The sequence below is a fragment of the Arenibacter troitsensis genome (assembly GCF_900177645.1).
Taxonomy (GTDB): domain Bacteria; phylum Bacteroidota; class Bacteroidia; order Flavobacteriales; family Flavobacteriaceae; genus Arenibacter; species Arenibacter troitsensis.
Genome location: NZ_FXAO01000001.1, coordinates 519,044 through 576,714, shown reverse-complemented (window position 1 = coordinate 576,714; position 57,671 = coordinate 519,044). Strand labels below are relative to the sequence as shown.

Below are 57,671 nucleotides of genomic sequence, written 5' to 3'. Positions count from 1 at the left end.
AGTAGGCTAGACCTTTCCTACAACTATTCCACCCAGGACATTAGCAAGCAACTGTTTGATGTTGGCCTTCCAACGCCGGCCAGTATAACCAATAAAAACTCTGTAATAAGTTTGGGCTACACCTTGAATTTTTAAAGGAAGAAAATATACTAGAAATAAAAAAGACGGGCAAGCCCCGTCTTTTTTATTTTAAAATATATCGCCGCCCTAACGCTTCAAAGTAAAATGGGTCCTAACAGAGCGCGCCACAATGATTCCGTTTTCGTCCCGTGAATAGTCCATCCTAAACCAGTAGTCCGATGAAGGCATCGGCCTGCCGTTAAAGGTACCGTCCCACCCTATTGTGGTTTCATCAATCTGTTTAAGGAGTTTGCCGTAACGATCAAATATAAATACCACGGGATCTATCAAGGTAGAGATTCCATAAACATTCCATCGGTCATGGATACCGTCGGCATTGGGTGTAAAGAACTTAGGATACCCCACTACCAAGAACTCTATAGGCTCTGTAGTTCCACAACCATTTTTATCATTGATTATCACTGTATTTACCCCAGGTGGTACATTATTAAAAACAGGGTCATCCTGAAATTGCCCACCATTTATGGCATACTCATAATTACCGTCCGGGTTGGCCACCACTATCTCTACAATATTGTTGTCGGAAATATCATCCCTAACGATAACTTCCTGCAAAACTGGTGTTCCAAAATACGTAATCAATATATCATCCCTTACTTCCTGTCCAAAACTATTGGTAATCAAAACAAAATATCTTCCGGAATTGGGGCTGCTCACCACCAATTCGGCATTGGACGGTCCGGATCCTGGCAAGGTGGCATCAATTACACCATCATCCTCATAATCCACAGTCCATTCCACACTTGCTATATCTGGACCTACGGGAGAATTAAATGCGGAAAGGGTAATGTCCGGATCACCTTCACAGGCAATGATATCCAATCCCAAAAATTCGTCCCTTAAGGTACAATCCAATGCGTTATCCTGATCGGCATCAACCGATCTACCGGTAAAGGTCAACACAAAGGATTCCGCTTCATCATCAAAATTGGTGTTCCAGTTATTAATGAGAATATAATAGATTTCACCCTCTCTAACATCCAACCATTCGTCATAGGTATTTTGGCTTTGCTTTAAAAAAGGAGCGCCTACATCCCCATTTTCAGGATTTATTCCTATTCCCGTAAAACGGGTGTTATTGGTTTCGTAATTACACCTAATGGGCTCAATACTTCCGGTTCCTATACCTAAACAGTCCACATCCGGTCCGTATACCGCAAAATCCCATTCCGCCGTAATGGTACTGCCACTAACAGGCAAAGCTTCTATATCAAAGCCCACCTGTCCGTCCGTCCCCGCCCTGAACACATACCATGAGGTATTATTTTCTATATTGGCAGAAATATTACTTCCTTTTTCAAGACAACCTGTCTGGCGAACCGTATCCGGATCAAAATCATCGATACCCCCGCCGTCCGCAGTTCCCATAATGGGCGCATCTGCACAAACAGGTATGGCGCTCCTACAATCAGGTGAATTTTGTGCAATCATATTGCTCACAAACAGCAACATAACGCAAATAGAACAGATAAGTGACCGCATAGAAATTGAGGCTAATACATACTTAAATCAAGTATAATAACTCTTATGAAAATGATTTAGTATAACAGGAGGTACATTTATCACAAAATTTAGAAGACAAATACCTTGTAGATTAAAAGATTAGAAGAATAGGGTTTAAGTACATTGCATACCCCGTCTATCCTTAACGCTTTAGGGAAAAATGGTTATTAATGTACTTGGCCACAATACGTTGTCCGTCCTGATCCTTAAAACTAAGCTTAAACCAATAATCGTCCGAGGGCTGTGCAACGCCATTATAGGTGCCATCCCAACCCATACTATTTGGGGACAGTTGTTTAAGCAACTTTCCGTACCTGTTATAGACCGTCAAAATAGGTTCGTCCAAACTGGACATTCCTACAATGTTCCAAATATCGTTAACCCCGTCGCCATTGGGGGTAAAAAACTTGGGAAACCCTACTACAACAATGGTTTCCGTAGCGGTTCCGCAGCCGTTCAGATCGTTTAAGGTAACAGTGTGCCTACCCGGAAGTACATTATAAAACTTAGCATCTGCTTGATATGCCCCGTTATCCAATCTATATTCAAAGTCACCCTCCCTGTCGGGAATTATCGTAATGGTATTGTTGTCTTGCAGATCTTCTATTACCACCTCCTTTATATGCGGTGTATTGGAGGCATAGACGGTAATCATAAAGTCATTTTCGCAAGCTGAAACACCCAACTTATCGGTTATCGATAATGAATATTCCCCGCCTTGGGAAACGGTAATATTAGAAGTTGTCTCGCCAGTACTCCAAAGGTAATTATATTCTGGATCAGGGGCCGTCTCGCCTATCACAGCACTGGGTTCACCTTCACAAAGAAAAACCTCCAAAGGAAAGCTGGGGGTCAAAGGTTGATGGACCGTTAATGTAAAATCTTCAGAAGCATCATAGCATCTTGGATTCTGTACAGAGGTGGCCCTAATATATATCTGCTGCTGCCCTGCCTGCAATCCATATTCCAAAGGCAAGGCATTTATCCCAGCCTCCGCATCGGTCAAACTCGTATGATAGGATATGATTACCTCGTTCGCAGATTGTCCGCCCAACGCCATTTGATCCTTATCACTTAAATAAAAATATTCCGCATCCAGGCAAAGGTGTTCATCACCAACAGGGGAAGTTATAGGCGCCTGGGAAAACCCCACTTGTACATCACTAATAATATTATTCTGGGACTGGGTTATTACTTCCACACGGTAAAAAGCAGCTTCCAGCACATTTAAGGTAGCGGAAACCTCACCAGGAATTTGGGTATACCCATTGCCTACATCCTTATACCAAGTGTAACTTACCACATCGGCGGTAGTGGCATCCAAAACAATGCTTTCATTGTTACATGCCGTAATTGGAGGCCCCAAAAGATTGTTGATTATTGCACAATCCAACGCATCATAAGGGTTGGTAACAAAAATTTGACCCGTAAACTGTATGGAAAATCCCGAATTAACGTTACTAAAGTTATTTACCAATAAGTAGTAGTCCTCACCGGGCAAAACCTCCAACCACTCTTCATATTGAACATTATCCGTAGCCCCTTGTGGGTCCATCCCTACTCCAATAAAACTATTGGCATCCCTATTATCAAAAAAATTACATCGTACCGGGTCGCCCAGGGAATTGCAATCACTGGCTTTATAAAGGGCAAAGTCCCAATCTTCGTTGGAATCGAAACCAATATTAAATCCCAATTGTCCTGAGGCCCCTGTCCTAAACCTATACCAAGCAGCATTGGACTCTATTGCCCCGGAAAGTGTTTTTTCCAAACAACCGGATTTATTGGCACCTTTAAAATCATCCGCACCATAGCCATTGGTACCCCCATTGACAGGAGTATTGTTACAAATAGGCACTGCATTGGAACAATCCGGAGCCACTTGGGCCACGGCCACAGTACTGCAGAGACACCAAATAATTCCAAAAACGACGACCAACCTGTTCATGAATACCTATAAAATTTGGGAATTTCAAAAGTAACACCCAAGTTTAGTTAACACTAATTTATGTTGTGTAGGGAGGTAAATATGGTATTAAGTGGCATTTAATGTATATCTTTGCTGCCTTAAAAAGCAATTTTAAATGAAAATCGACAACGCATTGGAAAAGCATTTTGAAGAGTTAGGGGACGATCACGTTTCCGCTGCTGAGGACACACCTTTACGTAAGGATGCATTTGTGCTAAGTGATGAAGAAAAAATAGAACGCATAAGAGGCAGTGTAAATGAAATAATGCTGACTTTAGGCCTTGACCTTGATGATGATAGCTTAAAGGGAACGCCAAACAGAGTGGCCAAAATGTTTGTTCAAGAAATTTTTGGAGGCCTAAATCCCAAAAAAAGACCAAAATCATCCACCTTTGACAATAAATACAAGTACGGAGAAATGTTGGTAGAAAAAAACATCACCCTGTATTCTACCTGTGAGCATCATTTATTACCTATTGTGGGGAAAGCCCACGTGGCCTATATATCCAAGGGCACCGTTGTTGGCCTCTCCAAAATGAACAGGATTGTGGATTATTACGCCAAAAGACCTCAGGTTCAGGAACGTTTAAACATTCAGATCGTAAGGGAACTGCAACAGGTTTTAGGCACCGAAGATGTTGCCTGTGTTATAGACGCCAAACATTTATGTGTAAATTCCCGAGGCATACGCGATATTGAAAGTAGCACCGTAACAGCAGAATACGGCGGAAAATTTAAGGAAGAGGCCGTAAGAAGAGAATTTTTGGACTATATAAACATCGATACTAAATTTTAATTGTCCCGCTTAATAATGTCTTTGTACCAAACTCAAAAATTAAAAGTTTACAATTCCCTTACGGGAGAAAAAGAAGTTTTTGAACCTTTAAGCGAGGGCCACGTGGGCATGTACGTCTGTGGACCCACCGTTTACAGCAATGTACACTTGGGCAATTGCCGAACCTTCATGTCTTTCGACATGATCTTCAGGTATTTAAAACATCTGGGGTATAAGGTGAGATATGTCCGGAATATTACGGACGCCGGGCATTTGGAAAACGATGCGGAAGACGGTGAGGATAAAATTGCCAAGAAAGCACGGTTGGAACAACTGGAGCCCATGGAGGTGGTACAACAGTATACCCTGGATTTTCACAGCATACTACAAAAATTCAATTTCTTGCCTCCAAGTATTGAACCTACCGCTACCGGACACATTATTGAGCAAATTGAAATCATAAAGAATATTCTGGAAAAAGGATATGCTTACGAAATTAACGGTTCTGTTTATTTTGATGTTGAAAAATTCAACGAGACCCATGAGTACGGTAAATTAAGTGGGAGAAAATTGGAGGATATGATTGCCAATACCCGTGAATTGGCCGCACAGGACGAAAAAAAGAATCCCCAGGACTTTGCACTATGGAAAAAAGCGGAAGCCCAGCATATAATGCGGTGGCCTTCTCCTTGGGGCGATGGTTTTCCCGGTTGGCACCTGGAATGTACAGCTATGAGCACCAAGTATCTGGGTGAAACTTTTGACATACATGGTGGCGGTATGGACCTAAAATTCCCACATCATGAATGTGAAATAGCCCAGGCCGAAGCCTGTAATGGACATGCGCCGGTAAAATATTGGTTGCATGCCAATATGCTGACCTTAAACGGCAAAAAAATGGCCAAATCTACAGGCAACAACATCTTGCCGAATGAAATGTTTTCTGGGGAGAATAACATTCTAAGCAAACCCTATACACCATCTGTGGTGCGCTTTTTTATGATGCAGGCCCATTACACCAGCATCTTGGACCTAAGCGATGAAGCCCTTTCCGCATCCGAAAAAGGGTTTCAAAAATTGATGGATGCCATTGACAGTATGGAAAAACTAACCACCAGTTCCTCGTCCAGCTTTAATGTGGAGGAGTGGAAACAGAAGGGTTACGATGCCATGAACGATGATTTCAATACCCCAATGCTAACGGCCAATTTGTTTGAAGCCGTGAAACGCATCAATTTGATAAAAGAGGGCAAGGAAACCATAACCCAAAAGGACAAGGAACTTTTTATTGAGACCATGCACAGTTTTGCTTTTGATATATTAGGCCTTGAAAATCAAAATAGTGCCATGCTTAATTCCGATAAATTGAATAGCGTTGTTGGTCTTCTGATACAGTTGCGAAATGAGGCACGGGCCAATAAGGATTTCTCCACATCGGACAAAATAAGGGACCAATTGGCAGCGATGGGCATTCAGTTGAATGATGGAAAAGATGGCACCACCTTTAGTCTCAGCTAATTTGGGCCATATGGAAATGGGCATGCATAAAATAGACTTTTAACCCATCAACCAAAAAAAATAAAACCTTAGTACCCAAGTGTAGCATGGAATCTATGTGGAAAATATTTCTATAGTTCCTTTTTAGATCACTATAATATTTTGAATAGATGAAAAAAATATTAATTGGCCCATTTGTACTATTGGTGAAGTTTTACCAAAATTTTATTTCCCCTCTTACCCCGGCCACATGCCGATACTCCCCCACCTGTTCACAATACACTTTGGAAGCCCTTCAAAAACATGGCCTGTTCAAAGGAGGCTGGCTGGCCCTAAAAAGAATTTTTAGCTGCCACCCTTGGGGAGGAAGCGGTTACGACCCGGTGCCATAACTTGTTTGTTCCCGGATTTCTGTAGCAATAAGCATTTTTAAAGTCAGTTTGGTAATAATTGCATAAGGAAGCAACATTACTTTTCCAAATATATTCCTGACGAGATATTCAAATTAACCCATTTCCGTCCCCTATTCTTTACAGTATTTACTTATCTTAGTCGCTTAAAAAATCGTAGATGTACTTTTTAGGCTTTACTTGGAATCCCGCCGATACCCTTTTTAAAATTGGGGTAATACAAATAAAATATTACAATCTTCTATGGATAATCGCTTTCGCATTGGGCTGGTATCTCATGAAGAAAATATTTCTAAAAGAAAAAAAATCCCTGGAGCAGCTGGACTCCCTTTTTATTTACACCGTTTTGGCCACCATGTTAGGGGCAAGATTGGGCCATGTATTTTTCTATGATTGGCCGTATTACCAAAACCACTTATTGGAAATTTTGCTTCCCATTAGGGAAAGTGCGGAAAGCACCCTTTTCGGATTTATTAATGGTTACGAGTTTACAGGATTTACCGGTCTCGCAAGTCACGGAGCGGCCATAGGAATTATCATTGGCATGTACCTTTACACCAGAAAATATCCTGAATTTAAAATTCTATGGATTCTAGACCGCATTGTTATTCCAGTATCCATTGGTGCTTTTTGTGTTCGATTGGGGAATTTCTTCAATTCCGAGATCAATGGCAAATCTGTGGAAAAAACTTTTGCCTTGGCCACTAGGTTTGTACGCGATTCCGACGACATGCCTGCATACAAAGCATTATCCATCACTAAAGAAAAAACGGTAAATGCCGCCTATAACCTAATTGAAAAAGACCCTCGTTTTGCCGAATACCTGGAGGCTATTCCCTATAGGCATCCAGCGCAACTGTACGAAGGGTTCTGTTATATTTTTGTATTTGCCATTTTATATTATCTCTATTGGAAAACCGACAAAAAGGATAAACTGGGGTATCTTTTCGGGGTATTCCTAGTGCTTTTATGGACGGTACGCTTCTTTGTGGAATACGTAAAGAAAAGTCAGGGTGGATTTGAAGAATCACTGGGCTTGTTATCCACCGGCCAATGGTTGAGCATACCATTTATTTTAGTTGGATTCTATTATATCCTTAGACCAAAATCGGGTATCTCAAAATAGTCTGCTAGGAAAGATTAAAGGTACCTACACCAAACAGAAATTGTAAAATGGGAAATTGTAAAATCTGTCTACTTATTGCTGTTTGTTTTGTCATGCAGCTTTCCTGCAAGGAGGAACCCAAAAAAGCTATAAAAACAGCTCCTGTCACCTTTAAAAAAGAAGGAGATCTCCGCATACTGAAAAAAGAATCGGATTCCCTTTTAACCACTCTGGAAATTGAGATAGCGGATACCGACTACGAAAGGGAAACCGGACTTATGTACCGTAGTTCTATGGAACCAAACCAAGGAATGCTGTTTGTCTTTGACGATGTTGCCATGCATTACTTTTATATGAAAAACACCGAATTTCCCTTAGACCTCATCTTTGTGGACGACCAGATGAAAATAGCCAGTTTTCAAAAGAATGCACAACCTTTTAAGGAAAACAGTTTACCTTCCAAAGTTCCCGTAAAATATGTACTTGAAGTAAATGCCGGTTTAGCGGACAAATGGACTTTGGCCGTTGGGGATTCCATTGTCTACCAGAAAACACCTTGATCGGCGACTAAGATATATGAATAGGGTGGTTGAAAGTAAGGCATGCCATATGGTTCAGATCCTTATAAAATGCCTATTTTAGTACGTTCAACCAACAAAAAGACCATTCCCTTGTCAGCTTATAAAAAAGTACCCCTAACTCTTTTAGCCCTTGTTTTGGCAATACCCCTAGCGGCTCAGAAAAAAAATCAGTCCTTTCAATTAAATATCCACAAGACTACTGCCACAATAGAAATAGATGGGATCGGGAACGATATGGCCTGGCAAGACACGGATGTGGCATCCAACTTCTATATGGTACTGCCTATGGATACCGGAATGGCGAATGAACCTTCTGAAATCCGAATGACCTACGATGAAAATAATCTATACCTTTTAGCTACTTTCTACAACGCCACCAAAGGCCCATACTACGTAGAATCATTACGACGCGATTTTAGTTTTGGAAAAAATGACAATTTTTTATTGTTCCTAGACCCATTCAACAATCAAACCACGGGTTATTCATTTGGCTCCAACGCAGCAGGTGCACAATGGGACGGTACCATGCACAGTGGAGGCAGCGTAGACCTCAATTGGGACAGCAAATGGATATCCGCCGTAACAAGTGACGAAGAAAAATGGGTCTTTGAAATGGCCATCCCCTTCAAATCCATACGTTATGAAGACGGAGTTACCGAATGGGGCATTAACTTCAGCCGACTGGATTTAAAATCGGGCGAAAAATCGAGTTGGACACCCATTCCCCGACAATTCCCCACTGCTTCACTGGCCTATACCGGAACTTTGGTCTGGGATTCCCCTCCTCCTTCCCCAAAAACAAATTTTTCCATTATACCATATGTATTGGGCGGTATAAGTGAGGATCTGGAAAACAACACGGATACCCAGTATGACAAAAAAATTGGAGGCGATGTCAAGTTTAGTCTTAGTACTTCTTTAAATCTAGACTTGACGGTAAATCCGGATTTCTCCCAGGTAGAAGTAGATAGACAGGTAACCAACCTAGACCGATTTGAACTTTTTTTTCCAGAAAAAAGACAATTCTTTCTGGAGAACGGAGATCTCTTTGCCAACTTTGGTTATGCCACCATACGTCCCTTTTTCTCCAGGAGAATAGGATTGGGCGTACCCATAAGAGCTGGTGCAAGGGTTAGTGGGAACCTCAATAAAAAATGGCGTTTAGGCCTTATGGATATGCAAACGGCAAGCATAGATGAAACTGGGCTGCCCAGTCAAAATTTTGGGGTGCTCTCATTACAAAGAAAAGTATTTGCAAGGTCTAGCATTGGCCTTATGTTTGTAAACAAGGAATCTTTTAATTACCCACAGGATACGGATTCCCTTAGAACAGTTTTTCCAAAATTTAATAGAAATGTGGGTTTGGAATATAATTTGGCCTCCGCCAATAACCAGTGGACGGGGAAGGCTTTTTTACTAAAGTCCTTCGCTCCCAAAAAGAATGGCAACGGTATTTCCCAAGCGGCCCATTTGGAATATAAAAGCCGTAAATGGAATTGGAAAATACAGGAAGAATCGGTGGAGGACGATTATACTGCCGAAGTTGGTTTTGTACCAAGAAATGGCTATGTAAACGTCACTTCCTATATAGGTCATCTATTCTTTCCCAAAAAAAGCACCATTTTGAGTCATGGTCCTAAATTCAGCACAAGTTATTTCTTTAATGAAAGATTGGAGCATACGGATAACATCAACCTTATGGAATACCTATTTGACTTTCGGGACCGTTCCAAATTAAACCTAGGGGTAACCGATGAATATGTGGAACTATTATCGCCTTTTGACCCTACAAGATCGGGCAAGGAATTATTGGATATTGGAACCCAGCACCATTGGAACGCCTATACCATCGATTTCATTTCCAAACCCCAAAGTATGTTTACCTACTCCATTGGCGGACGTTTTGGAGGATACTATCTGGATGGCAACAGAACAAGCCTCATCAGTGAGTTGGGCTATCGCTTTCAACCATTTGTAAGTCTAAGCAGTAATTTAAGTTATAACAATATCAATCTACCAGCTCCGTGGAACAACACCGAATTTTGGCTAATTGGCTCTGAGGTCGATATAACCTTTACCAACAAATTATTCTTTGCCACCTTGTTCCAATACAATGAGCAATCCAAAAACTTTAATCTAAATTCGCGATTTCAATGGCGCTATAAACCGGCGTCCGACTTATTTTTGGTATACAGTAACAACTACCTTATTGAACCTCTGGAAGGAAGAAATTGGGCTTTGACATTGAAATTCACCTATTGGTTCAATAAATAAGTCCGAAAATTATAAAAACGAAATTGATCATATATTTTCCTTTGACTTGTATAAAATGCCATTAACCATGAAAAAAAGCATACACTGGGCCGTATTTATCAATAACAACTCACAAAAGGACCAGTTCATAAAACATGTATTGGAAGGACCCCTACCGAAGGGATTTGAGGCCCTCGAGAATATGGAAGGAGCCCTATTTTCCAAAATAACCCTAAACCAGTTTATAGACGAAGAGGAAAGACACGGCATCCAGATTATCAATAAAAATTCACAGCAATTGCTCAAGACAATGTCTAGCGGGGAACAAAAAAAGGCGCTATTGAAATATATCTTTCACCTAAAGCCCGATTATATTGTTTTGGATAATCCCTTCGACAATTTGGATAAGGATGCCCAAAAGGACTTAAAAGCCTCTCTTGACCATATTTCAAAAAACACCTTTATCATCCAGCTCATAAGTAGAAAAGCGGATATTTTGCCTTTTATAACCCAAGAGATGATTCTGGAAGGAACCACAATAAGCCCATTGACCAGCGGACCCCAAGTAACTAAAAAAGATAACCCTTCCCTAAATACTTCCTTTACCGGAAGAATCCCTAAACCCATAACTCCCACCGACTATGAAGAATCCGTTTTAATAGACTGCAAGGACATAAGCGTAATATATGGGGATAAAAGAGTGCTGGACAAAATTAATTGGACCATCAAAAAAGGGGAGTTTTGGCAGCTTATAGGTCCGAACGGTAGTGGGAAATCAACACTACTATCCATGATTACGGGCGACAATCATAAAGGCTACGGACAGCAACTGTACCTTTTTGGTCAACGCAAAGGCAGCGGGGAAAGCGTTTGGGACATCAAGAAAAGGATTGGATACTACACCCCAGCTATGACCGATAAATTTTCGGGCCTACACTCCTGTCTTAATATGGTCATTTCCGGGATGAACGATTCTGTTGGACTCTATCTAAGGGCTACGGAAAACCAGAAGGCCTTGGCCAAGGAATGGCTGATTATACTGGATATGTGGCACCTAAGGGACGTTCTATTCGCGGACCTATCTGCAGGGCAACAGCGTATGGTGATGACCGCTAGGGCCATGATAAAACATCCACCCCTTTTAATATTGGATGAACCTACCGCTGGGCTGGATGATGAAAGTGCAGCGCTTTTTATATCCCTTGTCAATAAAATTGCCAAGGAAAGCAAGTCGGCCATTGTCTTTGTATCCCATAGGAAGGAACCAGGATTGGAACCCCAATTTATCTACGAGCTACAAGCATCACCCGAAGGATCCCATGGAAAAATAATATAAAAAAAGGCCGCTGATCAGCGGCCTTTTTTTATATTAAGTTAGAGAATTCTACTCTTCCTTACCTAATTGAGTTTTCTTCTTCAATGTATCGAACATTACTGGAGTTGCAATGAACAAAGAAGAATAAGTACCTACAATGATACCTATGATCATAGCAAACATAAAACCTCTTAGGGATTCGCCGCCAAATATGAATATGGCCAATAACACTACCAAAGTAGTCATAGATGTATTCAAGGTTCTACTTAAGGTACTGTTCAGGGCCAAATTGGTATTCTCTCCTGCTTTCCATCCCTTTTCCGCTATAATCTCCCTAATACGGTCAAAAACTACCACGGTATCGTTCAAGGAGTAACCAATAACCGTAAGTATTGCCGCGATAAAGGCTTGGTCGATTTCCATATTAAAAGGCATCAACTTTCCAAATATGGAGAACACACCCAAAACAATTAATATATCATGGAATACGGCTGCCACTGCACCCAAAGAAAACTGCCATTTACGGAACCTAAATAAGATATAAAGGAAGACTACCGCCAAAGAACCAATAATGGCCAAGAAAGCATTCTTTTTAATATCATCCGCAATGGTTGGACCCACTTTTACAGATTGTAGGATTCCTATGGATTTTTCACCACTACCTATAGTAAAGTCTTCAAAACTGGTACCGTCCGGCAAATACTTTTGAAGGGAAGCATACAGTTTATTCTGTATTTCATTATCCACCTCAATTCCTTCAACATCCACTTTATAAGGAGTTGTGATTTTTATTTGATTGGCCTCACCATATGTTTTAACATTGGTACCACTTCCAAAAACTGTATTCAATTCCGAAGCGATTTCAGACGGGTTTACCATCTTCTCAAATCTTACAGTATAAGAACGTCCTCCAACAAAATCGACACCTTGTTGTAAACCTTGGGTAAATAATGAGAATAGCCCTATTGCCACCAAAATGGAAGAAGCTATGTAAGCAATCTTTCTTTTGGCCAAGAAATCGATATTGATATTCTTGAACAGGTTCTTGGTCATGGCCGTAGAGAAATCCAATTTTCTGCCTTTTCCACTTACATACCAATCAACCAAAAGTCTGGTGATGAATATAGCCGTAAACAAAGAGGTAACTATACCGATCAATAAAGTGGTCGCAAACCCTTTAATAGGACCAGAACCAAATACAAATAGTATCAAGGCCGTTAAACCGGTAGTAATGTTGGCATCCAAGATAGAAGAAAGAGCATTTCCAAAACCATCCGCAATTGCTTGGCTCTGTCCCTTTCCTTTTGCCAATTCTTCCTTAATACGTTCAAAAATAAGTACGTTCGCATCCACGGACATACCAATGGTCAATACAATACCTGCTATTCCCGGAAGGGTAAGTACCGCATTTAAACTTACCAATACCCCAAAGATCAACAAGATGTTCAATAGAAGGGCGATATCGGCAAAAATTCCTGCTTTTCCATAGTAAAATACCATCCATACCAATACAATGGCCATGGCGATCATAAAGGAGAAGAAACCACTATTGATAGCTTCCTGGCCTAAGGAAGGTCCTACAATTTCCGATTGAATAATTTCCGCTGAAGCAGGCAGTTTACCCGCCCTTAGTACGTTGGCAATATCCTTGGTTTCGTTAATGGTAAAAGTACCCGTAATCTCTGAACGACCACCGGATATAGGCCCGGAAGAAACGCCAGGTGCAGTATACACCTTATTATCCAACACGATAGCGATACCGGTCTGATTATTAAAGGCATCCCCTGTTAATTTTTCCCATTCCTTTGCACCTTTGGTATTCATGGTCATGGTAACCGCAGGCTTGTTATATTGATCAAAAGTATCCGAAGCATCGGAAACAACATCCCCACTAATTCTAGGTGTATTGTCCCTGTTGGATTTTAAGGCATATAAATCCACTATTTCGGAACCTTCAGTTGGACGTTCCCAAACAAACTTGACAAACTGAATATCCGCTGGTATCAATCTGCGGATTTCCTTCATTCTAAGGTATTCCCCAATTTTAGCCGTATCCTGAATAGCTGCACTTACCAAGGCATTTCCGTTAGGATTTGCTGGGATAAGCAGACTAAAGAGTGGATTTACCTCTTGGGAAAAATCCAATGAATCCTGAGCAACATCAGACAACAAAGAATCCAATTCAGATTCTGGCTTAACCACTTCTTCCGGTTTTTCAACCTCTACCAAAGTTTTTAACTTCTCGTTGGCAGCTTGCAAAAAGGTACTTAAACTCGGGTTACTCTGTTTATAAGTTTCCCAAAATTCCAATTGCGCCGTACTTGACAATAAATCCTGAGCACGTCCTATATCCCTTGCACCAGGCAATTCTACCAAAATTCGACCAGAATTACCTTCTCGTTGAATATTCGGCTGGGTAACACCAAACCCATCAATACGCTCACGAAGTACTTCAAAAGCCGATACAATGGATTCATCAATCTTAGTTCTTATAATTGGTTTTACCTGATCATCGGTCATTTGAAAATTAATGACATCGCTCAAACCTTTGTTTGCAAAGATATCCGGAGAGGCCAATTTGGTATCCCCCTTTATTTTATCAAAAGATTCAAAGAACAGGTCTATATAAGTAGCATCACTATTTTTAGAAGCGGCATCCGCATCGGCCAATGCCTTGTTGAAAACCGGATTCTTGGTATTATTGGCAAGGCCTTTTAAAATATCCTTTACAGATATTTGAAGGGTAACATTTATCCCACCTTTTAAATCCAGACCCTTATTAAGTTCCTTTTTCTTGGCTTCGTCATAATTGGTAAACCCTAAAATGGAATTCCCTCCTATAGAATCTAAATATCTTGCTTCCAGCGCTTCCCTTTTTGCAAGGTAATCCTCTTCGGATTCTGAAATTTTATTGGTAGCAAAGACAGTTGCATCCTTTTCTACTTTATTGGTAATAAATGTATAGGATAGCTGATAAATACTGACTAGCCCAAACAAAAAAGCGAAAAGCTTTATAAGTCCTTTATTTTGCATTGGTTATATATTAATTTAAAATGGTATTCTTAAATAGCGTGCAAATATATTATTTCCCATAGGAACTAACAATATATTTATCAGTTTTATAAAATAAGGGCATCCGTCCCGTTCCGATAGTACTCGGAAACAATTGGGACGGATGCCCTAAATATTTGGCAACCCTAATAAACTATAGGGTCAATAAGCTATTTGTTTTTCTAACACCTTCTGCGCTTTCCTGCATTTTAGCCTTTTCAGCCTCGGCCAAATCTATTTTTACAATTTTTTCGATTCCATTTTTTCCTAAAAGTACCGGCACACCAATGCAAATATCATTAAGACCATACTCTCCTTCCAGAAAGGCAGAACATGGGAACATTTTCTTCTGATCGCAGGCAATGGCCTGTACCATAGAAGAAACGGCAGCACCTGGCGCATACCAAGCACTGGTACCCAATAACTTGGTTAGTGTAGCTCCTCCCACTTTGGTATCCTCAGATACTTGGGCAAGGCGTTCTTCGGACAAAAATTCGGATACTTTAATACTGTTCCTGGTGGCATGCGCGGTTAGAGGAACCATACCTGTATCACTATGACCTCCGATAACCATACCATCTACATCGGAGATAGGAGCTTCCAATGCCTCTGCCAACCTATATTTAAACCTTGCACTGTCTAATGCGCCACCCATTCCTATAATCCTATTCTTGGGCAAACCAGTAGTTTTGTGTACCAAATAGGTCATGGTATCCATTGGATTACTTACCACGATCAATATTACGTTGGGGGAATGCTCCAATAAACTGGAAGAAACCGTTTTTACAATCCCTGCATTTATCCCTATCAATTCCTCACGGGTCATTCCCGGTTTACGTGGAATACCGGAAGTGATAATAGCTACATCGCTTCCAGCAGTTTTACTATAATCATTTGTAATTCCTGTTATTTTGGTGTCAAAACCATTCAGTGAAGCGGTTTGCATTAAATCCATGGCCTTGCCTTCTGCAAAACCTTCCTTAATATCCAACACAACTACTTCAGATGCAAAATTCTTTATTGCAATGTACTCTGCACAACTTGCGCCAACAGCACCTGCTCCAACAACGGTAACTTTCATTATAAGGTTATTTTAAGTTAAATTTTATCTTTCAAAAGTACTGATTTTTAACAGAACAATACCACCCCAGCTAGAGAAACCAACTAAATTTTCTTGAGAATAAGAATTTGACTTTTTATACCGGCTTACAAAAAAGTGACCGCAAATAAAGCAAAATCCAATTTTATACTGAACGTAATAAAAAGACCTTTTATCGAAAAAAGTTAAAATACCGTTCCATACGTCGAATTAATATAATAGAAAGTTGAAACCGTACGTTCAATAGTAAGTACCCAAATCTAAGAAAATTCCTACAAAATGAAGAAATTATTTTCATTCTTTGCGATCATTGGCATCCTACTGGCCAGTAATTGCACCAGAATAACAGAGAACAACGATCCGGTAATTGGGATATGGTCCCATATTGAGACAAATGGAGGCCCCACCCAAAAGCAAGAGGTTACCGTGAGGCAGGAGTGGATATTTAATGACGCCTACCTAGGTAGATACCACACCTATCACAACAAAGACTTAACGGTTATTTCGGACTTTAAATGGGTCCATAAGGATAGCCTATATGTTATTTCTTATCCCGGCCTTGACAAAGAAGAGGACATTGTACTCATGACAGAATCCGACAACGGAACCATATTGGCAGATCCTAATGGTAATGTATTGGCCATTAAGGAATAAAGGGTACATTTTGGATTTATCTAAATCCAAAATTTATCCCTACAGTAAGGTTATTAAATTCTGCCAAGGAATAATCGGCATGCAACCTAAAGAAACCAAGTTTTAACTTGGCCCCTAGAGTTCCTGAGACTCCGCTTGCCTTTCTAGTCAAGGAAAAGGGATCTACATAGGTTTCTTGAAATGGTCCGGACTGCACCTGGTAGGTCCCTAAAACGTCTGTTGTGGATTTTCCGGAAACATAGCCTATGGCCCCATAAAAATTGATGACCGGAAGCTTTGTGGAGGCCACGGCCTGAACTGTTAAAACATTCATATCCACCTCTATCTGCTGATCGCTACCATCCACAATATTACTGTCCGTAAAATCGTAGGAGGCATTTAAATGTGTATACCCTGCCACTGCCGACAACGCAATTGGCAATATTTTATCGGCTGGCAATAATTTAGAAAAGTCATATTGAAGCCCAACGCCGTACAAGCCCAGGGCAACATCCTCAGTATCAATTTTAGGCAAAAACCTAGCCTTCACTTCCATCCCCTTTATAAGTCCCACACTTAACTGTAAAAAGGCTGTTGGTATAAAGTTGATGTTTTCTGACGCAAGTCCGGTCGGCAATTCAAATTCCTCTCGAGTAGTTATCCCAAGCACCTCACCTTCCACGAAAACATCAATCCCCTCAAGATCCCCCAAAGCCGTTGAAACCGCTTTGGAAGTGCTTCCATCTACAAACTGCAGATTTTCATAATCGGCTGTATTAAGAACAAAAGTCTTTTTGTCTTCCTTATTTTTAAAGGAAGTCATATTTCCAATTATCGATATTTCAAAACCACCCAAGGGTTTGGAATCGGCAGAGTTGTACCATCCATTGGACAAACTATAAATAGCGCCCTCGGAGACCGGGCCGAAATAACTATCTGAAAATTTTTCCGCATCATTGATACCTGCGGCAAACAGTTCGTTAACGTTGGCTTGCGAAAAACCTGCTACACTGAAAAACAAAATTCCGGTTAAAAACAAATACTTCATAACTCTTAGATTTTTGCTAAAACTAAAAAACTCGCACCACTGGTGCGAGTTTTTGTTGTGTAAACACTATTTTTTATGCATCAATGTTGGCATAGACCGCATTTTTCTCGATAAACTCCCTTCTTGGAGGCACCTCATCGCCCATCAACATGGAGAACACCCTATCGGTCTCGGTAGCATTATCAATGGTTATTTGCCTTAAGGTCCTAAATTCCGGATTCATGGTAGTATCCCACAATTGTTCGGCATTCATTTCTCCAAGACCTTTATAGCGCTGAATACCCACGCTACCATTAAAACTTTCTGCAATTTCATCCCTTTCCTTATCGGTCCAGGCATATCGTTTCTTATTTCCTTTCTTCACCAAATAAAGCGGCGGAGTTGCTATATAAACGTGGCCTCCCTCTATCAATTCACGCATGTATCTAAAGAAAAAGGTCAATATCAAGGTCTCGATATGACTACCATCCACATCCGCATCACACATAATCACCACTTTGTGATAGCGTAATTTATCCAAGTTCAAAGCTTTGCTGTCGTCTTCGGTACCAATGGTTACACCCAAGGCCGTATATATATTTTTGATCTCCTCATTTTCAAAGACCTTATGGGTCATAGCTTTCTCCACGTTCAATATCTTACCCCTTAATGGAAGAATAGCCTGAAAAGCCCTGTCGCGCCCTTGCTTGGCAGTACCTCCCGCAGAATCACCCTCAACAAGGAAGACTTCACACAATGCCGGATCCTGTTCGGAACAATCGGATAGTTTTCCTGGCAAGCCACCAATGCTCATCACTGTTTTACGCTGAACCATTTCACGGGCCTTAGTCGCCGCATGACGGGCTTGGGCCGCCAAAATTACTTTTTGGACAATGGTTTTGGCATCATCTGGATTCTCCTCCAAATAATTGGTCAACATTTCCGATACTGCCTGACTTACCGCCGCAGATACTTCCCTGTTTCCCAATTTGGTCTTAGTTTGCCCTTCAAACTGTGGTTCTGCAACCTTTACGGAAATAATGGCCGTTAAACCTTCCCTAAAGTCATCTCCCTGAACCTCGAATTTTAATTTTTCCAACATCCCCGAGGCATCGGCATACTTCTTCAAAGTGGATGTCAACCCTCTTCTAAATCCAGCCAAATGCGTCCCACCTTCGTGGGTATTGATGTTATTCACATAGGAATGCAGATTTTCAGTATAGGAAGTATTGTAGACCATAGCCACTTCTACAGGAATATCATTCTTCTCCCCTTCCATGGAAATTACGCTACGAATAAGAGGTTCGCGATTCCCATCCAAAAACTTGATAAACTCCTTTAAGCCTTCTTCGGAGAAGAAGCGTTCGGTTACATAGCCACTTTCACTGTCCTTATCCTTCTGCCTCTTATCCATTAGGGTAATGGCAACACCTTTGTTCAGGAAAGAAAGCTCGCGCATTCTATTCGCCAAGGTTTCATAACTGTATTCCACAGTCTGTGTAAATATGGTATCATCCGGTGTAAAAGTAACAATGGTTCCCCTTTTATCCGTTTCCCCTACACTTTTTACAGGATACAGGGCCTTACCCTTGCTGTACTCCTGTTCCCAAATTTTTCCATCCCTATGTACCGTAGCTTTCAAGTGCTTGGAGAGCGCATTGACACATGATACCCCAACACCGTGCAAACCACCCGATACCTTATAGGAATCCTTGTCAAATTTACCCCCGGCACCTATTTTGGTCATAACTACCTCTAAAGCCGAAACACCTTCCTTCTTGTGAAGGTCAACGGGGATACCCCTACCGTTATCCTGGGTAGTAATGGAATTGTCTTCATTTATTGTTACACTAATCTCATCACAATGGCCGCCCATGGCCTCATCTATGGAGTTATCCACTACCTCATAAACCAAATGATGCAAACCACGTACCCCAACATCACCTATATACATGGAAGGCCTCATTCGCACATGCTCCATACCCTCAAGAGCCTGGATACTATCCGCGGAATAATTGTTCTTTTTTTGCTCGTCTTTATTTGCTTCTTCGCTCATAAATAAATACTTATTTCATTATAATTTTAGCAATCCTACAAATATACGCAATACCCTATGAAATATAGGGTTGATAGCCCATATAAGTTACTAAGTTATCAACAAAAATTGTGGAAAAATACCAATCGATATAATAGACATCCATGTGGGTTCTTTCCAGGCCAGACTTGCCAATTCCACAGATGCCGCCCATCCAACATAGCTCTATTTAAGTCTGCCCATATTAAAATTAAATAAGTTCACTTTACTCCAAAAAAAACTTCAAAATTTCTTGAGCAACAAACCAAAGAAACTTGAATTATTGTTCTTTCAAAAAAAAGATTGAATAATCCCTTTATCAGGTCTTTCCCATTTCAGCCAGAAAATCCAGGCGTATGGTTGGGAATCACAAATTTTCAAATCCCCCCCTTAAAAAAAGAGGCACCCTCTAAAGGATGCCTCATTTACACTAATAAACTAAAAACTTGATCTATAAAAATCTTATTCTCCTACTGAGCAACATTATTTTACATAAGCATCCGAATGCACCTTGGACACAGCCCTACCGGAAGGATCGTTCATGTTCTTAAAGGCCTCGTCCCATTCCAGGGCAATTTTGGTACTACAAGCCACAGAAGGTTCCTGGGGAACACATAATGCAGCGGCATCTGATGGGAAATGCTCTTCAAAAATGGAGCGATAATAAAACTCTTCCTTGGAGGTAGGTGTCTGCAACGGGAACCTATATTTGGCATTTGCCAATTGATCATCCGTAACTTCCTTCTGTACTATTTCTTTTAAGGTATCTATCCAACTGTAACCAACTCCATCCGAAAATTGTTCCTTTTGTCTCCATGCAACACTTTCTGGAAGCATATCCTCAAAAGCCTTACGCACCACCCATTTCTCCATACGTTCCCCATTGATCATCTTATCCTGCGGGTTAATTCTCATGGCTACGTCCATAAATTCCTTGTCCAAAAACGGAACCCTTCCTTCTATTCCCCAAGCGGCCAGGGATTTGTTCGCCCTTAGACAATCGTACATATGAAGTTTATCCAATTTACGCACAGTTTCCTCATGGAAATCCTTTGGACTAGGTGCCTTATGAAAATATAAGTAGCCTCCGAAAAGCTCATCTGCCCCTTCTCCTGACAGTACCATTTTAATGCCCATAGATTTTATAACCCTGGCCATTAAATACATTGGGGTAGATGCCCTAATGGTAGTAATATCATAAGTCTCCAGATTGTAAACAACATCCTTAATGGCATCCAAACCTTCCTGTATGGTAAATTTTATTTCGTGGTGCACGGTACCTATGTGCTTTGCCACCTTTTGTGCAGCGGCCAAATCCGGAGAACCTTCCAATCCTACCGAAAATGAATGCAATTGCGGCCACCAGGCATCCGTTGTATCATCGGACTCAATTCTCTTTTGGGCATATTTTTTTGCTATAGCAGAGGTTACCGAAGAATCCAATCCACCCGAAAGGAGAACGCCGTAAGGCACATCGGACATGAGTTGTCTGTGTACCGCAGCTTCCAAGGCCTCTTTAATGGCCTGAATGCTAGTCTCATTATCCTTTACGGCATCATATTCCATCCAATCGCGGGTATACCATCTTTTAAACTCCCCATCCTTGCTGTGTAAGTAATGGCCCGGAGGAAACAATTGTATCTTGGTACAGGTTCCTTCCAACGCCTTTAATTCGGACGCCACGTAAAAGGTACCGTTAATATCCCAACCTACATATAGTGGAATAATCCCCATATGATCTCTTGCAATAAAATATTCATCCTTTTCCGAATCGTAGATCGCAAAGCCAAAAATACCGTTCATTTCATCTAAGAAATCAACTCCTTTCTTCTGATAAAGGGCCAAAATTACCTCACAATCAGACTCGGTCTGAAAATCATAGGTTCCGGCAAATTGCTTACGCAGTTCCCTATGGTTATAGATCTCACCATTAGCGGCCAAAACCAATTTCTTATCCGGACTGAACAAAGGTTGTTTTCCCGACGCCGGATCAACGATCGCCAAACGCTCATGAGCCAAAATAGCCTTATCATCGGCAAATATGCCACTCCAGTCTGGACCCCTATGTCTAATTTTCTTGGACATCTCCAGCAATTGAGGTCTTAAAACCTCAGTACTCTCCTTTACATCAAAGGCACATACAATTCCACACATACAATAATATTTTTGTCAATTTTTAAGCAAATATCAAGTTAATATATATATTATAAAATATAAAATCCAAAAATAGTTATAATTTAAAACTATAAATTATAAAATACCTATATATTGTTAATATATAGTTGAATTCACTTACACCAACCCACTATTTTGTAAGGTGTCTAAAATTTACCGACTTTTAATTCAGATTAATGGGAATACTACTTAAATTTGACAATCACTAAAACAAAAAAAAATGAAAAATTTATTTACGATTACACTTATGGTTATTGCATTAGCCTTTAGTTCTGAAGCTATGGCGCAGAAATTCAGTGGATTGGACAAGAGTCCGGCAGACATTGCCTCCTATCCTACTGATTATAAAGTTTCGGAAAAATTGGTTCGCGTAACTTATAGTCGACCACAATTAAAAGGACGTTCAATCTCTGAACTTGCCCCTGCCGGGAAAGTATGGAGAACTGGAGCCAATGAGGCCCCAGAGATTATTTTTTATAAAGATGCCACTGTAGGCGGCAAAGCAGTTGCTGCTGGCACCTATTCCTTGTTTACTATCCCAGGCAATAAGGAATGGACCATAATACTGAACAAGAATTTAAATCAATGGGGCGCCTATTCCTATCAGGAAGATGCGGACGTAGTTCGCGTACCTGCAAGTGTTAGCAATGCATCCGAATCATTGGATGCCTTTTCCATTGCTTATAAAGATGTTGACAATGGTACCCACATGGTTTTGGGATGGGGAAATACAAGAGTTTCCGTACCAATTACCTTTTAAGAATATAATTTTGTTATAAGAAAAAAACCGAAGTTCTTGACTTCGGTTTTTTTTTATGGCCTAAGGGAATCCAAGCAGACCTAGAAAATTAAACATCTTATTCAGGATCTAAACGCCTTTCCCCCGATAGTTGAAAAACACCATCATCTGAACTGGCCTTCCCACTTATTTTATCAGCTATCACATTGAGGCTCACAGATACTATATGACCTTCCAAGTTAAGGTTGAATGACAAGGTATTATCTTCTACCCTAACCTCCTGTGCTATACGCTCCCCTCCCCGTAAGGCAGCCACAACCTTTAGCACACCATCCTTTTTGGATACAAACAATATCCCTTTAGCGTACTCATAAGGCACATTTTCGGCGGAATATTTCCAATTGCCCAGAAAATTTTCCTCGCCCATCAGTAAGGGGCTATTTCTAACCCCAACAGCGAATTGATTTGCATTTTCAACAGCATGGGAAGAAAACCCCAGCAACATAATGTAAACTACAAATCCAAAATTGACAATACTTTTAAAATTTCCCATCTCTTTATTTTTTTGATCAAAATCGTTTTGTGGACAATTTAAATTTTTCAAAATCACGCCTATGACACGCCCACAATATCTTTGTTACTTTTTTTTCTTTTAAGCCACAACACCATAAGAACTCCGATTGGGCAATTTTTATTGTTTAAATTGCCCTCAAAATATGATTCCTATCAACTGGAACCCATGAGTGAAAATCACCTTCCCAGCGAACTCCCGACCCAAATTCAGCTCCTGAAGGCGGAGATTAACCGCCTGCAAATTGAAATCAATGATGTAAATCAAAGGACCTCTGCTTTTGAAAACCTTCTTCGTGCAAAAATTGAAGACGAAATAATTGAGGAACAAGAACTATCATTACTATATAAGCAGCAGAAAAAAGCAAAAAAGGCTAAACGTTTGGCACAAAAAAAACGTGGAAAAAACTTTGACCAGACTGGAATCCTAAGCTCCAATCAGCCCAAACCAATTCCTATAAAGAACCCAATGGAGCAGGAGCAACGGAAGCAATTGTACCGAGAGGCCATGTTATATGTACATCCTGATAAGTTTTCTATGCAAACCGATAAGTTGGATTTGGCCACGGAAATTACTACCAAGCTAATAGAAATATACCGATCCGGGGATTTAACCGCCCTAAAGGCTTATCATGCGCACATTTTTAGCGGCAACACCTTGATAGTACCTCCCAAAAATCAAGATCCATCAAAGGGTCCCGAACTTGCGTACTTAAAGATGGAACTTAAAATACTGCAGGAGGAATTGGCTGAGACCAAAAACAGGCATACCTACAAAGTATTGACGGAGTACGAAAACCCAATGAGCTTTGTGGACGAACTGAAGGTGTATTACAAAGACCGACTCATGAAACTTCGAAAGAGGACAAGATCGAAATAATAATCCAAAATGGATTGGCTATTCACCATAAAAGCCCTAAAAAACCTAATGTTTAAAACTTTGCCACCATCGCTTTAACACAGCAAAGGTAAGTTTTGGGCCCTGGGGCTGCTGTTCCTTAAAAATAGGTATTTCATGGTTGAACGAAGTATTAAACAGCTTCTTTATAGCGTCTATAAAAAACATTCGTCCAATGCCCCAATAAAATGCGCTGGGTATCCCCCTTTTTTATAGTTTTGCAGACTTAAATTTGAGATATGATATCTGTAGATGCAATAGCGGTGGAGTTTAGTGGTGACACCTTATTTAGTGATGTTTCCTTTGTTATCAATGAAAACGATAAGATTGCCCTTATGGGAAAAAACGGGGCTGGAAAATCGACCATGATGAAAATAATTGCAGGGGAACAAAAAGCTACCCGTGGTCATATTCGATATCCAAAGGACGCTGTAATTGCCTATTTGCCGCAACATTTACTAACCAATGATAGCTGTACCGTTTTCGAAGAAGCCTCCAAAGCCTTTAAGGAAATCTTTAGCATGCGTGATGAAATTGATCGCCTGAACAAGGAATTGGAAACCCGAACCGATTATGAATCGGACGCCTATATGAATATCATTGAAAAAGTATCGGACCTAGGCGAGAAATTCTATGCGCTAGAGGAAATAAACTATGAGGCAGAGGTTGAAAAAGCGCTGAGGGGACTAGGGTTTAAACGCGAAGATTTTCATCGCCTTACCAGTGAATTCAGTGGCGGGTGGCGAATGAGAATAGAACTTGCCAAGATATTATTGCAAAAGCCGGACCTAATACTTTTGGATGAGCCTACCAACCACGTAGATATCGAATCTGTAATTTGGCTGGAGGATTTCCTCCTGAACAAAGCAAAGGCAGTTGTTGTAATTTCCCATGATAAAACCTTTATTGACAATATTACCAATAGAACCATAGAAGTAACTATGGGCAGGATCTATGATTACAAGGCCAACTACACCCACTACCTTCAATTAAGGGAAGACAGACGAAGCCACCAAATAAAAGCTTATCAGGAACAGCAAAAATTTATTGCGGACAACCAGGCCTTTATTGATAGATTTAAAGGCACCTATTCCAAAACCAACCAGGTTACCTCCAGGGAAAGAATGTTGGAAAAACTTCAGATTATAGAAATTGATGAAATAGATACGACCGCTCTTAAACTAAGGTTCCCACCTTCCATACGTTCGGGCGACTATCCGGTTACCGCCGAAGGACTTTCCAAAAGTTATGGCGACCATGTGGTTTTCAAAGATGCCAACCTCTCTATTTCGCGTGGCGAAAAGGTTTCTTTTGTTGGAAGGAACGGCGAAGGAAAATCTACAATGATCAAGGCCATTTTGGGTGAAATTGAAGTTGAGGGAAAATGCAGTTTGGGGCACAATGTAAAAGTTGGTTATTTTGCCCAAAATCAGGCCTCCTTGTTAGATCCTGAACTCACCATCTTCCAGACAGTGGAGAAAGTAGCGGAAGGGGACGTGCGTACACAGATCAAAAATATTCTAGGCAGGTTTATGTTTAGCGGCGATGACCTAGAAAAAAAGGTAGGTGTACTTTCTGGAGGGGAAAAAACCCGATTGGCCATGGTTAAATTGCTATTGGAACCGGTAAATCTTTTGATCTTGGATGAACCTACCAACCATTTGGACCTAAAATCCAAGGACGTGCTTAAGGAAGCATTACTTGCCTTTGACGGCACATTGATATTGGTCTCCCACGACAGGGATTTTCTTCAAGGACTGTCACAAAAAGTATTCGAATTTAAGGACAAACGCGTTATAGAGCATTTTGAGACCATAGATGCCTTCTTGATACGCAACAGAATAGAGAATCTTAAAGAAATAGATTTAAAGGCCTAAGCCCAACATTAATATCAGGCTGTGTTCCAGGCTAAATCCAACCATAGATTATCCCCCAACTTTAGGACTTAAAAAAACTGTCAAAAAATAGAAGTTGGTATTGAATGGCATTGGCCCAATAATCCCAATTATGGCTTCCAGGTCGCTCTATATAATCGTGGGGTATATTTCTTTCCATCAATTTTTGGTGCATTCTGTTATTGGCATCATAAAAGAAATCGTTAATTCCACAGTCAAAAATGAGCTTTAGGTTGTCCTTTTTCAACAAATACACCAAATTGATTACGGTATTATCTTCCCAATTGCCCCGATTTACGGCATAATCGCCCAGGCGTTGGGAGAGGTCCCAGTTTTCTGGAAAAGGGCGTATATCCAGACCCCCGCTCATACTTCCTGCAGCACCATAAACTTCCTGATGTTTAAAGGCCAGATAAAATGCCCCATGGCCGCCCATACTCAAGCCCGTAATAGCCCTGGATTTCCTATTGGGCAGAGTGTTGTATTTTTCATCCACCGCCTCAACAAGCTCCTTGGAAACATAGGTCTCATATCGCATGGATGGATCTACGGGACTATCAAAGTACCAACTGGTCCTACTTCCATCAGGACAGACTATTATCATGTTATAGGTATCGGCATAATCCCTTATGGCCGATACCTTGGTTACCCAATCCGTATGGTCGCCCCCTGCTCCGTGCAAAAGATAAAGTACCGGATAAGCGTGTTTTTGTCCAGAATAGCCATCGGGCAAAATAACCAGATTGGCAATAGATTTGCCCATGGACTTACTTGTGACCTTTAGAGTATCAAGCTGGGATGCAAATGCACCAAAAACTGTAAATAAAACTACCCCCAAAGTCAAAAACAGTCTCACTTTCATACAATTATATTTTAATTATTTTTCTTGTAAATAGATTCGTTGATATGCGCGCTTAATGGTGGAAAATTTTATAAGTTTACTTTAAAAACGTTCCATTTACCGCATTTTCAAATCTAGGTAAAAAAGACAAAATACCCCTCTTAAACCATACAAAATGAATCCAAGGAGAAATCAATGGATTTTACTTCACAATAGATTACAAAGACTCGAATTACGCAATGGGATCAATTTTGGGAGGCATTCCCAAAAATTTATGCAATAACCTTATGCCCTTCTGGAAAGGGACGGTAGGCATAGTACTGCAGCACTTCCTCTATGGCGGCCTTCATGGCTTTATTGATAGGAAGAATACTATTGCCCATCCTAAAATCTATTTGATTTAGATTCATGTAGTAATCAGTAAAAATGGGCACGTAAAGTCCGTTCTTCATGGCTATTTGGACATTTTCATAACGTTCGGCCTGATTCTCTTTTATAATCTTACAAGTGGCCAAACGCAGTTGCCCCAACTTGTCCCTACTTGCACCATATCCAAACAATCGGCATATTAATCCACGATACTTATAGTCGCCACAACTACCGCTATGGCTATCCAGGACAGAAAGAGGCCTGTACAAATAGCACAGACTACTGCTACTTGCCCTCAACTCTTCCAAGGTAGTTTCTGCCTTCCCATTCAAAAAGAGTTGAAAAGCCCAGGGCAGAAATTCCAAGGGGGAAGCATCTATATCCGGATGGGTGCAACATTTACCGCAACCTACTTTACAGCCCAGACCCGATTCGGATTGAAAAGTAGCTATCTCCCCATCCAAAACGGCGAATAACGCTTCAACTGCTTTTACCCTACTTTCCATGGACATAAATATTTTGCGCGAATGTACGCCAATAAAGGAATCGTGCAACAATTATTTAATGTCCCGCTTTAGAAAAATATAGAGCCCAAAAATCTTATCCATTTTACTGAAAATGAGTGACTAATAAATTACTTTTAGCCTAATCCACTTTTTTCATTTCCATCCAAAACGGGAAGATATTTTTATTATCCACAGCATAAAAGGGAATTAGTAGGCCCGTCATTTTGGGGAAATACACCCGCTTCATTTGAATAATATCTGTATTCGCTTTTTTATTTTCCATTTGTCTTACCAAGGTATTGGCTTCCAAAACCATTTTTCCAAATGCCTTGACCGGTTCAACAAATTTGAAGTTGATGTCGTAATAACCCTCTACCACACTTACATCCCAGTGACCATAAATTTCTTCCTGATTCCAAATTCCGCGTTCTCCGCCAGCATCGTTCCTATTAAGTATTACCGGGTTTTCGTTTGGCGTACCTACCATGATTCTTGGAGGATGCACCAAATTTTCCGAGAGGATCAACTCATTGTATATGTTGTCCATTTCCCTTTTAAGGTCCATGGCCAATGCCTTGTTTTCGTCCACAAGGTTGCGTTGTTCGTATGGATCCTTTTTTAGATAAAACAATTCAAAATCCTCTATAGCGGCATCATAATCCGTTTTTCCTACCAGTTTATACCCAGCTTTTTGTATAGCCATATTATTGTACAGCTCCGGGTAACGACGGGACCAATAAAAGAACAAGGAGCGATCTGCCCATTCCACTCGCCGACCCTCTATTAAAGGAACCAAGCTTTTACCATCTATTATCCTGTCTTTAGGCATTTCCACTTCACATATTTCCGATAGCGTAGGCAGTACATCCAAATGTGCCGACATGGTTTCCACATCTTTATTACCCTTATAAAGTGCTGGATATTTCAAATAAAACGGCACCCGTACACCCCCATTAAAAACATCTCCTTTAAGACCCCTCATACCCCCCACATATCTGGTCTGTTGGGGACCATTGTCTGTCATAAAAATTACAAGCGTATTATCAGTGAGCTTCAAGTCCTCTAATTTTTTAAAGAGTTTCCCTAGATTATCATCAATATTGTTTACCATGGCGTATACCTTCCTGGCATCCTCCTTGTCCTTTTCGCTCATTTTTGAAAATGGCTTGCCGTCCTTGCCAAACCCGGCAGAAGGGTCTATGTCCTTGTACTTTTGATAATAGGAATCCGGCACCTGTAAAGGTGTATGCGGCGCGTTAAAAGCCAAATAGCAGAAAAAGGGCGATTCCTTATTTTTATCAATAAAATTGATGGCCTGGTCGGTAAAAATATCAGAGCAATACCCTTCAAAAGATTCCTGCTCATTATTGTGCCAAAGTACTGGGTCAAAATAGCTTCGATCTCCCTTGAAATATGTAGTGATATCCCCTACTTGCCCCATACCTCCGGATAGATGGATTACTGACTCGTCAAAACCCTGGTCACTGGGTCTACTTGGATAATTATCCCCCAAATGCCATTTACCAAAAGCCCCGGTACTATAATTGGCCTGCTTCAACATCTCGGCTATGGTAACCTCATTGGAAGCCATGATGGCACCTCCGTTGTAAGTATCCCTCATTCCTGTTCGCAAAGAATAACGCCCTGTCATTAAACTGGATCTCGTGGGTGCACATACGGGAGACACGTAAAAATTATTGAACCTTACACTTTCTCTTGCCAAAGCATCAATGACCGGTGTTTTTACATGGGGATTCCCAGTAAACCCCAAATCCCCATAGCCCTGATCATCCGTAATGATCAAAATTACATTGGGTGGTTGATTCTTCTGGGCATATCCATTTGTTGTAAAGCCCAAAATCATTAAGAAAAAAATACAATGCAAATACTTTAGGTTCATAACTATAGTTTCAGGTTTTGTTGATTGTTATTTTAACAAACTAAATTGGATTACAAATTACCTAATCTCCAATAAATCTACGTTAAATGCCTATTTAAAGGCAATAAATGCTTTTCCTATTTCTGAGGTTTAACTATCCATTCCCAATTCAAGGTAGTCAAATCGGTTACCGCCAGCCCTGCTCCATGGACGCTGTTACCAGCGCAGTGCCCTAAAATAAGATTACTCGGATCTGTAAAATACAAGGCGGTATAACAATACCAGCCTTCAGGGTCCGTTGCTATATTTTTAATGTTTGCCCATGTTTTTCCCTCGTCCTTTGATATGGCTATGGTTAAAGGGGTTCTTTTACCTTTAATAGTTATATCGGAGCCATCGTTGTTATTCCACACCATGACCCAGTTCTTGGTTCCAGGTACCTTCTCTATAGTAGCTGGCGAAAGCGGGGAATAAATGGAACTGGGCTCTATGTGACTCCAGCTTGCACCACGATCTTTTGAAAAAGACAGCTGCTGAACGCCACCGCTCGCCCTAATGTACATCATTATACGGCCATCATTCAATTCTATAAGACCTGGTTCCTGGGTGATAATTTCGGTATTATTAGGTACCATTTCGCTAGAAGTCCAAGTTTCACCATTATCATCGGAGTAATAAGAAAATAAATTGCCCCGTGCACTGAAACCCTTTTCCGTAGTGGGGTGTTCCGCCACTGCAAACATCAAACGCCCATCCTCTAGCTGAATAACCCTATCATTATTCAGAACAAAATATCCTTCCTTGTCTGTGATACATGGAATCGGTGAGCTCCAGCTCTTTGCTTCATCCGTAGATATCCGCATCATGGGAATACAATCCAACGTACTATTTTTCCTTAGGTAAAATAAGGCTATAGCACCATTTTGAAGTCGCAGTAAGGAAACCGACATTACGTTCATTCCGCCTTCATTGGGCAACACCACCTCATCCTGCGCACTCCATGTATTTCCATTATCCTCTGAAAATCTACTTGCCAGATGTGCAGGGTCATGGTCGGACCCAGTACCCTGGGTATAATGGGTGTATACAAATAGCAGATTTCCATTTTTTAAGCTAATGAAATCGCCCTCACTGTTGCGGGGGTTATCCGCCGAAGGCCTTAGACTCAAAACGGTCTCAGGCCCTTTGGAGTCCGATATTTTGTTGTTTGCCTTATGGGTTTTACAAGAGAAGGCAATTCCCAACAACACCCAGATCAGTATGGTACTTGGAAGAATTTTTATATTCATTATTGGATTATAGAAGGTAAACTTATGTTATAGTAATCATTTAAGTTCAACCAAGGGTATTTCTGCAAAATAAATAGAGGTTTTTTCGGTCTCGTGAGAAGAATAGTAGCTCATATAAAGGGTATCATTTTCGAAAACAAAACCGGGATAACTGCTATCGGAATTCGATGGCAATTTCAACACCTCCTTAAAATCTCCATTTTTATCAAAGGAAACCAGTCCGGTATACTCCCTATTAATCCTTCCCCCACCAATAAATATACCCTCGTCTATCGCTACAAAGTCGGGACCTCCAATAAAATATGGCGACTCGGTAAAGTTCCAGTCGGTATAAGGAGGACTACTTTTCCCCAAATAGGCCTTTTTGTTGCCCTTTTCACGTCTTATTAGCATTAACATATCGCCATTGGGTAAAAAGCGGATTGTGGATTCATTGGGATTTCCTTCAATTCCCAGATCCGCAACCATTTCATAATCCACCCCGTTGGTAGTTTTAACCAATTTTATGGTCGTCTCATTGTCACCTGCCTCATTTTCCTTTCTGGAATACATGCCTCCATATCCCGTACCCTCATGCCAAGTTAGGCTCCAGAGCCAGTCGAACTTCGATTTTATGCCGGCATCATATTTAATGGGTTGTGGCGTTGAAAACCTGGTACCTATAGGATTGGAGAATGCTACATGGGGTATTCCTCCCAACAGAGTCTTGCCTTCATAAATGGACCCTCCCATAGTGGCCATTATGAGCCCCTCTGGAGTAACCGATAATTTGGGATCCCTTAAATCAAATCCGCTGAGGGCAATTTGATCAACTTCTTTCCAAACCATGCCATCTTTAGAGGTAATAATTTTTATTATTCCATCCTTTCCGTACACATGATTTTCCCCTGATCGGAATGCACAATAAAAATCACCTTTAAACTTGATTAGGGAAGTAAAGGCGTTGTAATTTTCATCGGAATATATCTGCGAAACTTTGACGCCTTTTGGCAGGGTCTGTGAAATGCTATTTAAAGTGATAAAGAAGATTAAAATTGATATGGTAGCAACCAGTGATTTTTTCATATGTATGGGTTTGGATTTGATTAATGCTGTCATGAATTAAATGTTGGTTTGCCAAAATCGCTTCCCAAAACTTTATCGCTTAAGAACCAGAATATTTCAACGGACAATAGCCTATAAAAATATTCTGCTTCGTAAACTTCCTAAATTATAAAATATAGGCATCATTTAAAAATGAAATAACCATTCAAAATCCTCCAACACATTGAAGGAAGATTCCTAAATAGCTTATGGCAAAATCAAACACAGGTCCAAAAGGATGGCAACAAAAAAGTCCAACGCCTTATGTACAATGTACTGGGACGTTCAGCTTCTCCTGAAAACCAATATAATCTATTGTTCTTGAACAAATAATCCAATAATTTTAATTTTCTGGAATTTGTAACATCATAAATACGGTAGCCAATTTAGGATATATTGTCTAGCCCAATAGTCTTTACTTTTTGGCTTTCCACGTCTCAAACTCATTAGCAATTTTATTGTCCACCAAAGGGTACAATCCAATAATTGATCGCCCATTTTGCACATTTTCCATCACAAATTCCTCGAATAAGGTCATTTGCAAACATTCGTCGGCCACCTCATCGGCAATACCGGCAGGGATTACCATAACCCCATCATCGTCCCCAACCAAAATATCCCCTGGAAAAACAGCTACATCGCCGCATCCAATGGGTTCGTTAATGGCAATGGCCTGGTGCAAAGTAAGATTGGTAGGTGCCGACGGTCTATTGTGATAGGAGGGAATATTCAACTCGGCTATTTCGGCAGAATCACGGAATCCCCCGTCTGTTACAATTCCCGACACCCCTCTTACCATTAATCGCGTAACCAATATGGATCCCGCTGAAGCGGCACGGGCATCCTTTCTACTGTCAATAACCAAAACCGCGCCCATTGGACACTCTTCAACCGCTACCCTCTGCAAATGTTTAGGATCTTTAAACACTTCAATGGTATTTAAATCTTCACGGGCCGGTATATATCTCAGAGTATAGGCCTCCCCTACCATAGTAGGCTTACCCTGCTTTAAGGGTTTTACGTCTTGAATAAATTGTTTTTTCAATCCTTTCTTAAAAAGACAGGTAGCAATGGTGGCGGTACTGACTTTTCTTAATTTCTCTTTTGCGGAATTTGTTGTGTGGTCCATTTTGTTATGCTTGGGTTTTCCAATTTATTCAGCTCTTTGCCAAGCTTCCTGAAGGAAGGTTAAATCTTTTTTCATTTGAGCAAAGACTTCTTTTTTGTCTATGGTGATCTCTTTCGCTCCGTGTTCCGCACCGCCCAATCCATACTCCAGGTGTAGGGATACCGGCACGTTGATATGGTATTTTTTAAGTAAGGAAAAGTAGCGGTCAAAATCGACCATCCCTTCCCCTAGCGGCGTATTGATAGGCTTCCATTGTCCTTTAACGGTTCCCCATTTAAAATCTTTAATGACTATTGATTTGATAAAAGGTCTAATAAGTCGCAACCCGAGTTCCCAACAACTGCCTCCTTCCACCACGGCATGTCTTATATCATATTGGCAACCAATATTTACATTTTTAGTGGCCTGAAGAATAGGTGGCAAATCCCAAATGGGCGCCCCAACATGATTACCCGCATGATTTTGATAACAGCCAATAAGGCTCAACTGTTTGTTTAGAACTTCCAATTTTTTCAATTGTTGGCCATAGATAGCCTGACTTTCAGCAATCTCCCTATTCTCGGGATAGCTTAGCCAAGCCGTACGATAATGGGTAAAACCACTTTTGCTGGCCGTCTCCAACACGGATCTGTGCTCCTTATTTTCAACATCAATTACATTGGTGGTCATCAGTCTAGGGTTTAGACCATATTTTTTCATGGCCTCGACCGCCTTAGGCAAATCCTCGGATACGCGATCTGGTAATACGTGCCCCTCTGGCCTTACCGTCAAATCCAATCCGTCAAAACCCATTTCCGCCGCCGCCTCGGACATATCCTTATAGTTAAGGAACTGAAGATGTTTGGAAAATAAATGCACTTCCAGATTCCCGCTAGATTTGGAAATAGGATTAAAAATGGATTCATCAAATCCCATCAATGGTAAGGCAGCACCAGCCATTGCGGCAAGTTTAACAAAATCTCTTCTTTCATAAATTGTCCTTTTCTTCATTTTATAGGTTGCTTTATAGATTATTATACAATTTTTATGTTAAAAATTTGCTAGTCCAACAAATATACGTATTTTTGGTTAACCAATCTGGTTAACCAATTAATAATTATAAGTGCTACATAAAATTCATTAATTATGACAAGACTAGTAACATTATTTTGCTTTTTGTTTATTATCGGCGCTTGTGGGGAAAAGACCAATCTTAATACCAAAACCGTAGGCACTCCTGAAGAATTGGAAGAAGCCATAAAAAATGTACAAGCTGGTGATAACATTGTGATGGCCAATGGTATATGGAAGGATGTCCAAATTAAATTTATAGGTGAAGGCACAGAAGACAAGCCAATTACAATTAAAGCTGAAACACCTGGAAAAGTTTTTATTGAAGGGCTATCCGATTTAAAATTTGGAGGGAAGTACTTAGTGGTCGATGGTCTGCACTTTAGAAATGGTCATTCCCCGAGCGAAGCAGTATTGGAATTTAGGGTGGACGAAAATACAATAGGCAATCACTGCACCGTTACCAATTGCGTTATTGAGGATTTTAATAAAATGCATCGCGATGACACGGATCTTTGGGTTCAATTTTGGGGAAGACACAATACCCTGAGCAACAGTTATATTGCCGGAAAAACAAATCGTGGACCAACGATTAGGGTAGACTTGGAAGGCAATGAGAGCATAAATAATTACCATAAAATAATTAATAACCATTTTGGGCCAAGACCCCCTAAGGGAGGCGCCAGTGGCGAGACCATTCAAATTGGCAACAGTTTTTCTTCTATGTCCCCAAGTTATACAACGGTTGCCAATAACTTATTTGAAGAGTGCAACGGTGAAGTTGAAATTATTTCCAGCAAAACCAACTTCAATGAGTTCAGAAATAATGTCTTTTATAAAAGCGAAGGTTCTTTGGTAACAAGACATGGCAATTACTGCACTATTGACGGCAATTACTTCATTGGTGACGGCAAAAACGAAAACATTGGAGGTATCAGAATTATCAATACAGGGCATTGGGTGACCAACAATTACTTCTATAATATAAAAGGAAAGAATTTTAGAAGTGCCTTAGCCGTGATGAACGGAATACCAAAATCCCCCCAAAATAGATACAATCAGGTAACAGATGTAGTGGTCGCTTATAATACCTACATCAATTGCGATTCCCCCTGGCAATTCGGAGTTGGTCAAAATTTAAGTCAGGAAGATGTTCTGCCTTCCTCTGAGATTCGCTCTGCCAGACCCATAAGGACCATTATAGCAAACAATGTAATTTATAATGAAAAAGGTGATACGTCACCGATTGTGGAACACGATAAGGCCGATGGTGTTACCTTTAAAAGCAACGCCATCAATAATCAAGGTGTGAATTTTAAGGCTTATGATGGATTGGAGGCCGTTAGTTTTGAGGTTAAAGAAATTACAGAAAATATTGCTATCCCTTCTTCCAAAATTGCTATTGAACCTTACCACGGGTTCGAATTTGAAAAAATATCCAAAGATTTGGTCGACAATTCCAGAGCTAAAAACAACTCCATTGGAGCCTTCGCCTCTACGGATTTTAAAGACCCAAAAATTTTGGACCGGTCCAAATATGGCCCAAGCTGGTATTCAATTGAAACTGAAGCTCCTGTACCTACAACTGTAGCTGTAGCCAAAACAGAAAATCTACAATCAAAAATCAATGAAGCGGATAATGGGGATATTATTTTGCTGGCAGAAGGAAATTATGAAATCGATAAATCCTTGATAATCAATAAAAAGCTTACCATTCAATCTTTGGATAAGTCAAAAGTTGTCCTAAATTATTCAGGAGCAGAAAATTCACCACTATTCCAACTTCAACCTAAAGGATTTTTAAACCTAAAAAATGTAACCCTAAAAGGAAATAATTACCAATATGCATTCGCCAGTTTAAAAGAAAATATGTTTACACATTTTGGTTTAACGGTTGCCGATTGTGATATCAGTGATTTTAATTATGTCTTAAAGGTCTATAAGGAGTCCTTTGCAGAACGTATCACCTTTGAAAATACTTCAATATCAAATTGCGAAAATGGTTTGGAACTATCTGAAGAAACTAATGATCTAGGAGATTATAACACTGAATATCTAACAATAAACAATTGCAGGTTCAATAACGTAAAAAGCAATGTCATAGATTACTATCGCGGTGGTTATGACGAATCAACCATTGGTGGGAATCTGTTGGTCACCAACAGCACCTTTACCAATTGTGGCGCTCAAGAAAAAAACGGTATTCTGATCAACTCCCATGGCATTGTAAATATCGATATTTCCAAAAACACCTTTAAAAACAATCCGGTAAAACTGGTAGCCTTACTTTGGGGAGCGAAAAACAATACCCATTCGGACAATGAGATAAGCAATTCAGGGGAAATCCGTGTTGAAGAGAATTTAGAAATGAAATTACTGTACTAAACCAATCCCCCTGTCATTAAGCCACTTTGCAAGGATTACATCCAATGTTTCTAATTAAAAAGAAATAAACAAAATTAAAACCTATTAAAATGGCCGCCATAATTGTAAAATTATTTGTATCAGCTCTTATATTAGTATTAAATAGCTGTCTTAATACCGCTAAGAAGTCAAATAATGAAGACATAAAAGTAACAATTTATCCAAGCGATGTAATACCATTGCTTCTAATTTGATTAGCTCTTATAAGGTCTATTATTTAGCGGTCTTTTGGAATAAAGAACCTTAATCCCAAATTCTTTTTTTGGTTACCCCGTGTACAATCTGCGCTCAGAGCAAAATTCACATTTGCCGAATTAGCAATTTCACAGATAGAATATTATTAATTAAAGATAAAACAGATCGATTTAATGTTAAATATTTGGTGGTTCCACAAATTTACGTATTTTTGGTAAACCAATCTGGTAAACCAATTCTAACCAAATCACTTTCGCTATGTTTTTTTTTGGCTTTCATTATCGTAGAAGTGCAGGTAAAACCATCTGATAGAAGGTTTCTTTTAGATTGTTGAAGAAATTATCCTAGCCGTTAAAAAAATGACTTTTTACGGTTTTTATAGAAAACATAATCCTTATAATATGAACTTTAAAATATTCAATTCGGTTTCGGTACATTATTTATTCATGATGAGTACCATTTTGCTATTTGTTGGCTGTAAAGAAAACAAAAAACAAGAATCTACAGACATTTCTGAAAACGCAGCTATAGGTCGTAGTCCAAACGAAATCATACCATTTTTTCAACATTGGAATTTGATCCTAGGTGATGGCTCTAATGTAGGCCAAGCTATTGACTATGAGAACAAGAATTTCTTTTATACTGCAAGTGATGATCAAGGGGATTGGGTAGTATTCAAAACTCCAAATGCCGGAAATACCCATGGTACCTCGAACAATACAAGAACCGAATTGGCCCAATTAAAGAAGTGGACGCCAATGACAGATGCTACTATGAAAGCGACCCTAAAGGTAATGAACGTGTCAACTACCGGCGATGCCCGCGTTGCTTCAACATATTCAGTAGTAGTTGGTCAGATTCACAGTGCAGATGGGCATGAAAACGAACCACTTAAAATCTTCTATAAAAAATTTCCTGGGCATGAAAAAGGCTCTGTCTTTTGGCATTACGAAATAAATACTGCAGGTGATGATAATTCCAAAAGATGGGATTATTCCTATCCTATATGGGGCTATGACTTTTCTGTTGTCGGTACTGATGAAAACACCTATCCACCTGAACCAGTTGACGGAATTGCCTTAGGTGAAGAATTCACTTATGAAGTAGTTATTAAGGAAGGTATGATGTATCTAACATTCACGAGTGAAGGCCATGAAACCAAAAAATTCACTAAAAATCTTATTTCCTCTGAATATGCAAATCGTTCGGACATGCCAGAGCAAACCAAGAAATTATTTGTACCCATAGGGCAGGATGGCCTGGAGCGCAAAGAAGCGTATACCGGTGAGGGCCTATTTTTTAAATTGGGCACGTACAACCAAACCAACGGAAAAGACCCTAAAATCAATAAAGTCTGGTGTTCTGGTGCCGAAACCCATGGTGGTGATCTACAAAAACAATATGCAGATGGTAATTACGCTGAGGTATGGTTTAAATCAGCGGATATTACAATCAGCGATGATGCCATTTCAAATGCAGGTTATTTCGAAGCAAATGATGGCCTAAGTACTAAAACGGTCTATCCCAATGAGGTGATTCTATTTATGGATAAATTTAAAATATTGCTGGGTGACGGTAAGGAGGTGGAAGATATCACGCAGTTCGAACACAAAGATTTCTTCTTCACTGTAATAGACGGTACTAGGCGTTGGGTAGTCTACAAAACTCCCAATTCCGGTGTCACGTCAAAAAACTCCAGCAATACAAGAACCGAGCTACACGAAAAAAGAGAATGGCTCCCTGAAGAAGGTGGCAAACTAACAGGCACCTGCAAGGTAATGCAGGTCTCCATTTCTGGCGATGCCAGAGTTGCTGCCTCTTATTCAACTGTTGTGGGGCAAATTCACAGTGGTGAGGGACATGAAAATGAACCTCTTAAAATATTCTACAAGAAATTTCCTGGTCACACCAAGGGTTCCGTTTTTTGGAATTATGAAATCAATCCAGTAGGTGATGATAATTCAGGCCGGTGGGAACATTCCTATGCCGTATGGGGGAACGATATGTCCGTCATTGGGAAAGGTAAAAGCGACTTTCCTGCTGAACCTAAAAATGGCATTGAATTAGGTGAAGAATTTAGTTATGAAGTAAATGTTTATAAAGGAATCATGTATCTAACCTTCAAAAGTGAAAATCACGAAACCAAAACATTTACCAAAAATCTGATTTCATCAGAATATGTAAAAAAGTCGGACTTCCCAGAACAGATGAAGCAATTATTCGCCCCCATAGGGCAAGACGCCGTTGAACGTGCCACTGCCTATAGTGGAGAATTGAATTATTTTAAACAAGGCGCATATAACCAGACCAATGGAAAAAATCCAGAAGCCAACATGGTTTGGTTTTCAGGTGCGGAAACCTACGGAGGCGATATCGCCAAACAATACGAAAACGGGTGTTATACAGAAGTATGGTTTAGGGAAGCAACCGTAGGTCAGGGCACACCCCCAAAGTAAATCGATTTGATTCATATAAAAGAGTTGACCGTTATTAAAAAAAGAGTAAAGACTAATTAAAATCAAAAAACAATGAAACGATTTAGTGAAAAGTACATCACCACAAAAGAAATGGAATGGGAAGAGCTTGGAGGAGGAGTATCAAGACAGTTTTTGGGGTACGATAACCAAATCATGATGGTAAAAGTGAAGTTTGAAAAAGGAGCATTAGGTTCCCCACATAAACATTTTCATACCCAAGCTACCTATTGTGCTTCAGGCAAATTTGAATTTGAAATTAATGGAGAAAAGAAAATTGTAGAAGCAGGAGATGGAGTTTATATTGAACCTAATCTATTGCACAGTGCAGTTTGTTTGGAAGAAGGGATACTAATTGACACATTTAGTCCTGTAAGGGAAGATTTCTTAAGCGGTGGAGCGGTTTCTTATTTTGGAGATAAGAAGTCATAATTAAAATACTACCCTATTCGGGAAGACTTTATGTCAAAAACTACACATATGAATTTAAAAGGAAAAATAGCCATTGTTACTGGTGGCACTAGGGATATTGGAAAGGCCATTTCCATAAAATTGGCCAAGGAAGGCGCCAAAGTTGTAGTAAATTACTATAGTAACGAGGCAAATGCCAAAGAAACTCTTAACGCAATTAAATCGGCCGGTGGCGAAGCAATAATTGTCAAGGCGGATGTGACCAAGAAATCTGAAGTAGACAAACTTATAAAGGAAACCATTGGCAACTATGGAGAAACTATAGACGTCTTGGTAAACAACACCGGTGGCCTAGTGGCCAGGAAGACAATAGCCGAGATGGACGAAGCCTTTTTTGACAAGGTGATAAAATTAAATCTTAATTCTACCTTTCTTGTAACACAAGCAGTGCTGCCCCATATGAAATCTGGGGCCTCTATAGTAAATATAGCCTCCCAAGCCGGTCGGGACGGTGGGGGCGGAGGATCTATAGCCTATGCAACTTCAAAAGGAGCTATAATGACCTTTACACGAGGTCTGGCCAAGGAGGTAGGCCCAAAAAATATTAGGGTAAATGCCCTTTGTCCCGGAATGATCGCCACCACCTTTCACGATACATTCACTACAGATGAGGTACGGGAGAAAGTAGCGGGAATGACCCCACTACGTCGAGAAGGCTCGGCGGACGAAATTGCAAATGCAGTGGCTTGCCTGGCTTCATCCGAAACATCATTTATTACAGGTGCAAACATCGATATTAATGGCGGACTTGTCTTTTCATAAAACAGCTTTAATGCGAAATTGATAATTTATACACCCCTAAATTATCACCTCCAAAAATTTAACATACAAAATTTGCAATTAAATTTTTAATTAACAATTAAATAACATATATTTGGTAAACCAAACTGGTTAACCAATTTGGTTTACCAAAAGAAACTAAAAAATAAAGAACCATGTCAACAGAAAAATTCTCGAAAATAAACCATAGGATTTGACCAAAAAAAAAAAAAAGGACGGGCGCACACCCATCCTTTTGTAAAAAGATTACTTCATTCTGAAGGGAAGTAATACCAAAACATGCAAATATTACTATAAACATATTTACTGCAAAAATAAGCAATTTCATTAAATATTAGTGCAGCCAAGTGTTTAAGTAAGTTGAAGGATTAAATGTGAACAATATCACATTGTAGAAACCAATGGCATTTGAGCCATAAATAATCAATTGTTACTAACTTAATTAAATCACTAATGAAATTCAAAACTAATTTAATTCTAACAGTAGTATTGTTATTCAATATTGCACTGTTCGCCCAGGATGGACGTATGCTGTCCGGAACGGTAACGGATGCTGCCAAGGTCCCAGTACCTGGAGTGAATGTAATTATTGCCAATACTACTACCGGTACGGCAACAGACTTTGATGGAAATTACCAAATTATGGTAAAAAATGGGGACGTACTACAGTTTTCGTCCTTGGGATTTGTTACCCAATCCATAACCATTACAAATCAAGAGCAATTGAATATCACCCTCCAAGAAGACGCAAGCCAGCTAGATGAGGTTGTAGTAGTTGGTTATGGTACTGTAAAAAAATCACATCTTACCGGAGCCGTAGCCAAAGTAGGCGGAGATGAGGTTGCTGCAGTGCAAGTAGCCCGTGTGGATGATGCTCTGGCAGGTAAATTATCCGGGGTGAGGATTCAAAATCAAAGTGGAGAGCCCGGTGCGGATCCAAAAATCCAAATTAGGGCTGCTTCATCTGTTTCGGGTGACTCAGGTCCATTAATTGTAGTGGATGGGTATCCAATTTCAGGTAATCTGGCAACCGTTAACCCCAACGATATAGAAAGCCTGGAGGTTTTAAAGGATGCCGCTTCCGCTGCTATTTATGGATCTTTGGGTGCCAATGGTGTTATTTTGGTAACTACCAAAAAAGGAAAAGCAGGAAAAGTTAATTTTAATTACAATTCATATGCAAGTACTTCTAGCAAGTATGTTAAGGACATCGAAATGCTTAAGACTGCAGGGGAATGGGCCAGCGAGCTACAAACTAGTGCTTATGATCTTTCCGAAACCGACCCAGGTTTATTACAATACAGATTGGATGCATACGCCAATGCGCCCGATGTAGTAAGTGTAGAAGATTGGCTTTTCAAAAATGGTAGCACAACCAATCACGATTTCAGTGTAAGCGGAGGGTCTGAAAACATAAAAGCCTTTGCTTCACTTGGTTACTTGAAAACCGATGGTATTGTAAAAGGGCAAGGTTATGAAAGATATAACGGACGTATGAACCTAGATGCCAACTTGGGTGCCAAACTAAAGGCCGGATTGAGCATGAATGGTTATTATGGCAAACAAGATATTGTTCCTTGGGAAATGAGAGATCTTTTGAGAGCCTATAGCATTAGTCCTATTTACCATACACAAGCCTCCATAGATTTCGTTCAACAATTGGATCGTAATAGACAGGCATTATTTGATTCCGGTTTTACTGGAAATAATATTGGCAGATCATTTGACCAGGATTATAGAGGTATCGGTCTAGATCCTACTAGTATCTATGATCTGAAACCTGGTGATGTAGTTCACGATTGGCAATACGGTAGAAACCAAAACGGTATTGGTGGAACAGGAGATGCAGGTGTAGCCGCTAAGTTTGATAATTCACAAAGATGGAAAAAGACATATTTTGGGAATGTGAGCTCTTATTTACAATATGAAATCATAGATGGTCTGAATTTAAAAACCGTTTTCGGAGCGGATCTTGAAGATACCCAGACCTACGTGTATCACGGAATATTGACGGATGGCCAACAACGTTCCAATCAAACTGAATTGGATATCTCCAATTTAAAAAAATCTACCGTTTTAAGTACAACTACTTTGAGTTATGCAAAAGTACTTGCTGACAAGCATGACATCTCTGCCGTTGCAGGTATGGAATTTGTAAACACCTATTATAAGGGAATTACATCCAACGGATCCAACGTACCATATGGCCTTCCCTTAAATTATGATTTTTTCGACCCTGCAGATGTAATTACCAATGAGGTTGATGAGACGCAGTCAAGAAATGGTTTTTTTGGAAGAATTGCCTATGCGTTCGATGATCGTTATCTACTATCAGCTTCCATTAGAAGGGATGGCGATTCAAGATTTGGAGCCAATGAAAAATACGCAGTATTCCCAGCACTATCCTTGGGTTGGAATATTCACAATGAATCCTTTTTTGGAGATGCCGATGCGTTTAGCCTATTTAAACTTAGGTTTAGTACGGGGTCTTTAGGTACAGCTTCTTTCTTAGGTTCATACAACTCCTTAAGTATTTTAGGTACCTCGCCAACAGCTTTCGGAACAGGATTTCTAATTCCTGAAGATATAGCAAACCCAGACTTAACTTGGCAAACCAATAAAGAGACAAACTATGGTGTTGATTTAGGTTTTGTTAATAACCGACTTAGATTTAGTGTGGATTACTATACTTCCGATGTTAAGGATATGTTGATCAATCAAAGTGTTTCCGAAGTTCTTGGGACACCCGCTATAAAGCTTAATCGTGGTAATGTAACAAGTTCAGGATTGGAGTTTGAATTAAATGCAAAAATAGTTACCAGTCAAAACTTCTCTTGGGATGTCAATGCCAATTTATCAACGGTGGAATCAGAAATTACCAATCTAGGTGAATTGACCGAACTGCCTAGGCAGATTTACGGCGGACCAAGTGGTAGAGGTCCTGAATTTAGAAACTATGTAGGAGGTGAAATTGGAGAAATGTGGGGGTATGAAGTAACCGGTGAGGTTGAAACCATTCATATGTCAGATCCATCCAGAGGCATTGGATTTGGCAGTTCGGAATGGTATGTTGTTGACCAGAACGGAGATGGTGAAATTACCTACGAAGGTGATTACGTAAAATTAGGATCCGCTACGCCCGATTTTTATTGGGGACTTTCAAGTTCAATGAACTTCAAGGATTTTGATTTTTCGTTCCAATTGCAAGGATCTCAAGGAGCAGAACTTTACAATATTGACCCAATCTACTGGAAATCACAATTTGGAGGTAGATTAAAGTCCAGTTTTGATGCCAATAATGACGGTATTGCCGATGCCAGTGGCAAATTCTATCAGGAGACCAGAAATGCACATGGTTCAGGGATTCAAGATGCTTCTTATGCTGCATTGAGAAACATAACCCTAGGGTATACCCTTAATTCGGATTTAACGGACAAAATAGGCCTAAGTTCTATGAGAATATATCTTGCAGCTACCAATTTGTTGTACATAATGGCAGATGATTATACGTCCTATAACCCTGAAGGTGTAGAGATCGAAAATACAGGTTATGCGGGCCCAACCACCTACGGATACCAAGAAGGTGCGAGCCCTATCGTAAGAAGTTTTACTTTGGGTGTTAATGTAAATTTTTAATTAAGAAATCATGAAAAAAATGAAAACTATATATCTAGCAATAGTGTCCGTGTTGATCCTAACAGCATGTGATAACGATTTGGATCAAACACCACCCTTATTACTTGAATCCAGTGCTTTGGAGGAATTTGGACCCGTTTTGAACGCAGCGTATCACTATCAGACCGGTGGTTCAACCCCAATGGGTGTGATGGGCGACTTTAGGGCAGACAATATGTTGATGTTAGAAAGCCCGTATACGTCATTTGACACCTACAACGCAGATTTAGGAGGTTTAGATTTGGTTGAACAATTTTTTAGACCATTCTATAGCAATATGTACAAAGCCATCTTAAGTGCCAATAATGTTATTGATAATTCAACCGATGCCACTGAGATTGCTGAGGCCAAATTCCTAAGAGCTTTGTCCTACTTTAAATTGGTGATGGTTTTTGGAGATGTCACAGTGAATTTATCTCCTTCCCCCAGTCCATCGGATTTGTCCATTTTAACAAGACAACCGGCTGCCGACGTGTACAATAACGTAATCATACCTGACTTTCAGGCAGCAATAGCCGGTTTGGACAATTCTGGATTGTCAAGCGGACGTGCGTCCAAAATAGCGGCTCAAGCCTTTCTCGGAAAAGTATATCTATACAGAGGTAATTTCCCCGAAGCTGCAACAACGCTTGCTGCTGTTGTCAACGGTGCAGCCGCTGCAGGGATTAGTTTGGAAAGCGACTTTGCCAACGTTGTGGTAGATGGTAATTCAGAAATCATTTTCGCAACCCAATTATCAACTTCAGTTCCAAATGCCTATGGATCACAAACTACCTTTGTAGGATGGTTTAGCGGGGCCGATACAAAATCGCTTACGCCTCTAGATCCACGCTTAATTGCCGCTTTTGACGCCAGTAGTGCTGGTGGTGGAGGTACGGATTTAAGAAAGGCACTTACTATTGATACCGATAATATGAATGGTAGTAAGAAATATACCGGAGCTCTTGACCAGGACTTTATAGAAATGAGGTTATCCGATGTTATTCTAATGTACGCCGAAGCATTGAATGAAAATAGCGCTCCTGCAACAACTGTACTTCCATTACTGGATCCCATAAGAACCAGAGCGGGTTTAAATAGTTTAACCGGAACAATAAGTTCGCAAGCAGACGTTAGACAAGCAATTGCTGACGAAAGAAGAGTGGAATTGGCCCTTGAAGGACATAGATGGTTCGATTTGGTAAGAACGGGTACAGTAGATGCAGAAATGGGACAAACCATTAGTAGTAATTATCATGTGTTTCCAATACCAAACTCGGAAATTCTTGCTAGCGACGGAATTATTACCCAAAACGATGGTTATTAATTAAAAGTTCCGGTACAAGGGTAAAACATGCCCTATATACCAAAGGTCTAAATCTGAAAATTTGTAGTTAGGCAGTGCTTGTAGCAATTACTTCCAGAGCAACAAATTATCTTTAGACCAAGGACTAAAAAGTATTTGTCGGGTCGTGGTTTTATGAATTGGAAAAAGAACCTTCAAAAGTTCAAGGTATAAATCCATATCCATACTGGGGACCACACCCTAAAGGACTAGTAGTTTAGTTAGTTTTGTTTTTGAAATTTACTGGCTTGATGTCAGGCCAGTAATTTTTTTTAAAAAAGTAACTTTAATGCAAGAAGGCAGGAATTATAAGTGAGTTATATTTTTCTCAATTGCGTTTTATGCCTAAATTTGAAAAACCAATCTGGTTAACCAATTTAAGAAATAACAAGATTAGCATGAAAATAGAAATTCTCCCGAAAAACGAAAACGACGCAATTCAGAAAGAAATTATATCCAAGATCAGGGATTATATAAATTACAAGAACCTGGAACCAGGGGACAAATTACCTTCGGAAAGAAAGCTCTCCGAAAATTTTGGAGTGAGCAGAAGTAGTGTAAGGGAAGCCATTCAGACCTTGGAGTTCTATGGCCTGTTAAAGTCAAAGCCGCAGAGCGGTACGTTCGTAGCCGATATTGGTTCTGTGGCATTGAATGGTATGATCAGCGATATTTTAAGGTTAGAAAAGCCAGATTTCAAATCCTTGGTAGAGACAAGGATACTATTGGAGCTAAAAACCGTTAGATTGGCAGCTTTGAGAAGATCCAAGGAAGAATTAAAAGAAATAGAGGAGGCATTGGAGGCTTATGCCACAAAAGTAATGAGCGGGGAAGATGCGGTGCAGGAAGATCTTTTGTTCCATTTGGCCATAGCAAAAGCAAGTGGGAATAGTACCATAAATACATTCATGCTGACTATTACACCGGAGATCATTACCAACTTTACCAAATATCACGTTTGCGACAAGAATATAGCATTTATAGGAATTCAGGAGCACAGGGATATTTATGAAGCGATAAAGAAACAGGACCCCCAATTGGCAAAGGAAAAAATGAAAGTACATTTTAAAATGCTATATCAATATTGTTATAACATTAAAGATTAAGAAAAATTACCAAGGGATAAAATCGCACACTTTTATCGCTTTATAAAAAATAATCTGAAGGGAAATAATACTAGGATCAATACCATGGAATAGAGTGATATTTAAAATTACAATTTAAATACTCCCAAAATTTTCAGCTATAATTCCAGTATTATAATAGCACGGATATTTCGTCCGCTTACTTTCTATAGCCTATAAATGACTTAGCAACAACAATACAAACCAAAGCAAAATACTATGAAAATTAAAGGATTACGTTGGTTCATTATCGGTCTTATCTTTTTAGCAACTGTTATTAATTATATAGACAGAAGTGCTTTGTCCATTATGTGGGGCAATGAGAATGTTGAAGGCTCCATATCGCATTCTTTGGGCCTAACCAAAGATCACTATAGTTACATCCTAAACATATTTATGGTAGCTTATGCCCTAGGTCAATTATTCTCGGGCAAACTCTTCGATAAAGTCGGCACAAGGATTGGATACGTAATAAGCATTGGTATTTGGAGTTTATCCACCTTATTGCACTCCACCGTAAGGGGCTTTTTCTCTTTGGCATTTTTCAGAACTACCTTAGGATTATCAGAAGCAGGTAACTGGCCAGGTGCCGTTAAAAGTAATGCAGAATGGTTTCCAATAAAAGAACGGGCCATAGCCCAAGGGTTGTTTAATGCCGGTGCCTCCATTGGCTCCGTTATAGCACCACCACTAATAGCCCTTCTTTTTGTGGCCTATGGTTGGGAAGTTACGTTTATAATAGTAGGGGCCATAGGACTAATATGGATTATTCCTTGGCTGTTAATCAATAAAGCGGGACCAAAAAAGCATCCTTGGATAACAGAAGAAGAACAAAAATTTATTTCCGAAGGACAGAGTATAGCCGATCAAAATGCCACTGAAGACCAAAAGGGACTTAGCCTTAAAGAAATACTTTCTTATAAGGAATCTTGGGCCATCGTGGCAAGTAGGTTTTTTCTGGAACCAATCTGGTGGCTATTTGTAGGCTGGATGCCCATTTATTTATTTGACGTGTATGGCTTTAATGTAAAAGAAGTGGGAATGTTTGCCTGGGTTCCTTACGTAGGTGCAGCTATAGGAAGTATTGCAGGTGGATACGTTTCTGGAGTTATTATTGCGAAAACAAATTCAATAAATAAGGGTAGGAAAACTACCATTTTTATTGGTGGAGTCATTATGGTCTTAGGACTTATTGCCACTATATTGCTTGCTGATACTCCAGAAAAATTTGTGGCAATAGTATTTATTGTACTATTCGGATTTCAGTTTGCCATTGGAAACATCCAAACCCTACCAAGCGACTTCTTTAGTGGTAAATCTGTAGGTTCATTGGCTGGTCTAGGTGGTATGGTAGGCGTATTTTCCGTAATTATCATGAACTTTTTGGTTCCGGTAATTGCAAAGGTTTCCTATACACCCATTTTTGTGGCCATAGCCATTTTTGTTCCTCTTGGCGTAGGATCTATCTATTATTTCGCAAAGAATATAAAATCAGTAGAATAATTTAAAATTTAATAATATAAAAATTGGAATATGAGTAATTCAAATGGAAAAATTGCAGTAATAACAGGAGCTACAGGAGGCATCGGGTTTGAGGTAGCAAAAAGACTGGGTAAAGACGGATATACAGTAGTATTAAACGGAATAGATGATGAAGGGGGAGCTAAAAGAATAAAAGAGCTTACTGCGGAAGGTATTACGGCTGAATATTACGGATTTGATGTTACCAAAGAAGACGAGGTAACGGCAAACATTAATAAAATTGGCAAGAAATACGGAAAGATTGATGTCCTTGTCAACAATGCCGGTGGCCTTGGGGGAAGATCCAGGTTTGAAGAAATGACCACTGAGTTTTACAGATTTGTAATGGCATTAAACCTGGATTCAGTGTTTTTCGCATCAAGGGCTGCCATACCGTATCTAAAAAAAGGAGATCTTCCTACCATCATTAACTATACCTCCATTGCAGGTTGGAATGCTGGAGGACCTGGGGCAGGAATTTACGGAACATCCAAAGCGGGTGTCCATGCCATAACCAGAGCTTTGGCCAAAGATCTTGCCGAATATGGGATTAGGGTAAATGCAGTATCTCCGGGTACCATTGATACCCCTTTCCATACTGAAATTAAATCTACCAAACCAGAAGTATTCGCTTCCTGGAAAAACAATATCTTGTTAGGAAGATTGGGACAACCTGAAGAAGTAGCCTCTGTAATTTCGTTTTTAGCTGGTAAGGATGCCGCTTTCCTTACTGCCGAAACTATCCAAATAGGTGGTGGACAAGGTTTAGGAATTTAAGAAAATAGAAAACAATAAGTAAAAAAGTAATTAAATCCGGGAATTCATAGGCCAATAGGCTCTTCCCGGATTTATTTGTATTTACCAATTACTTACTCTGACATTGTCATTGGCAACGGCAGTGTAAATACCTATAAACTTTTGATCAAAGCCAACAGTCCAATACAATACTTGGAAGATTACCAAAACTGATAAAACTATATGGCACAATATACACGAATAGAAGTAGCTACTATAATGAAGGAGACCGGGATGGTACCTTTATTCTACCATTCAGACATAGCATTGGGAAAGCAGGTTTTACAGGCATGCTACGACGGCGGTGCAAGATTGATGGAATTTACGGCTAGGGGCGACTTCGCCTTCGAAGTATTTTCTGCACTTAACAAATTCGCCATCAAGGAACTTCCTGGTATGGTCCTCGGGGTAGGCTCCATTACAGACGCAGCCGCAGCATCTCTATATATGCAGATGGGAGCCAACTTTATAGTAACACCGTCGCTCAGGGAAGATATTGCCATCGCTTGTAATAGGAGAAAAGTTCTTTGGTCTCCAGGCTGTGGTTCCCTCACCGAAATTAACAATGCCGAGGAATTGGGTTGCGAAATCGTAAAATTGTTTCCAGGTTCTACTTATGGCCCTTCATTTGTAAAGGCCATTAAAGGCCCACAACCATGGACAAGCATTATGCCCACCGGAGGGGTCACTACTGAAGTTTCCAACCTAAAGGCATGGTTTGATGCCGGTGTAACTTGCGTAGGACTGGGTTCCCAACTTATCAGTAAAGAAATATTGAAAAATGAGGATTTCGTTGGACTTGAAAACACTGTTCGCGAAACTTTGGGGTCTATTATAAAGCTAAGAAACTAAATTGATGGAAAATCCGATCAAAAAGAATTCATTTCTAAAAAAGATATTGGCACTTATACTGGCCTTCGGCCCAGGTATTTTTGCCATTGGCTATACCATTGGTACGGGAAGTGTAACCTCCATGATCGTTGCGGGAAGCACATACGGCATGCAATTGTTATGGGTTTTGTTGCTGAGTTGTATATTCTCCGGAATCTTAATGTTTTCCTATGGCAATTACGCCCTGGTCACTGGGGAAACTGCCCTATTTGCCTTTAAAAACCATCTGAAATGGGGCAAGCTTATTGCCATTATGATAATCGTTGGCATTTCCTTTGGTCAATGGAATTCACTTATGGGTATCTTAGGGATTTCCGCCAATATTATCTTCGAGATTTTCCTTATCTATTTTCCCAATTTACAAGGCTATCAATATGAGGCAGTTTTAATAATTGCTATTGTGGTCATTATAGTTATGTATGGATTTCTCATGGTAGGAAAATATGCGTTCTTTGAAAAGATATTGGTGATTTTCGTTACCATTATGGGACTTTCCTTTTTTATATCACTTTTTATGGTCTACCCCTTGCCTATTGAGGTGGCTAAAGGCTTAAAACCGTCCATTCCCAAGGTGGAAGGTGGTAAAATGATGGTGGCCGCCTTTGTGGGTACCACCATGGCCGCTGCTACTTTTTTATCCCGACCATTATTTGTTAAGGGCAAAGGATGGAATATCAACAACCTTAAGCAACAAAAAAAGGATTCTATAATAGCCGCCTGTCTGGTCTTTGTTATTAGTGCATCGGTTATGGCCGTAGCCAGTGGTGCCCTGTTTCATCAAGGTGAACCGGTCACTAAAGTATTGGATATGGTAAATACCCTGGAACCGGTCGCGGGAAAATTCGCATTGACCCTATTCTTCTTCGGAACCTTAAGTGCAGGACTATCCTCTATATTTCCCTGTCTATTGATTGCCCCCATCCTATTGGCCGATTACCAATCCGGGGAATTGGACACCACTTCCAAACAATTTAAGATAATTACGGCCGTTGCATGTCTTTTTGCCCTAATTGTCCCTGTTTTTGGAGCCAATCCTATAGAAATGCAGATTTTATCCCAAGTATTTAATGTATTTGTTCTGCCTTTGGTAATACTGGGAATTATTTTACTGATCAATAACAAAAAGCTGATGGGCCAATACAAAGCCAATATCTTCCTAAATATAGGATTATATGCTGCTTTTCTTTTTTCTATTATAATCTCCTACAATGGAATTGTAGCTCTTTTGGACTTCTTTTAGAAATCCCGATTGGATGCTAAAGGTGTTTTACACGAGATTCATATTTTTGATAGAGTGCTTCATTATCCGCCTCATCTATGTTCTGACTTTGAAAAACAGAGACATCCACACCTCTGTCCAAATTAATTTTGATGGCTTCGGTCGAGATTATGTTGACAATGAGCATGCCCAATACCGAGGAAGCAGGACCAATGAGCAGTTCATTAATGGAGATAACCCCATCCCCCGAGGGAACACAATTATCAATGACCAAATCTGCAATCTGATACAATTTCTTTCCGCTCTGATGTCTGGAAGGATACCTTTTAGACTGTTCCAAGGAGGTGATCGCTATGGTAGTTAACCCTTCTTGCTTGGCCTTCATAGCCATCTCCAGCGGCAAGGCATTTCTTCCCGAATTTGAAACAACAATCAACACATCCCCGTTATTAAATTGATACTTATTCCAAAGTATTTCGGCAAGTCCGCTAATTTGTTCCATTTCAGCCGATCTTCTTGCCCCGCTGGCCATAAGCACCATATCGTCCATTATGGCATTTACGTTGGCCAAATTGGACGCCCTGCCAAACATTTCCATCCCTATCATTTGGGAGTGGCCCGTACCTATGGTATGAATTATGCCATCATTCTTAATTATGTCCGCTACAATTTTAGCGGCACTGACCAATTGAGCCTGCTGATCCGTGGACATTTTATTGATCAGTAATTGTATTCTTTCCAAATATTCAAACATAAAAACGGTAGCATTTAAGTTAAGGAAGAAAACCAACAATATTGATATCGGGATAACTTTCCCTAATACCAATACATATTTCCATAAACCAATATAAAGAATATAAACTTAGTCCAGCTAAAGTCTAAAAATATAAAGCCACAACACGTTAAGGAGCAATAATTTCCACCTTCGTCATTTAGTAAATAGCATTAAAACCTAAACCAAATACTGGACTCCTACAAGGGACATGCCCGAAGATCTGGGTATTATCCTGAAAACCCCGCCTTTTGTTGGGGTTCGTTCGACTATCGTATTTCAATGCAGCTGCGGCTCTTGAAATACGGGCCTCGCGAACAAAAAAAAAGCCTATCAAACGATAGGCTTTAGATCTTAGGAAATTAAAATAAGTATATATTAAATAACTTTAACGTTTACTGCGTTTAATCCTTTTTTTCCTTCTTTTAGTTCAAATTCAACTTCATCGCCTTCGCGAATTTCGTCGATTAAACCAGAGATGTGTACAAAATGTTCTTTGTTAGAACCTTCTTCTGTGATGAACCCAAATCCTTTGGCATCGTTGAAAAATTTTACTGTTCCTCTACTCATTACTAAAATTTAAATTAATTACTTATTGTGGACCAAATATAGTTCCAAAAGTTTGAACCACAATCATTTATAGCCAACAATTTTAACAAGTATCCAAAAAAAAACTCACTTACCCCTTTAAAAGCTTACTTTTCAAGGGTTTTGGAAATTATAAACTCTACCCTTCTATTCTGTGCCCTACCCTCTTCTTCCTCATTATTACCTAGGGGTTGCGCTGCTCCAAAACCATTGTAGGTTATTCTTTGCGCGGCTAAGCCCAATTGTATCAATTTGTTAGCCACTACCTTTGCACGTTTAACAGAAAGCTCCTTATTGTAGGCAGGGGTCCCCAAGTTGTCCGTATATCCGTTGATGACAATGTTCAAAGTACTATCTGATTGTAAATAATTGTAGACACGTTTTATTTCAAGGGCACCATTTTCCGCTAATTTAAATTCATCGAAATTAAAATGTACATTCTCAAAAATATGGGTCTCGTCCAAGGCATAGGTCTGCACTCCTTCCCCAACATAGACCATATCCAGAAAATAATAGGCCCCATTCACATTTCTTTCCTTTACCAATTTTTGTCGCCTAGTAGAAGCATTGTTTTTAAAGTTTCCAATAGTAATAAACTGCTCTCCACCCTGGGCAAGAAAGGTAGCTGAAATCTTGGTCCATGCTTTTTCATCATTAATGAATTCGTCACCTACAATTTCAATATAGGTAAAACTATTCCCTTCAATTTTGGAAAGCTGCCATTTGGTGAGTCCCTTTTTTATTTTAATCCCAATAGGTTTTGTAGACAATAGCACATCAAAATCGCGAACAACATGATCCGAATTCTCGGCCAAACTAATGTAAAAAGACAGTGTATAGGTAATTCCTTTCTTCAATGGTTCCTTTAATTCTCCTTGAATATATTCCCTATAATCTTCCGGGGCGTACATATAAAACCCCAAATAACCTTCCCCAAATTTTGCCGTTTGCTCTCCCATAAAATTAACGGGCACCCCCATGCTAAGACTACAGGAATTAAAATAATCCGTGGTTCCCTGAGTGGGTACGGACCAATGTTTAATATCTTCCCCAAAGTTTCCTAAATGATCCGGGCATTCCAAAAAAGCTTCAAAACTCGGATTTTCCACTAGGTTTTGGGACATGACGCTACCGAGGCACAAAACGGATAAAAATCCTATCCAATTTCTACAACCAACAGTGAACTGCCCCATAATAAATAAATTGCATAAAACTTATTGGCAAAAGGAATCCCTTGCAGACAAAAAGTTTAGGTACATATTCCCAAAAATAAAAAAACATCCCCATATTCAGGGATGTTTGTAAAGCCTAAAGACCATTTACATTGTCTTATCTATAAAATTTATAAGATTTATTTCTTTTTTCCTTTCAATGAAAATGAACCTTCCGAAGAATTGGCTTTGCCATTTATAACATCGTCCTTTACTTGCAAGGAAACTTGTACTTTTCCTCCTTCAATATTAACCGAAAAGTTTACCATATCATCATTTACCTTTACCTCCGAAGCCGTGAGGGTATTATTATTGACCTTTACCAGCACCTTATACCCATTTTTTTCCTTGGTAATAATCAATACTCCGGCACTGTATTCATAAGGAACGTCCGCCACAGTATATTCCCATGTACCAATAGGGGATTTATACACCTCATCTACCAGTACGGTTATGGTATCGGAACAATAACTACCATGGTCTGGGGTTACAGCCAAAAGCGACAAACTACAGGAAACAAAAAAAAGAGAAGCGTAAAACAATTTTCCAAAATTTTTCATTCGTATAAAGTTTTATAATTAATATTTAACTAGACAACAAAAGAAGCCTATACCGGAACAAAAAGGAATTTTTTTTCCTATTCTGTGACCAAATGTACCGTGAGGGTGACGAATGGGGCATTATTTAAAGATATCTTTTTTCCAAATATTAACTAGTTTTAAATAGTTAGGAATTGCTTTGAAAAAAATCTTATATACTAGGCAGCTATATCACCCGTACTCAGGTAAAACTGGAACAACTGATACCAATACTGTCCAATACCCGAATAACGAGGAAGTCCTTCTGGAAATAAAAATACCTTACTGCCTTTTTGCCTTCCAAGATAGAAGGCTAAAGGCAGAAGGTACATTTACGGCGACCATAAAATACCACGGGGTTTTTGGCAGAGTATGTCCCACCGCTAATTCCAAATATTACTTTTTTATCTACAGATCAAACTTGTACGTGGCACCGGCCAAGACCTGGAAACCCTGTACTTGATAATTGTTCCAACGCATATAATTCTGGTTGGCTATATTATTGGCCTTTGCAAAAACCGACAATTGCTCATTTATGCGGTAGCCAATATGCGCATTTGCATCAAAATAGCTATCCAAGGTAACCGGAGTCATTGCAAAATCTTCCGGCAAAGTTCCCGGGGAGGCTATAGTGTAAAGATCGTCTCGTTCACCCACATAAAATAGGTTGGCACCCATGAACCACTTCTCCCCTATTTGATAATCCATAAACATGGAGGCCGTTAGACCTGGCAAATTCCAGGCAGGATTATCGGTTTCCGTATCGTAATCATACACTTGGGCATTAATCCCAAGGCTAAAATTACGGTTTATATCTACATTTAGCTCACCAAAAACTCCTAAAGTCTTTACATCATCATAAAACACCTGGAAGCTATTTCCATAGAAATACCCTTTTTCATCTGTCCTGGAGGTATTTTCAGGGTTTAGCAAAAATAGTGGTTTTCTATTTTCCGCCATATAGGAGCCCTTAAGATTGTAGCTAAGATTGGGCAATAATTGTCCTTTTAGGCCTATGTAGGCATCATATTGTTGGTCTGTAGGTTGCATTTCCAAGGTAGGGGAAACATATGGGTTCTCTTCTACAAATCCATAGAAGGAGTTTTGCTTTAACTCGCCTTCTACCCCACCGTAGGCAATGGCCACCTCATCCAACAAACGATAGGATGCCGTGATTGTAGGATAAATATAGAAGTTGCCCTCACTGTTTTCCAGATCCATACCATACACTAAATTCACCCCCAGATTAAGTGAAAGATCGTCCCCTAAAATATTAATATTGGGATTTATGCCCACTTGCAAAAGCGAATAATCTATTCCGGGAATATTGGAATCATTGGCCACCTGGCCATTTTTAAACTTACCGCCCAGATAGTCTACCTTGGCCTTAAGCGTTAACAACTCATCCCCCAAAGGAAATTCGAAGGCAGGCTTTAGCACTGCCCTATTTTCACCAGATTTGGTAGAATCCCAAAACCGTCTATAGAACAAATTGGCACTTTTAAAAAAGGAATCCTCCACTTCCACAAATCCTCCTGCAAATGCATTAAAATAGTTCTGTTTTTCATCTATGCCGTTCACTAGTTCCTCTGTGTAATAGCCATTGGGAATTCCGTACCAATTATATAATTGATGCTGTGCCCCTATATTGGCTCCCCAACTTATGTCCCTATCCTTTTTGGTATAACTGGCGTCCAGTTTGGTATTATAAAATATGTTATCCAAAGCGGTTCCGTCTATTTCCCCTCTAGAGGAATGGTGGTTTAGACTCAAATCCAATCTTTCATCCCTGTTAAGGGCGCTGCTGGTATAGAAATCTGCCAGGGCGTTATTATAGTTGCCCAGCCCTATGGATGCATAGGAGTTATATATTTTTTCCGGCGGCAGCTTTTTCACCCCGGAAGCCTTACCCTTGGAAGGGGTAAAAGTAGAAGCAACGGGAACGGAAAATATACTGTATTTGATGGGCTTTTTTTGTAAAACTATGGAATCGTTCAAAGTAGGTACCGACTTCACCTTAAACGCATCCGAAATGGTAGGTGAATAGGCTTTTACCACGGTCACCGTTTCCGTACCTAAATCTTTTTTATCGTCCTGTGCCAATCCGATCTGTAGAAAACCTAGAATAGCAAATATGGATATTTTAATGTGCTTGTGCATATTGTGTTCTTTTTGCAAGGAAATTTTAATTTCCCTCTGGATTAATAGAGGAATTACTTTGAGCTTCTTTTGCCTTAATAATAGACGACTCCTGCTTGGCTTGGGCCACTATTTCCGGATAATCCCCGAAATTGGCGATAACACTATCCAAAATATAGGTTGCTTGGAAAGCATCTCCCAAGGCATAGAAGTTCTTGGCCATAATGATCAGCCCCTTAGCGCTCCATTCCTTATACCCCGCATAATCCTTGGCCAATTTTTGAACCGAAGTGTTGGAAGCTTCGTAATTTTGAGACTTGTTTTTAAAATAAGCGTCGTAATAAAGTGCTTCTGCCGCCAATTCCCCGGTTGCAATTTTTAGCACCTCCCCATAGGCCTTTTCCGCCCTGTTCTCATCATTGGTCTTAATGGCCGATCTAGCGATCATTATTTGTGCATCACTTTTTATACGGTTATCTATGTTGGAATTGGATAACACTTTAGTGGCATACTGAATGGTCTTGGCGTAGTCCGACCGCTCATAATAACCCTTCATTAAATTGGACTGGGCAAAGGTAATATTCTGCTGAATTTCCGCCTTGGCTTCCAATTCTTCCAAAAAGGGAATGGCCGTAACATAATCGTTTTTACTTACATAGATCTCGCATACCCTTGTAAGTGCCTGTTCGGCATATTCATTGGTCCCTTTACCGGCCACGTTCTTAAAATAGGGCAGCGCTTTGTCCTTCTGTCCTTTGCCAAAATACAATTGGGCCAAATTAAAATTGGCCTTTAAGGCATTCAATCCGTTTGGAAATTGTTTAATATAGGCTTCATATCCCCTAATGGCTGCATCCTGATTACCTTCAATATATTGTTTGTCCGCAGATTCAAAAGTAGCGTTGTCCAGTTCCGTATCCGTAACCTCTACAAAATCCAGGCCTTTTACCCATTGGGCATATTCATTCACCCTACCCAGATCTACATAAATAAGCTTGGCCGTAGTTACCGCCTGAAGCGCTTCCTGAGTATTTGGGTGGTCCCTTACCACCGTTTTAAATTTGGCCAAAGCCTGTTCGTTACGATTGGCATTGTAGTGCACCAATCCCTGGCGAAGCATGGCCTGTGGCACCAATGAGCTGCCCTTGTAGTCCATGGTGAGCTGATCGTACAACTGCAACCCTCTTTCGGTATTATTGGCCCTGACATAGGAATTGGCCAATTCAAACAAGGCATCATCCTTAAGTGTTGAATTGGGATATCTGGACACAAAATTGGAAAGCTCCTCTATTTTGGTTGCACTCCTATCCACAAACCCATAGCTCAGTGCCTTTTGGTAGGCAGCATAATCGCTAGAAGGACTATTTCTGGCAATTGCCTTGTTATAGGTCTCTATGGCCGGCCAATATTTGCTGCTTACAAAATAACTATCCCCTAAACGTAGATAGGCATCGTTTAGTTTTTCGCTATCGCCGTTATTGGTCTCCACATATCCGGAAAACGCCGTTATGGCATTGTTATAATTTCTCAATTTGAAATAGGTATACGCCAGATTGTAATTCAAGTCCTTAAATTCAGGGGTTGCTCTGGCACTCGGATTTGATTTGAATTGAAGATATCCGGTCAGGGCATCA

The 57,671-nt window shown here is 40.0% G+C and carries 44 protein-coding genes (2 of these 44 running past the window's edge); 23 read left to right on the top strand and 21 right to left on the bottom strand.

What is annotated here, in order from left to right:
- A protein-coding gene (locus B9Y87_RS02225; RefSeq protein ID WP_085495755.1) for an OmpP1/FadL family transporter crosses the window boundary here: on the top strand, positions 1–135 show its 3' end. The gene continues 1,374 nt to the left of window position 1, outside the view; 135 of the gene's 1,509 nt are visible here — the last part of the coding sequence; its start codon lies beyond the left edge, outside the window; the stop codon is at positions 133–135.
- A gap of 72 nt (positions 136–207) precedes the next feature.
- Here B9Y87_RS02225 and B9Y87_RS02220 read toward each other — a convergent pair whose 3' ends face one another.
- Positions 208–1,623 (bottom strand): T9SS type B sorting domain-containing protein, encoded by a 1,416-nt coding sequence (locus B9Y87_RS02220; RefSeq protein ID WP_085495754.1) that lies wholly within the window; start codon positions 1,621–1,623, stop codon positions 208–210.
- A gap of 163 nt (positions 1,624–1,786) precedes the next feature.
- Positions 1,787–3,592, bottom strand: coding sequence for a T9SS type B sorting domain-containing protein (locus B9Y87_RS02215; protein ID WP_085495752.1), 1,806 nt, complete (start codon positions 3,590–3,592; stop codon positions 1,787–1,789).
- Positions 3,593–3,728: 136 nt separating this feature from the next.
- On the opposite strand from B9Y87_RS02215, the gene folE reads away from it, so the two are divergent.
- The 7 genes from folE to B9Y87_RS02180 all read left to right on the top strand — a co-directional run bounded on the left by folE (position 3,729) and on the right by B9Y87_RS02180 (position 11,570).
- The gene (gene folE, locus B9Y87_RS02210; protein ID WP_031442780.1) at positions 3,729–4,409 is read left to right on the top strand and encodes a GTP cyclohydrolase I FolE; all 681 of its coding nucleotides are present in this window, start codon (positions 3,729–3,731) and stop codon (positions 4,407–4,409) included.
- 15 nt (positions 4,410–4,424) lie between these two features.
- On the top strand, positions 4,425–5,906 hold the full coding sequence (cysS, locus tag B9Y87_RS02205) for a cysteine--tRNA ligase (protein WP_085495750.1): 1,482 nt from the start codon (positions 4,425–4,427) through the stop codon (positions 5,904–5,906).
- A 149-nt stretch (positions 5,907–6,055) separates the two neighbouring features.
- Complete coding sequence (gene yidD / locus B9Y87_RS02200) at positions 6,056–6,277, top strand: membrane protein insertion efficiency factor YidD (RefSeq protein ID WP_085495748.1); 222 nt, start codon at positions 6,056–6,058, stop codon at positions 6,275–6,277.
- A gap of 178 nt (positions 6,278–6,455) precedes the next feature.
- Positions 6,456–7,421, top strand: a complete 966-nt coding sequence (gene lgt, locus B9Y87_RS02195; RefSeq protein WP_085495746.1) for a prolipoprotein diacylglyceryl transferase — start codon at positions 6,456–6,458, stop codon at positions 7,419–7,421.
- Between the two features lie 47 nt (positions 7,422–7,468).
- Positions 7,469–7,960 carry a DUF192 domain-containing protein gene (locus tag B9Y87_RS02190; RefSeq protein WP_085495743.1) on the top strand — a complete coding sequence of 164 codons (492 nt, stop codon included), beginning with the start codon at positions 7,469–7,471 and terminating at the stop codon, positions 7,958–7,960.
- A 69-nt stretch (positions 7,961–8,029) separates the two neighbouring features.
- Complete coding sequence (locus B9Y87_RS02185) at positions 8,030–10,255, top strand: carbohydrate binding family 9 domain-containing protein (RefSeq protein ID WP_085496619.1); 2,226 nt, start codon at positions 8,030–8,032, stop codon at positions 10,253–10,255.
- A gap of 67 nt (positions 10,256–10,322) precedes the next feature.
- Entirely contained in the window at positions 10,323–11,570 is a 1,248-nt protein-coding gene (locus B9Y87_RS02180; protein ID WP_085495741.1) for an ATP-binding cassette domain-containing protein, read from the top strand.
- Between the two features lie 48 nt (positions 11,571–11,618).
- On the opposite strand, the gene secDF is transcribed toward B9Y87_RS02180, so the two are convergent.
- Both secDF and mdh read right to left on the bottom strand, forming a co-directional pair.
- Positions 11,619–14,582: a protein translocase subunit SecDF gene (gene secDF, locus B9Y87_RS02175; protein ID WP_085495739.1), complete on the bottom strand. Its 2,964-nt coding sequence runs from the start codon at positions 14,580–14,582 to the stop codon at positions 11,619–11,621.
- Between the two features lie 172 nt (positions 14,583–14,754).
- Complete coding sequence (mdh, locus tag B9Y87_RS02170; RefSeq protein ID WP_085495737.1) at positions 14,755–15,681, bottom strand: malate dehydrogenase; 927 nt, start codon at positions 15,679–15,681, stop codon at positions 14,755–14,757.
- Positions 15,682–15,978: 297 nt separating this feature from the next.
- Between mdh and B9Y87_RS02165 the strand changes: the two genes are divergently transcribed.
- Positions 15,979–16,353 carry a hypothetical protein gene (locus B9Y87_RS02165; protein ID WP_085495735.1) on the top strand — a complete coding sequence of 125 codons (375 nt, stop codon included), beginning with the start codon at positions 15,979–15,981 and terminating at the stop codon, positions 16,351–16,353.
- Positions 16,354–16,369: 16 nt separating this feature from the next.
- Here B9Y87_RS02165 and B9Y87_RS02160 read toward each other — a convergent pair whose 3' ends face one another.
- From B9Y87_RS02160 to asnB, 3 genes are all read right to left on the bottom strand, one after another.
- Positions 16,370–17,380, bottom strand: a complete 1,011-nt coding sequence (locus B9Y87_RS02160; RefSeq protein ID WP_085495733.1) for a DUF6588 family protein — start codon at positions 17,378–17,380, stop codon at positions 16,370–16,372.
- A 73-nt stretch (positions 17,381–17,453) separates the two neighbouring features.
- A complete protein-coding gene (gene gyrB, locus B9Y87_RS02155) occupies positions 17,454–19,415 on the bottom strand; it encodes a DNA topoisomerase (ATP-hydrolyzing) subunit B (protein WP_085495732.1) in 1,962 nt (653 codons plus the stop codon).
- A 501-nt stretch (positions 19,416–19,916) separates the two neighbouring features.
- On the bottom strand, positions 19,917–21,587 hold the full coding sequence (gene asnB / locus B9Y87_RS02150) for an asparagine synthase B (protein ID WP_085495730.1): 1,671 nt from the start codon (positions 21,585–21,587) through the stop codon (positions 19,917–19,919).
- A 241-nt stretch (positions 21,588–21,828) separates the two neighbouring features.
- On the opposite strand from asnB, the gene B9Y87_RS02145 reads away from it, so the two are divergent.
- Complete coding sequence (locus tag B9Y87_RS02145; RefSeq protein ID WP_085495728.1) at positions 21,829–22,368, top strand: DUF2911 domain-containing protein; 540 nt, start codon at positions 21,829–21,831, stop codon at positions 22,366–22,368.
- Between the two features lie 97 nt (positions 22,369–22,465).
- Here the strand turns inward: B9Y87_RS02145 and B9Y87_RS02140 are convergent, their stop codons facing one another.
- The gene (locus tag B9Y87_RS02140) at positions 22,466–22,900 is read right to left on the bottom strand and encodes a hypothetical protein (protein WP_139827123.1); all 435 of its coding nucleotides are present in this window, start codon (positions 22,898–22,900) and stop codon (positions 22,466–22,468) included.
- 186 nt (positions 22,901–23,086) lie between these two features.
- On the opposite strand from B9Y87_RS02140, the gene B9Y87_RS02135 reads away from it, so the two are divergent.
- Together B9Y87_RS02135 and B9Y87_RS02130 are read left to right on the top strand one after the other, a co-directional pair.
- Positions 23,087–23,797, top strand: coding sequence for a hypothetical protein (locus B9Y87_RS02135; RefSeq protein WP_139827122.1), 711 nt, complete (start codon positions 23,087–23,089; stop codon positions 23,795–23,797).
- A 257-nt stretch (positions 23,798–24,054) separates the two neighbouring features.
- On the top strand, positions 24,055–25,692 hold the full coding sequence (locus B9Y87_RS02130; protein WP_085495722.1) for an ABC-F family ATP-binding cassette domain-containing protein: 1,638 nt from the start codon (positions 24,055–24,057) through the stop codon (positions 25,690–25,692).
- A gap of 61 nt (positions 25,693–25,753) precedes the next feature.
- Here B9Y87_RS02130 and B9Y87_RS02125 read toward each other — a convergent pair whose 3' ends face one another.
- The 7 genes from B9Y87_RS02125 to B9Y87_RS02095 form a co-directional block, all read right to left on the bottom strand.
- Positions 25,754–26,572, bottom strand: coding sequence for an alpha/beta hydrolase (locus tag B9Y87_RS02125; protein WP_085495721.1), 819 nt, complete (start codon positions 26,570–26,572; stop codon positions 25,754–25,756).
- Positions 26,573–26,823: 251 nt separating this feature from the next.
- Positions 26,824–27,426 (bottom strand): YkgJ family cysteine cluster protein, encoded by a 603-nt coding sequence (locus B9Y87_RS02120; RefSeq protein ID WP_317045104.1) that lies wholly within the window; start codon positions 27,424–27,426, stop codon positions 26,824–26,826.
- 139 nt (positions 27,427–27,565) lie between these two features.
- Entirely contained in the window at positions 27,566–29,326 is a 1,761-nt protein-coding gene (locus tag B9Y87_RS02115) for an arylsulfatase (RefSeq protein WP_085495717.1), read from the bottom strand.
- 116 nt (positions 29,327–29,442) lie between these two features.
- Complete coding sequence (locus B9Y87_RS02110) at positions 29,443–30,594, bottom strand: sialidase family protein (RefSeq protein ID WP_085495716.1); 1,152 nt, start codon at positions 30,592–30,594, stop codon at positions 29,443–29,445.
- Between the two features lie 36 nt (positions 30,595–30,630).
- On the bottom strand, positions 30,631–31,659 hold the full coding sequence (locus B9Y87_RS02105) for an exo-alpha-sialidase (RefSeq protein WP_139827121.1): 1,029 nt from the start codon (positions 31,657–31,659) through the stop codon (positions 30,631–30,633).
- Positions 31,660–32,092: 433 nt separating this feature from the next.
- Entirely contained in the window at positions 32,093–32,806 is a 714-nt protein-coding gene (locus B9Y87_RS02100; protein WP_085495712.1) for a ribonuclease activity regulator RraA, read from the bottom strand.
- Between the two features lie 24 nt (positions 32,807–32,830).
- Positions 32,831–33,796 (bottom strand): sugar phosphate isomerase/epimerase family protein, encoded by a 966-nt coding sequence (locus B9Y87_RS02095; protein WP_085495710.1) that lies wholly within the window; start codon positions 33,794–33,796, stop codon positions 32,831–32,833.
- 135 nt (positions 33,797–33,931) lie between these two features.
- On the opposite strand from B9Y87_RS02095, the gene B9Y87_RS02090 reads away from it, so the two are divergent.
- From B9Y87_RS02090 to B9Y87_RS02035, 11 genes are all read left to right on the top strand, one after another.
- Entirely contained in the window at positions 33,932–36,241 is a 2,310-nt protein-coding gene (locus tag B9Y87_RS02090; protein ID WP_085495708.1) for a chondroitinase-B domain-containing protein, read from the top strand.
- Positions 36,242–36,876: 635 nt separating this feature from the next.
- Entirely contained in the window at positions 36,877–38,931 is a 2,055-nt protein-coding gene (locus tag B9Y87_RS22345; protein ID WP_085496617.1) for a polysaccharide lyase family 7 protein, read from the top strand.
- Positions 38,932–39,003: 72 nt separating this feature from the next.
- The gene (locus tag B9Y87_RS02080) at positions 39,004–39,381 is read left to right on the top strand and encodes a cupin domain-containing protein (protein ID WP_085495706.1); all 378 of its coding nucleotides are present in this window, start codon (positions 39,004–39,006) and stop codon (positions 39,379–39,381) included.
- A gap of 48 nt (positions 39,382–39,429) precedes the next feature.
- Positions 39,430–40,182: an SDR family NAD(P)-dependent oxidoreductase gene (locus B9Y87_RS02075; protein WP_085495703.1), complete on the top strand. Its 753-nt coding sequence runs from the start codon at positions 39,430–39,432 to the stop codon at positions 40,180–40,182.
- Positions 40,183–40,653: 471 nt separating this feature from the next.
- Complete coding sequence (locus B9Y87_RS02065; RefSeq protein WP_085495699.1) at positions 40,654–43,836, top strand: SusC/RagA family TonB-linked outer membrane protein; 3,183 nt, start codon at positions 40,654–40,656, stop codon at positions 43,834–43,836.
- A gap of 10 nt (positions 43,837–43,846) precedes the next feature.
- Complete coding sequence (locus tag B9Y87_RS02060; RefSeq protein ID WP_217807477.1) at positions 43,847–45,181, top strand: RagB/SusD family nutrient uptake outer membrane protein; 1,335 nt, start codon at positions 43,847–43,849, stop codon at positions 45,179–45,181.
- Positions 45,182–45,597: 416 nt separating this feature from the next.
- Positions 45,598–46,305 carry a FadR/GntR family transcriptional regulator gene (locus B9Y87_RS02055; RefSeq protein WP_085496612.1) on the top strand — a complete coding sequence of 236 codons (708 nt, stop codon included), beginning with the start codon at positions 45,598–45,600 and terminating at the stop codon, positions 46,303–46,305.
- A gap of 237 nt (positions 46,306–46,542) precedes the next feature.
- Positions 46,543–47,826 carry an MFS transporter gene (locus tag B9Y87_RS02050; protein WP_085495696.1) on the top strand — a complete coding sequence of 428 codons (1,284 nt, stop codon included), beginning with the start codon at positions 46,543–46,545 and terminating at the stop codon, positions 47,824–47,826.
- Between the two features lie 30 nt (positions 47,827–47,856).
- On the top strand, positions 47,857–48,621 hold the full coding sequence (locus B9Y87_RS02045; RefSeq protein WP_072862117.1) for an SDR family NAD(P)-dependent oxidoreductase: 765 nt from the start codon (positions 47,857–47,859) through the stop codon (positions 48,619–48,621).
- A 201-nt stretch (positions 48,622–48,822) separates the two neighbouring features.
- On the top strand, positions 48,823–49,491 hold the full coding sequence (locus tag B9Y87_RS02040) for a bifunctional 4-hydroxy-2-oxoglutarate aldolase/2-dehydro-3-deoxy-phosphogluconate aldolase (protein WP_085495694.1): 669 nt from the start codon (positions 48,823–48,825) through the stop codon (positions 49,489–49,491).
- A gap of 4 nt (positions 49,492–49,495) precedes the next feature.
- Positions 49,496–50,770, top strand: coding sequence for an Nramp family divalent metal transporter (locus B9Y87_RS02035; RefSeq protein WP_085495692.1), 1,275 nt, complete (start codon positions 49,496–49,498; stop codon positions 50,768–50,770).
- A 16-nt stretch (positions 50,771–50,786) separates the two neighbouring features.
- Here the strand turns inward: B9Y87_RS02035 and B9Y87_RS02030 are convergent, their stop codons facing one another.
- From B9Y87_RS02030 to B9Y87_RS02005, 6 genes are all read right to left on the bottom strand, one after another.
- Positions 50,787–51,503, bottom strand: a complete 717-nt coding sequence (locus tag B9Y87_RS02030) for a sugar isomerase domain-containing protein (protein ID WP_085496610.1) — start codon at positions 51,501–51,503, stop codon at positions 50,787–50,789.
- Positions 51,504–51,899: 396 nt separating this feature from the next.
- A complete protein-coding gene (locus tag B9Y87_RS02025; protein ID WP_031442744.1) occupies positions 51,900–52,091 on the bottom strand; it encodes a cold-shock protein in 192 nt (63 codons plus the stop codon).
- Positions 52,092–52,216: 125 nt separating this feature from the next.
- Positions 52,217–53,302, bottom strand: a complete 1,086-nt coding sequence (locus tag B9Y87_RS02020; RefSeq protein ID WP_085495690.1) for an OmpA family protein — start codon at positions 53,300–53,302, stop codon at positions 52,217–52,219.
- A gap of 158 nt (positions 53,303–53,460) precedes the next feature.
- Complete coding sequence (locus tag B9Y87_RS02015; RefSeq protein WP_085495688.1) at positions 53,461–53,880, bottom strand: hypothetical protein; 420 nt, start codon at positions 53,878–53,880, stop codon at positions 53,461–53,463.
- A gap of 426 nt (positions 53,881–54,306) precedes the next feature.
- Complete coding sequence (locus B9Y87_RS02010; RefSeq protein WP_085495687.1) at positions 54,307–56,058, bottom strand: TonB-dependent receptor domain-containing protein; 1,752 nt, start codon at positions 56,056–56,058, stop codon at positions 54,307–54,309.
- A 25-nt stretch (positions 56,059–56,083) separates the two neighbouring features.
- Positions 56,084–57,671, bottom strand: partial view of a tetratricopeptide repeat protein gene (locus B9Y87_RS02005; protein WP_085495685.1) — the 3' portion only. 1,436 nt of this gene lie beyond the right edge of the window; only the last 1,588 of its 3,024 coding nucleotides appear in the window; its start codon lies off the right edge, out of view; its stop codon occupies positions 56,084–56,086.

Excerpts from the sequence above, each read along its gene's own strand:
- folE (WP_031442780.1), top strand. The coding sequence starts at position 3,729 with ATGAAAATCGACAACGCATTGGAAAAGCATTTTGAAGAGTTAGGGGAC.
- B9Y87_RS02035 (WP_085495692.1), top strand. The coding sequence starts at position 49,496 with ATGGAAAATCCGATCAAAAAGAATTCATTTCTAAAAAAGATATTGGCA.
- B9Y87_RS02215 (WP_085495752.1), bottom strand. The coding sequence starts at position 3,592 with ATGAACAGGTTGGTCGTCGTTTTTGGAATTATTTGGTGTCTCTGCAGT.
- B9Y87_RS02140 (WP_139827123.1), bottom strand. The coding sequence starts at position 22,900 with ATGGGAAATTTTAAAAGTATTGTCAATTTTGGATTTGTAGTTTACATT.
- B9Y87_RS02105 (WP_139827121.1), bottom strand. The coding sequence starts at position 31,659 with ATGAAAAAATCACTGGTTGCTACCATATCAATTTTAATCTTCTTTATC.
- B9Y87_RS02095 (WP_085495710.1), bottom strand. The coding sequence starts at position 33,796 with ATGAAGAAAAGGACAATTTATGAAAGAAGAGATTTTGTTAAACTTGCC.
- B9Y87_RS02130 (WP_085495722.1), top strand. The coding sequence starts at position 24,055 with ATGATATCTGTAGATGCAATAGCGGTGGAGTTTAGTGGTGACACCTTA.
- B9Y87_RS02055 (WP_085496612.1), top strand. The coding sequence starts at position 45,598 with ATGAAAATAGAAATTCTCCCGAAAAACGAAAACGACGCAATTCAGAAA.
- B9Y87_RS02080 (WP_085495706.1), top strand. The coding sequence starts at position 39,004 with ATGAAACGATTTAGTGAAAAGTACATCACCACAAAAGAAATGGAATGG.
- B9Y87_RS02075 (WP_085495703.1), top strand. The coding sequence starts at position 39,430 with ATGAATTTAAAAGGAAAAATAGCCATTGTTACTGGTGGCACTAGGGAT.
- gyrB (WP_085495732.1), bottom strand. The coding sequence starts at position 19,415 with ATGAGCGAAGAAGCAAATAAAGACGAGCAAAAAAAGAACAATTATTCC.
- B9Y87_RS02125 (WP_085495721.1), bottom strand. The coding sequence starts at position 26,572 with ATGAAAGTGAGACTGTTTTTGACTTTGGGGGTAGTTTTATTTACAGTT.
- B9Y87_RS02025 (WP_031442744.1), bottom strand. The coding sequence starts at position 52,091 with ATGAGTAGAGGAACAGTAAAATTTTTCAACGATGCCAAAGGATTTGGG.
- B9Y87_RS02220 (WP_085495754.1), bottom strand. The coding sequence starts at position 1,623 with ATGCGGTCACTTATCTGTTCTATTTGCGTTATGTTGCTGTTTGTGAGC.
- B9Y87_RS02030 (WP_085496610.1), bottom strand. The coding sequence starts at position 51,503 with ATGTTTGAATATTTGGAAAGAATACAATTACTGATCAATAAAATGTCC.
- B9Y87_RS02180 (WP_085495741.1), top strand. The coding sequence starts at position 10,323 with ATGAAAAAAAGCATACACTGGGCCGTATTTATCAATAACAACTCACAA.
- B9Y87_RS02065 (WP_085495699.1), top strand. The coding sequence starts at position 40,654 with ATGAAATTCAAAACTAATTTAATTCTAACAGTAGTATTGTTATTCAAT.
- B9Y87_RS02020 (WP_085495690.1), bottom strand. The coding sequence starts at position 53,302 with ATGGGGCAGTTCACTGTTGGTTGTAGAAATTGGATAGGATTTTTATCC.
- B9Y87_RS02165 (WP_085495735.1), top strand. The coding sequence starts at position 15,979 with ATGAAGAAATTATTTTCATTCTTTGCGATCATTGGCATCCTACTGGCC.
- B9Y87_RS02135 (WP_139827122.1), top strand. The coding sequence starts at position 23,087 with ATGAGTGAAAATCACCTTCCCAGCGAACTCCCGACCCAAATTCAGCTC.
- B9Y87_RS02015 (WP_085495688.1), bottom strand. The coding sequence starts at position 53,880 with ATGAAAAATTTTGGAAAATTGTTTTACGCTTCTCTTTTTTTTGTTTCC.
- B9Y87_RS02190 (WP_085495743.1), top strand. The coding sequence starts at position 7,469 with ATGGGAAATTGTAAAATCTGTCTACTTATTGCTGTTTGTTTTGTCATG.
- mdh (WP_085495737.1), bottom strand. The coding sequence starts at position 15,681 with ATGAAAGTTACCGTTGTTGGAGCAGGTGCTGTTGGCGCAAGTTGTGCA.
- B9Y87_RS02120 (WP_317045104.1), bottom strand. The coding sequence starts at position 27,426 with ATGGAAAGTAGGGTAAAAGCAGTTGAAGCGTTATTCGCCGTTTTGGAT.
- yidD (WP_085495748.1), top strand. The coding sequence starts at position 6,056 with ATGAAAAAAATATTAATTGGCCCATTTGTACTATTGGTGAAGTTTTAC.
- B9Y87_RS02115 (WP_085495717.1), bottom strand. The coding sequence starts at position 29,326 with ATGAACCTAAAGTATTTGCATTGTATTTTTTTCTTAATGATTTTGGGC.
- cysS (WP_085495750.1), top strand. The coding sequence starts at position 4,425 with ATGTCTTTGTACCAAACTCAAAAATTAAAAGTTTACAATTCCCTTACG.
- B9Y87_RS02185 (WP_085496619.1), top strand. The coding sequence starts at position 8,030 with ATGCCTATTTTAGTACGTTCAACCAACAAAAAGACCATTCCCTTGTCA.
- B9Y87_RS02010 (WP_085495687.1), bottom strand. The coding sequence starts at position 56,058 with ATGCACAAGCACATTAAAATATCCATATTTGCTATTCTAGGTTTTCTA.
- B9Y87_RS22345 (WP_085496617.1), top strand. The coding sequence starts at position 36,877 with ATGAACTTTAAAATATTCAATTCGGTTTCGGTACATTATTTATTCATG.
- B9Y87_RS02110 (WP_085495716.1), bottom strand. The coding sequence starts at position 30,594 with ATGAATATAAAAATTCTTCCAAGTACCATACTGATCTGGGTGTTGTTG.
- B9Y87_RS02160 (WP_085495733.1), bottom strand. The coding sequence starts at position 17,380 with ATGAAGTATTTGTTTTTAACCGGAATTTTGTTTTTCAGTGTAGCAGGT.
- B9Y87_RS02090 (WP_085495708.1), top strand. The coding sequence starts at position 33,932 with ATGACAAGACTAGTAACATTATTTTGCTTTTTGTTTATTATCGGCGCT.
- B9Y87_RS02045 (WP_072862117.1), top strand. The coding sequence starts at position 47,857 with ATGAGTAATTCAAATGGAAAAATTGCAGTAATAACAGGAGCTACAGGA.
- lgt (WP_085495746.1), top strand. The coding sequence starts at position 6,456 with ATGTACTTTTTAGGCTTTACTTGGAATCCCGCCGATACCCTTTTTAAA.
- B9Y87_RS02040 (WP_085495694.1), top strand. The coding sequence starts at position 48,823 with ATGGCACAATATACACGAATAGAAGTAGCTACTATAATGAAGGAGACC.
- B9Y87_RS02050 (WP_085495696.1), top strand. The coding sequence starts at position 46,543 with ATGAAAATTAAAGGATTACGTTGGTTCATTATCGGTCTTATCTTTTTA.
- B9Y87_RS02060 (WP_217807477.1), top strand. The coding sequence starts at position 43,847 with ATGAAAAAAATGAAAACTATATATCTAGCAATAGTGTCCGTGTTGATC.
- asnB (WP_085495730.1), bottom strand. The coding sequence starts at position 21,587 with ATGTGTGGAATTGTATGTGCCTTTGATGTAAAGGAGAGTACTGAGGTT.
- secDF (WP_085495739.1), bottom strand. The coding sequence starts at position 14,582 with ATGCAAAATAAAGGACTTATAAAGCTTTTCGCTTTTTTGTTTGGGCTA.
- B9Y87_RS02145 (WP_085495728.1), top strand. The coding sequence starts at position 21,829 with ATGAAAAATTTATTTACGATTACACTTATGGTTATTGCATTAGCCTTT.
- B9Y87_RS02100 (WP_085495712.1), bottom strand. The coding sequence starts at position 32,806 with ATGGACCACACAACAAATTCCGCAAAAGAGAAATTAAGAAAAGTCAGT.